The sequence below is a fragment of the Myxococcus sp. AM011 genome (assembly GCF_013372595.1).
GTDB lineage: Bacteria > Myxococcota > Myxococcia > Myxococcales > Myxococcaceae > Myxococcus > Myxococcus eversor.
In genome coordinates, this window is record NZ_JABXEM010000023.1 from 1 (window position 1) to 57,671 (window position 57,671).

Genomic DNA, 57,671 nt, shown 5'->3' on the forward strand with positions numbered 1-57,671 from the left:
ACGGGGTCCAGTGGGGGAGGCATCCGGAGTCCTCGAGCCGCCGTGCACACCGGGATGGAGTGCGAGGCGGTGAGGTGCTTCTACGGGTCCCCGAGGACGAACGTTTCGGTGCTCACCGAAATGAGCAAGACGGTGTGCACGGAGGCCAAGTGACGCAAGGGAGCGGGACGGCCGGCGTGGGGGGCCCCGTCCGCTGACGGGGGGACCCGCGCCGAGCCGAGGGGCCCGCGAGCCGTGCTCACCATGTCCGTGGCCCCGTGCCTCAGACCCGGCGTTCCATGCGAGGAGCGTCAGAGGACTGACCGAGTCCCGACAGCCACTCCATGGAGCGCTGCAGCGGAGCCCGTGCCACGGGGGACGAAGGAGTGAAGCCCCAAAGGAGCAGGTACACCAGGGGCAGCGTGCCACCAGAGAACAAGGTGGCGACGACGAGCGCCACGCGGATCCACGCCACGTCGATGCCCAGCTCCCGAGCCAGCATCGCGCACACGCCCGTCAGCGCCCGCCCCTCCACGCCCCGATGAAGCCGCTCCACCCGAGTCCCACAGCGAGGGCACTTCGCGGCCTCCGCCCTCATCTCCTCCGCGCATCCCGAGCACCGCTTCATCGCTTCCATGTCCTGCCTCCCCGGAGCGGGCAACCCCTTGGCGCCTGGCGCCCGCATCCCTACCTACGCAATCTGGCGTCGCTGATTGCCTGCCGCCCGGCCGTCGCCCCCTCCCCTCCAAACCCGCGCCACGTCTGTTGATTTACAGATTTAATCCGCCGGGTGTTGACAGCATTACAGCCGAGCAGGCACAAATTGACCGACACTTCCCTTCCTCCCTCGGAAGATCCATTTTCCGACCCGTTGGAAGTGATTTACAACGCAGCATGCCAAGGAGTTTTTGATGACCTCGGATGCCCCCTCTTCGAAGACCCCGGCCTTCAGCGCTGGCGTGGCCGTGAAGGGTCCGTGGCACCCCGATTACGCCGAGGTCCTCACCCCGGCCGCCCTCGACTTCGTCGCCCGCCTCGCGCGCTCCTTCGGCGAACGCCGTGAGGCGCTCCTGGAGCGCCGCAAGACAGTCCAAGCGTCCTGGCGCAAGGGCGAGCGTCCCCACTTCCTCCCCGAAACGAAGGCCATCCGGGACGGCCACTGGACGGTGGCTCCCCTGCCCCCGGACCTCCAGGACCGCCGCGTCGAAATCACCGGCCCCGTGGACCGGAAGATGATCATCAACGCCCTCAACTCGGGCGCCAACGTCTTCATGGCGGACTTCGAGGACGCCAACAGCCCCACCTGGGACAACGTCGTCCGCGGCCAGCTCAACCTCCGCGACGCCGTCCGCCGCCGCATCTCCTTCACCGCCGATGGCGGCAAGCACTACGCCCTCAACGACAAGCCCGCCGTCCTCTTCGTGCGTCCTCGCGGCTGGCACCTGCCCGAGCGCCATGTCGAAATCGACGGCAAGCCCATCTCCGGCTCCCTCTTCGACTTCGGCCTCTTCTTCTTCCACAACGTCCGCGAGCAGCTCTCCCGCGGCACCGGCCCCTACTTCTACCTGCCGAAGATGCAGAGCCACCTGGAGGCCCGCCTCTGGAACGACGTGTTCCTGCTCGCCCAGGACACGCTCGGAATCCCGCGCGGCACCATCAAGGCCACCGTCCTCATCGAGACGCTCCCCGCCGCCTTCGAGATGGACGAAATCCTCCACGAGTTGCGCGAGCACTCCGCCGGCCTCAACTGCGGCCGCTGGGACTACATCTTCAGCTTCATCAAGACGCTCCAGTCCGACACCAGCGTCGTCCTCCCGGACCGCGGCCAGGTCACCATGGACAAGGCGTTCCTCAACGCCTACTCGCAGCTGCTCATCCAGACCTGCCATCGCCGCGACGTCCACGCCATGGGCGGCATGGCCGCGTTCATCCCCATCAAGGGTGACGCCGCCGCCAACGAGGCCGTCCTGGAGAAGGTCCGCGCCGACAAGCTGCGCGAGGTGAAGAACGGCCACGACGGGACGTGGGTCGCCCACCCCGGCCTCGTCTCCCTCGCTCGCGACATCTTCGACGCGAACATGAAGGGCCCCAATCAGCTCTCCAACAAGCGCGAGGACGTCCGCATCACCGAGGCCGACCTGCTCAAGGTCCCCTCCGGCACGCGCACCGAAGAGGGCCTGCGCCACAACCTCCGCGTCGGGATTCAATACACCGCCGCGTGGCTGGGCGGCCTGGGCTGCGTGCCCCTCTACAACCTGATGGAGGACGCGGCCACCGCCGAAATCTCCCGTGCCCAGGTCTGGCAGTGGATCCACCACGGCGCCTCGCTCGACGACGGCCGCAAGGTGACGCCCGAGCTGTTCCAGACGCTGCTGGGTGAAGAGATGGCCGAGCTGGAGCGCGAAGGCGTCCAGCAGCGCTACGGCGCCGAGCACGTCACGCGCGCCCGTGAGCTCTTCGAGCGCCTGTCCACCGCTTCCACCTTCGAGGACTTCCTCACCCTGCCCGCCTACGCGGCGCTGGATTCCACTCGCTGAACCTTCGTTCTTCTTCAACCCTTCACTGCCGCACCGAGGAGCCTGCGATGTACGACGCCACCACGACGACCCCGGATGCCTCTCCCCACGCCAAGCTCCACGCTCGACGCTTCGAGGGCATCACCCGCAACTACACCGACAAGGACGTGCTGAAGCTGCGCGGCACCCTGCCCATCAGCTACACGCTGGCGGAAGTCGGCGCGAAGCGGCTGTGGGAGCTGCTCCACACCGAGGAATACATCAACGCGCTCGGCTCGCTCACCGGCAACCAGGCCGTGCAGATGGTCCGCGCGGGCCTGAAGGCCATCTACCTCTCCGGCTGGCAGGTCGCCGCGGACGCCAACTCCGCCGGGCAGATGTACCCGGACCAGAGCCTCTACCCGGTGGACAGCGTCCCCGCCGTGGTGAAGAAGATCAACAACGCCCTGCGCCGCGCGGACCAGATTGACCACGCCGAGGGCCGCAACGACCGCTACTGGTTCGCGCCCATCATCGCCGACGCCGAGGCCGGCTTCGGTGGCCCGCTCAACGCCTTCGAGCTGATGAAGAGCATGATTGAGTCCGGCGCCGCGGGCGTCCACTTCGAGGACCAGCTCGCCAGCGAGAAGAAGTGCGGCCACATGGGCGGCAAGGTGCTGGTGCCCACCAACCACTTCATCCGCACCCTCACCGCCGCGCGCCTCGCCGCCGACGTCATGGGCGTGCCCACCCTGCTCGTCGCCCGCACGGACGCCGACAGCGCCAAGCTGCTGATGAGCGACTCGGACGAGTACGACCACGCCTTCATCGACCGGAAGAATGGCCGCACCTCCGAGGGCTTCTACCGCCTCAACGGCGGCATCGACTGCGCCATCGCCCGCGGCCTCGCGTACGCGCCCTACGCGGACCTGGTGTGGTGCGAGACCAGCACCCCGGACCTGGCCCAGGCGAAGAAGTTCGCCGAGTCCGTCCGCGAGAAGTTCCCCAACAAGATGCTGGCCTACAACTGCTCGCCGTCCTTCAACTGGAAGAAGAACCTGGACGACGCCACCATCGCCAGGTTCCAGCGCGAGCTGGGCGCCATGGGCTACAAGTTCCAGTTCGTCACGCTGGCCGGCTTCCACGCGCTGAACCACTCGATGTACGAGCTGGCCCGCAAGTACAAGGACCGCGGCATGGCGGCCTACAGCGAGTTCCAGCAGGGCGAGTTCGGCTCGGAGAAGGACGGCTACACCGCCACGCGTCACCAGCGCGAGGTCGGCACCGGCTACTTCGACCAGGTCGCCGAGGTCATCTCCGGCGGCTCCGCCAGCACCCTGGCCCTGCACGAGTCCACCGAGGCCCACCAGTTCTAGTCGGCGCCTTTTTCCGCTGATCCATCCGAGGGCCGTGGACTGGGGGCACCTGCCCGTAAGTCCGCGGCCTTCGGTCGTTTTTCCGCCGGGCAGGCAGGCTCCGCGCGCCGGGACGCAACTTCCGGGGCCTTCGGGCGATAATGTGGGCAGACCTCCGAGAATCGCGCTTCGTGCGCCCTCGGACCGCCAAGGAGCGCACCATGAGCCGCATCAACAACCTCACCGGTCCTCGGGTCCAGGTCCCCACGCCGCAGGCCAGCGCCGCGTCCTCGCGCGCGGGCTTCGGCTCCCTGGTGCAGCAGCACAACAACAACATGATGTCGGCGGCGAACCGCCCGGGTGACCCGTCGATGTCCACGGGCGGCCTGGTGGTGCAGTCGGCCCTCAACTCCGTGGGGGGCTCCTCACACGGCGGGCTGCTGAACTCCTACCTGTCGGCCGTGGGCCGTCCCCCCGTCGCCAAGGACGCCGGCTCCGCGAACGGCGCGCAGGCCGCGTCCACGCCGGCGGCGGGCTCCAAGGAGGCGGAGGAGCAGAAGGTGATGATGGAGCTGGCGGAGCTGTCCGCCGCGACGCTGAGCAACTCCATCTTCCACATGGGCAACCGCACGAAGGTGTCGCTGGAGAGCTAGCGCTTCTTCGTCTTCTTCTCGGCGCGCTTGAGGTACTCGGCGCGCTGGCCCTGCTGGAGGTCCCCGGAGCCGTCATACGGGGGCCCCGCGTCCGTGCGCTGACCTCCGTCCTGCTCCGTGATGTCGTTGAGGAATCCGGCGCGTCCCTCCGCGGGGACCTTGTCGCCGTCCGCCTCCGGGTCCTTCTGCTTCTCGGGGTCCAGCGGAATGCCGAGTGACTTCTGGAGATATTCCTTCGGGTCCATGGGTGTCGCTCCTTCGAGGGTGGCTTCCGCCCGTGACTCGAAGGTGGGGATGACCGGACACTTCGCGCAGCGAGGGGCCCGGCGAGCAGGCCCCCGTCACCTCAGTTGAGGTACTTCGGGCGAGGCGGCGTCGCGGGCTGCTGACGCATCATCGCCAGGCCCTGGCGCGTGAGGATGAAGCGCACCACGCCGGAGCCGCGCTCCGTTTCGATATCCGCCTCGAAGGCTGGGCCGGCGATTCCGCCGAGCGCCACGTCCTTGCGCAGGTTGCGCACCTTGCCGCTCAGCATGTCTCCGGCGACGTCCCTGGCGCCCTCTCCCCGCTCGTGCAGTTCGTACGCCGTCTGGTGCAGCGTCATGGCGAGCGAGGGCGTCAGCGGCTGGGAGCTGAAGAGGACGGAGATGAGCAACCAGTAGGGAGGGGTCTCGTCGGAGGACATCGCGTTTCCATCCTAAGCGCCTGGGCGCTCGCGGGCCCGACGAAGTGAAGGAGCCAGCAAGTCCGTTCAGGGGGCAGACGTCTCCGGCGGCTTCGTCGCGACCTCCACGGTGCTCACGCCACTGCGGGTCAGCACCTCGCCGAGGACCTCCACGAATCGCTCACTCGCCATGATGCGGCACGGCGTCACGGCAAAGCGGAAAAGATCCAGGGATGGGAGGTGCGTCGCGTCCAACCACCACCGCTCGGGCAGCTCGTACTCCTGCAGGCCACACGTGGTGCAGGGCCCCTTGCCGTAGAATCGCGGCTGGCACTCAGGTGCCAGCCGACCTGTCGGCATGATTTCGAGTTCGTACAGCGGGCCACGCTTGCTCCCGCTGATGCGCGCCTCCACCGGCGTGATGCCCGTAAGCCGCGCGTCTTCAAGCGTCTGGAGAACGTCACCGTGAACGAGCAGTCGCCACGATTCCTGGAGCACGAGTGGCGGCAGGTTGCCTCGGGCCCTTCCCACCAGAGGCCCAAGCCCCAGCGCTGGCTCCACCAGCGCACCCGCCGGTAGCAACGGCACCACTCCATCGCGGAGCCGCGCATACTCTTCCCACATCGTCTGCCGAGCCTTGCGGTACTCCCGCTCGCTTGGCAGTGCAGTCAAGTCGACCGTGGGATAGTCGAGGCCCAGCGTGGCCCACTCGCCATGGCAAGTGGGACACACGGCCCCTGGCAGCTTCCAGGTCCGGCGGGCCTCATATCCCCCTGGGTACATCGGGTCGCGACTCGCCAAGGCCTCATCCAGTTCGAAGAAGCGCATCACTTTCCTCCCGCTCCTCGAACCGGCACGGCGAACAGCTCATCGAGCTTCGTCCAATACGACATGGGCATCCCGACCAGGTTGTAACGCTGAATCATTACGCCCGCGTATTCCATCAGCTCCCATTTCATCGCCCTCCGGCCCTTCTGTTCCTTCATCCGGATGAAGGCGCGCCAATCCTTGTTCCATGGCCCACCGTCCTTGCCGTCATGTATTTCCCGATGACGCCGCACGTCGATAGCCAGGGCGAACTCATGGATGTTGATGCCACGCTCGGTGAAGTACTCCTCCAGCGCTCGGGGGAAGATGTGGTGCTTCTCCTTCGGCACGGTGGCCCACTCGGCATAGGCCTTCCGGAGGCGCGCCTGGCTCGGCAGCTCCTCCGCGCGATTCCACGGGATGACGAGCACGGGACCCCGGCCCGGGAGCGGTTGAGCCGCGCCCCACAGGCGCTGCTGTGAGGACGCGACTGGCACCGCCGGCATCGGCCCACGGAATGCCACCGGCGCCGACGCGAGGTCCTCGCATCGGTACAGCCCGCATTCGCCGCTCGCGCACGACAGAGCGACACACCCACCGTCCTCAGCCGACGCGGCACACTCCTCGGCCGACACGTCGTACGCCGGCAACGGCGCGAAGTCGCTGTGCGCCACGTTCGATGGTGTCGCGCACGCCCACAGCAGAGCCCCAAGGCAAAGCGCCCAGGTCGTCACTCGCATGCATTGCTCCCCGAACACTTGGTTTGGATGACTCAGCCCGCCCGGGGCCTGCGTCGCGAGGCGATGCCCTCCGCCAGCGCCACCTGCTGCTTCCAGTGGCCATACAGCCGCCCCTGGGAGGCGAGCTTGTCCAACTTGCGCTGCGTCTCCTCATCCACCCGCCCGGGTGCGGCGTCGCGATAGGGCGTGCCGGGCAGCGGCATGAAGGTGTGCCCGTGGACGCGCGCGCCCAGCTCCGCCAGCCGCTCCATGAGGGCGACGGTGGCCTCCACGTCCTCGGGCGCCTCGCCCGGCAGGCCGAGGATGAAGTCCACGTTGGGGATGAAGCCGCCCTCCACGGCGAGCCGCGTGGCGCGCACCACCGTCTCCACGTCATGGCCCCGGCGCGTGGCCTGGAGGATGCGCTCGGAGCCGGACTGGCCGCCGATGATGAGGTTGTCGTTGTGGACGTAGCGCTTGAGGACCGCGAGCGCCTCGGGCGTGACGTGCTCGGGTCGGACCTCCGAGGGGAAGGTGCCGTAGTACACGCGCCCGTCGGGAGCCATGGCCTCGCGCACGGCGGCGAGCAACTCCTCCACTGCGGCCAGGTTCATCGTCTCGTCGCCAGTGCCGTAGGACATGGACGTGGGCGTGATGAAGCGGATGTCCCGCCGTCCCGAGCGGCGCAGCTCCCGGGCCCAGTGCGCGATGTTGGGCACGGAGCGGTGACGGAAGCGCGCCTTGCTCATGAAGGGCGTCTGGCAGAACCGGCACGCATAGATGCAGCCGCGAGTAATCTCGATGGCGCCGTACATGGCGTTGCGGGCTGCGAAGGGAGGGAAGTCGTCGAGCTTCACACCCTCGCCCCGGCCATGCTGCACCAGCTTGCCGTCCTTCAGGTGGGCCACGCCGTGCGTGTCACGCGGGTCCTCCCCACGCTGCACGCGGCCGAGCAGCTCGCGCAGCGAGTACTCCCCTTCCCCAATCGCGATGAGGTCGAAGCCGGCCTGAAGCGTCTGAACGGGCTCGGCCGTCGCGTGCACCCCACCCGCGATGCAGAGGACGGAGCGCCCTTCCAGCCGCTCGCGCACCCACGCGAGCTCCTCCGCCGAGACGGCGAAGCTGGCCGAGTAGAAGGACCACGCGGCCACCACGGTGTCACCGGCGTCGGCGCGCTCCTTCACGGTGGAGAGCAGCGTCTCCCTGTCGCGGGGGAAGAAGAGCTTCACCTCCGCGAGCGCCGGGTCCGACTCGACGGCGCCCGCGAGCACGGTGAAGGCGTACTTGCCCGGGTACTGATAGCTGAGGACGAGTGAGACGGGACGGTGCGGCACCATGAGCGAATGCATGATGCCACATGGTCCGGGCCGCGAGGACGCAGGAGAGCAGGCGCCTCAGCGGGCGGTGGGCGCGGCGGGTGCGGGCCGGACGAGGCCGAGCACCTTGCCGGTGAACTCGGAGAACTCCAGGACGTCCTCGGGGACGCGCCCGTCGGAGTCCGACATGCGCACGGCCACGAGGTCATACTTCGGCAGCACCAGCACGCGCTGCCCACCCTGGCCAATCGCCGCGAAGCCGCTCGGCGGCCCCTCCACGTGCTGCTTGAAGTTGTGGGGAGCGGACTTCTCCATGAAGGCAGTGAGCAGCGAGGCATCTCCCAGCTTCTCCACGAAGGTGGCGAAGAACGCGCCCTGCGGAATGGGTCGGTCCGCGATTTCACGCAGTCGGGCCAGAGGCGCCTCGGGGAAGCCATTGCGGCGGGCCTGCTCCAGCGCATCGGTGCCGAGCGTGACGGACATGCCCTCCTCGTAGATGAGCCACCAGAGCAGCCCCGCCGTGGGCGTGTGCGGCTGAGAGGGAGCACCGCCGAGCGCCTGGATATACGACGCGCTCAGGATGCGCTTCCCCTGCCACGTGCCTCCTTGCAGCAACATCTGCCCCACCTTGGCGAAGTCCACCGGATGGAGTTGCAAGCCCGCCATGCCCACGGGGTTGCCGGACGGGTCCTTGTCCCAGCGGAAGTCACGGATGCCGAGCGGCGTGAAGAGCTTCCGCGCGAGATACACATCCATCTTCTCGCCCGACGCGCGCTCGACGATTCCCGCGATGAGATTGGTCGCCTTGTTGTTGTACGCGTGCTTGCTGCCGGGCTCGTCCACCACCTCCGAGTCCAGTGCGTAGCGCACGAAGTCCTTGGACTCGTAGATGTCGAAGGCGGTGCGTTTCGAGGCCAGCCCCGACGTGTGATTGAGCAGGTGCTTCAGCGTCACCTTGCCCTTGAGGCCGTCCTTCCACTCGGGGAAGAAGGCGGAGACCGGGGTGTCCACGGACGGAATCTTCCCCTCGTCGATGAGCAGGCCGATGGCCAGCGCCACCATGCCCTTGGTGGCGGACATCGCCTCGATGCGATGCGTCTCTCCACCGAAGTACCACTCCCCCACCAGCTTGCCGTGGCGCAGCAGCACCAGGCCCGCGGAGCCCGACTTCTCGGCGGCCTTCAGCAGATCCTCCAGCGCGGGCTCGGACAGTCCCGCCTCCTTGGGAGAACTCCGCTCCAGTCCAGCGCCCACGCCCCAGGTGCGCCGGGCCTCCAGCGCATTCTTCCGAGCGCGCACCACCAACGCGTCGTAGCCCGGCAACGTGCGCAGCGGGGCCAGCGCCTCGGCGTGCAGCAGGCCCCCTGGGTTGGACAGTCCCTTGTCGAGGGCCCGCTCCAACCAGGTCATGGCCATGACCGTGTCGCCCGAAGCCGCCGCCATGTCCGCGGCGCCGCGAGCCACCTCCTCGAACTGGTGTCCCGCATCCCAGACCTGTCGCAGCTCGGCATGTCCCTTCGCCGCGTCCCCGTCGTTCTGGGCCATCCAGGCCCGCGTCATGGCGGCGGTGGCCTCGGGAGAAATCACCACCGAGGCAGGAGTCTGTGGAGGCGAGGTCGGCTGGGTATGGGCGCAGGCCAGCAGCGCGCAGAGCGGCAGGAACAGGGCACGTCGTGACACGGGAGACTCCAGAGGAACCCAACTTGGGGTGAGGGGTACCGAGACAATCAGCGTCGGATTGGCGAGAGAACGACTCGCCTCCCCCCTCATTTCATTACGCCGTGTAAAGAGACACGCGGACGTGCCTCCTCTGGCGCGATGCCCCCCTGGCCCTGTGTCCCGCGGACGTCAGCCGACAGAGGAGGCGAGGAGTTCCCACGCGGCGCGAACGTGCCGCTCCTCCGTCGTCGAAGCCCCGATGGCCATCCGCAGCACGTAGCGAGCAGGTGCCCCCTCCACCGCCGGCAACACGGTGTGCGAGAGGAACATCTGGCCCGAGGCATTCACCCGCTCCAGCAGCTCCCGATTGCGCGCGTCGGTGGCCTGGGGTGTCTCTCCAGAAAGAGGCTTCAAGCGGAAGCACACCAGCGACAAGGAGCGAGGCACGGCCACCTCGAAGCGCGCGTCCTCGGACACCCAGGACTCGAAGCACTCGCCCAGCCGCACGTGCTCACGGATGTGGGCCCGCAGTCCTCGCGCGCCATAGTGACGCAGCACGAACCAGAGCTTCAGCGCGCGGAAGCGGCGACCCAGTGGCACCTGCCAATCTCGGTAGTCGACGACGGCGCCGCTCGCGCTCGCGGCGTTGCGCAGGTACTCCGGCGTCACGCTGAGCGCATCGAGCAGCGCCTTCCTGTCCCGCGTGTAGAAGGCATTGCAGTCGAAGTTGGTGAGCAGCCACTTGTGCGGATTGAAGGCGAGCGAGTCGACGACCTCCACGCCGTCGAGCAACCCACGATGCTCCGGACACACCATCGCCGAGCCCGCCCATGCGGCATCGACATGCAACCAGCCGCCCGCCGCGCTCACACCCGTGCGGGACAACACCTCGCCCACCGCGCGCACGGGGTCCACCGCGCCGGACGACGTGCTCCCCACTGTGGCGCACACGAAGAAGGGCTTGCGCCCGGCGGACAGGTCCTCATGGATGGCGCGCTCCAGCACATCGACACGCAGCGCATGGCGCGAGTCCGTCTCGATGAGCCGCACATGCGTCGTGTCCTCGGCGCCATGCGCCACTCCACACAACATGGCCGCCTTGAGCACGGAGGAGTGCGCCTGCGTGGACGCATAGGCCACCCACTCGGAGTCAGCCGGTGCGCCGTGACGACGGGCTCGCTCACGCGCGGCCACCATGGCGACGAGCGTGGCCTCGCTCGCGGTTCCCTGGATGACGCTGCCTCCGGTGGCGGAGGTGGAGCGGAAGTCGTCGGGCAGGCCCGTCAGCTCCGCGAGCCAGTCGAGCACCCGCGTCTCCAGCTCCGTCGCCGCGGGACTGGTGGACCAGAGCATGCCCTGCACACCCAGACCCGCGGACAGCAGCTCTCCGAGCACGGCGGGCCCGGAGGCATTCGCGGGGAAGTACGCGAAGAAGGACGGTGACTGCCAATGCGTGAGCCCCGGCAGGATGATGTCCTCCAGGTCCTTGAAGATGTCCTCCCAGCCGGACTCACCGGCGAGCCCCTCCTCGGGGGGATGCGCGGGCAGCTTCGACGCGACGCCACCGGGCGCCACCTGCGAGCGCACGGGGAAGGACTCCAGCCGCGCCTGATAGTCGGCAATCCAGTCCACCATCCGGTGACCGAGCTTCCGGAACTCCTCCGGGCTCAAGTGGGGCACGCCTCCATCACCACCCGTCGAGTCGTCGCGCATGCGCGGTTCCTGGCATGGGCCTCGTGAAGCTTCAAGCGACGCAGGTCACCCTCCTTTTAGGAAAATGACTTATTCTCGTTTTCCTCGCATTGTTATGGAAAGAGTCATGGTTTGCTCGGGAGCATGACTCCAGACACCACGAGACATGCACCGATGTGTCGATTGAATCGAGGGCTCGGCCTGTACGGAGTGCTCGCGCTGACCTTCGCCGCGCTGTGCTGGCCCTCACAGGCCCAGGCGCAGGCCTGGTCGCTGACGACCGCGCAGCGACAGGCGTTCCTCCAGTACTACGCGCCCGTCGTCCTCAAGCGAGGCAATGGAAACGATGGCAGGCACGGCTACGACTGGGTGACGAATTTCGACTTCGACCGGGATGGGAACTTCTCGAACAACAAGCTGAACTGGAAGCAAATCCCCCAGTACATCGACGCGTCTCGCACGGGACCCAGCGCCTGGTCCGGCTGGCGGGTCCGCCCGACGCTGTACACGTCACTCATCGAGTTCATGGACGGTGGGAAGAACCTCGTCCTCATCTACCACGTGTATCACGCGCTCGATAAGAACGCGGCCGGGGACTACCAGCTCCACGACTGGGAGCGGGTGGAGATGCTCGTCCAGAACGTGGTGGGCAATCCGGGCAGCGGAGAGACCGTGGCCTACGCGGTGGTGACGCAGCACAAGCGCAACGTCGTGCGCCGCGCGGGGCACGTGGACCTCAACTTCATGCAGACGGCCACGGGCAAGCACCTGCTCATCTGGCAGGCGGAGTGGTCCGACAAGCTGGCGGCGGCGCACGGGCAGGAACTGCGGTTCTGCACGGACCCCTACTCGTTCTTCGCGGGCCGCATGGCGAGCGCGGGCAAGGCGGAGGCCGGGGTCAACAACGACGGCAAGAAGAACGTGCACTATGCCTTCGTGCCGGAGGGCTCGGCGGACGCGGTGGCGGCATTCGGCGCGCAGGCGCTCACGTATGCGACGGCGGACGCGCTGGCCAGCCGCTACGACAACGGGAAGACCGTCACCTGGCCCAACGTGAAGCGCATCACCTACGAGCTTCAGGACCTGGCGGACATCCTGCCCACGCACTGGCAATACGGTGGCTACGCGACGCACTGGAAGGACACGTCCCCCATCGACTTCTGGCTGGAGAGCCCCATCGTCAACGAAGCGGGCCAGGCGGAGGTGAGCGCGGGGATGCAGCGCTTCTTCCCGCAGACGCGCGACATCGAGAACGAGGATGACCGTGAGGGCTACATCGCGAAGAAGTGGCTGCTCGGCACCTTCGAGCTGAACGACAGCGCCTCCGACTTCGGCGGCGGTGGCTCCAGCGAGTTCCACGACAACGCCTATGCCAGCAGCGTGGCGGACTCGCGCGGCCGGACGCGGGCGAGCGCGAGTGGCTACGGCACGTCGCCAGGGACCTTCTGGTGGCAGCACGACTACTTCGTCCACACGGGCTTCACGGACTCGAAGGACGGCGTGGAGCACGGCTTCTGGCTGCCGGGCGCTTGGTACTCGCCGACGAACGGTGGCTTCGACGGGCGCTGGGTCCAGCTCTTCGATGACCGCCCGGGCCTGGAGTCCGGGCAGCGCTGAGCCGAGACGCTCGCAGCAACCGATCCTCGCGAGTCGTCGGGCACATTCGGCGACTCGCGACCCGAAGGATTGAGCGCCAACGCGAGCAACCAACGAGATACTCGCAAGGCGGTCGGCATTGACGAAGCCTGAGTCAAGGCTGCGCAGTCTTGCGCAGCCGCACCTTGCCCTCGACTCCTGGCGATGGGTCCTTTGGAGTCAGGACCTTGCCAGAATCCACATCAGACATTTCGATTCCCAGAGCAACCAACTTACGCACGGCCTCCTGGAAGCGGGAAGCACGCAAGCGCTCAGGAACTTCCATTCCAAGCGCGCGTAGAACGGCGCTGACGTTGCGCGGCCTGCTCCAATCCTGCGAGAGACCGATGAGATACCCCATGGCTGGCGCGACCACCGTACGCCCCGCATCATCGTCATCTGACGCGAATCCCTTTGATGCGGCATTCTTGAGTGCTGCCCCTGCCGCCGACACAGGAGTGCGCACGAAGTGCTCGTCCAGGTTGAGTTCGGAACTCATGGACTCTTTTCCGAACTCCGTAGGGACTTCCCCCTGGACAAATATCGTCTGGGCAAAGCTCACCATCTGCGCCTGCGTGTAGCTTGCAATGTCCGGCGAGAAGTAACGCCGCTCCTTCCATCGAAATGGGCGGCGGAGCAGCCTATAGAGCGCCTCGCGATCAAGATCGAGAATCAGCTGGTGAAGCGAATCTTTGTAGGCCGCAGCCAAAGCCTGCCTGAGTTCCGCATCCGCGCGACGGTCACCCACTTTCCGTAACGCAGCCAGGGTTCGTAGCCCTTTGCCATCGATCAGCTGCAGCACTTTCAGCACGGGTATTGCCATCGTCCCCTCCAGTCCAAAGGCTCGACGAGCATTGCTCGTTCTGACGGCACGCGAAAGGGTCGCGACGACCCCATGCCTACCCACCAGCATCAGGGGGGGAACGCCCCTCGTTGCGCGAAAGGACGCCCCGCCGCACCAGCTCGCGGAAGTAGCGCGCCGCTGGGTCCAATTGGGTGCGCTCGTGCCAGCACATCGAGATTCTGACGGAGTGTGAGGGATAGGGTGCGTCGACAGTCTGCACCGTGAAGCGCGCCCCCTGCTCCACCACGAGTGACTCTGGAACCGTCGCGACCAGCTCGGTCGAGGAGACGACCGCCGCCGCGGCCGTGAACGAGGGCACCGTCATGACGACCTCTCGTGGGATGCCCGCGCGCGCATAGGCGGCACCGACGGCGTCACGGAAGCTCTTTCCCGGCACCATCTCCACGCGGACATGCCGCAGTCCGCCCAGCGCCCGCGGAGACAGTCGCTTGCCCTGCACAGGGTGTCCCCGGCGCGCCACGAGCACGGTGCGCTCCATCAACAACGGCTCGGTGTGCAAGCCCGTCCCCTGTCCCGCGACGCCCAGGTGGAGATCCACCTCTCCCGACCCCAGGTCTCCCAGTGAGACGAGGGAATCGATACCGACCACGCGCAGGTGCGCATTCGGCAGTTCCTTCCTCACCAGCGCCGCGATGCGAGGCACCCACGTGAGCTGTCCCGCATCCGCGGCAGCCAGGGTGAAGGTCTGCTTGCACCGCAGCGGCTCGAAAGGGACTTCATGGAGCGCGAGCTCCATCTCCCGAAGCCCACGTCCAATCGCGGGGGCCAGCGCGAGCGCTCTCGGCGTGGGGACGATGCCACGCCCCTTGCGAGTCACGAGCGGGTCTCCGAGCAGGACGCGGAGCCGGGCCAGGCTGTTGCTGATGGCCGACGGGGTGACATGGAGCCGCTCGGACGCGCGGACCACGCTGCGCTCGGAGAGCACGGTGTGGAGGACCAGGAGGAGATTGAGGTCGATGGCCCCTATCTGAATGCTCATGAAACGTGAGGTTACTGCTCACGAATCATCACGGCCAGGGAGGTGTCCCCGGCCGCATATTGGGCGCATGCACAGACTGCTCGGCTGGCTCCTTACCGGCGCGCTCATCGCGTGCCACGCCTCTCCACCCGTCGCTCCCCAACGCACGCCCATGCCTTCCACCCACCAGGTTCCTGTCCTCGACTCCTTCATCTCCTACCGTGAGGAAGGAGCCGGCTCACCCATCGTGTTCCTGCACGGAAACCCCACGTCCTCGTACGTGTGGCGCAAAGTGACTCCACAGCTCGCCGGCCGGGGCCGCTGCCTCGCGCCCGACCTCATCGGGATGGGGAGCTCCGGCAAGCCCGACATCGCCTATCGCTTCGGGGACCACGCGCGGTATCTCGACGCCTGGTTCGACGCGCTCGATCTGCGCGACATCGTGCTCGTCGGCTACGACTGGGGTGGCGTGCTCGCCCTCGACTGGGCCTCGCGACATCCGGACCGCGTGCGTGGCGTCGTGGTCTTCGAGACGTTCCTCCGACCGATGCACTGGAGCGACTGGTCGCCCGAGGGTGAGCAGATGTTCCGCGCGCTGCGCACGCCCGGCGTCGGAGAGAAGCTGGTGCTCGAGCAGAACCAGTTCCTCGTGCGCTCGCTCGGCCATGGCATCAAGACGGGCCTCACCGAGAGCGCCCGCGAGGCCTATTACGCGCCCTACCCCGACGCCGCGTCACGGCGCCCCATGCTTCAGTGGCCGCGCGAGATTCCCATCGACGGAGAGCCGGCCGACGTCGTCACCGTCGTCGAGCGCTATGACGCGTGGCTCGCGCAGCCGTCCGCGAAGCCGGCGCTCCTGCTGACCTTCGGCGACGCCGGCCTCAGCGCACCCACAGTCATCGAGTGGGCACGCAAGTCCCTCCCAGGCCTCGAAATCGTTCCGCTCCGCCCGGCGGGACACCACGCGCCGGAGGACGCACCGGACGACATCGCCCGCGCCCTCCAGGGCTGGCTCGACCGCCACGGCTGGTAAGCCTCCGCCGCGGCCTCGACTCACCGGGCGCCGAACAAGGCCCGCTCGACCTGTGTCACGAGCGAGCCCCCGCCCAACGATATCGGCGAATCCCAGCTCCGGCCCGTGCGGTCCATGAGCCAAGACTCGAGATGTGCCAGGATAAGGTTGGCGGTCTCCGTCCGGGTCAGCAGTCCTTCCAACGCGCACGCCCAGCCATCCTTCTCACCAAACAGGACACGGTCGATGACCTGGTACAGCTCATCGTCCGTCACATCAGCACCCCCAGCCTGCTCCGCCATGCGGTGCGCGCAACCCACGAGCGCCACCATGTCCGGGGTGGCTGGAGCATCACCATGCGTTCCCATGGCGCCAACTATCTCCAGGCCCCGCTCCCAGGTCCATCGCGCTTGTCCGTGCACCCGCCGCCTCAGCGAAGGTCGAGCAACCCCGCGTCCGTGACCTTCTCAAGGCCCGTCAACCAGGCGAACTCATCCGTGTCGTTGTCGTACACGCCGATGACCCCACCCCTCGCGCGCAGGACGAGCCTTCTCCCATCCTCGCTGATGTCGTGCACCCCCTCCATGCCGTCAGCCTTCAACTCACGGACCTCATCCCGGTCGAGCGAGTACTCGTACAGTTTGGAGACGCCCGTGGAGAAGTAATTGCTCTGGATGAAGTACGCCGTCTTGCGCCGCGCGCTCGCCTCCAGGAGTTCGCCGCCGCTGCAATAGGTGTCGTGGGTCCCCCAGACCTTTTCCTGACCGGTGCGCAGGTCGAGGCGACGATAGGTGGCGGGATTCGACTCGTCGCAGCCTCCCTCATCGAACACCCCTTCGCGGTAGAACACCATCGAGTCCCCCAGCACCATGGGCGACAGGAGTCCCTTCCGCTTCTGCTTCAGAGGTGGCCCGAGCTTCCAGGGCTTCGTGCCCGTGGGGTCCAGCGTGGCGACGCGCACGCCCCCGCGCTCGTGCCTCATCACCGTGCGCGACTCTCCCAGGACCAGGTCATTGCTCGCGGTGTCCGTCACCTGCGTGGGCAACACGTGAAGGCCCTCGGGCCTGGGCCCGAAGCTCCAGCTCCACCAGTCCGCCGTGGTCACCGTCCCATTGGCGACGAGCACGCGAGAACCGTCGGCTGTGAACTGCTCGGGACGCTGCGAGTGCTGGACATGGTTGCTGGTCCATTGCGCCGGAACTCCCGGGGTGATGGCCACGACGCCCTCCAGGTCCCCCATCACGAGCATGTGTCCTCCCTTGGCGCGCCCCGCCTTGTCGGTGGGCACGTCGACCTTCCGGCCCGACAGCGTCACGCTCACCAGACGGGTCGACGAGATGTCACCCATGATGGAGACAGTCATCGCCCAGCGCCCCGTGGGCGGATGCACGGCGAGGAACCAGAGCGAGCACGGCTCTGTCTCCCGAAACAACTTGCCCTTGTCGGGTCCCCCCAGCATCCGGTGCTCCCGCACCTGTTCGCAGTCCGCGAGCGTTCGAGAGCCCTCCGTGTCGATGTAGAGGACCTTTCCAGGGGCGAGGGCAATCAACGGCGCCGGGGACACCGTCGTCTTGGGAGACACAGGGGTTTCGGCCCACGCCGTCGCGGACGTGGCCAGCAGTGCGGTCAGCACCGTGCTGCGCAAGATGTCGGGCATGCGCCTGATGACGCACGCACCCATGCGGTATTCACCGTGCGTGTGATTGTTCCACGTCAGCGTCCTGCTCCAGCGCCTCGCGAACCTCCTGGAGCGTCGTCAGCGCGGTCTTCAGCGATGCCATGGACACCCGGCCTCCCACCTTGTTCGCCCACGCCAACTGGCGCGCCTCCACCTCGCGCAGCCGCTCGCGCCCCTTCGCCGTCAGGGCGATGAGCTTGGCCCGGCGGTGGTGCGGGTTCTCCTGGTACTCGACCAGACCCTCGGCCTCCAGCGCGTCCGCTGTCTGCTGCACGCTCTGCCGCGTCAATCCAATGGTGCGCGCCACGTTCGCCACCGGCGTCGGCTCATGGTCCACCACTCCCAGCACCTGCCAGCGCGCGCTCGTGAGCCCGGACGGCTCGGAGAGCCGCTCGCCCGCGGCCAGCAGCAACCCGTTGTTCCGGAAGATTTCGAGCACCAGGTCCGTGAAGGCCGACCCCGCCGCCGTGTGTTTCGCCATGCGCAAGAAATTGTCATCGTGACAGATGCCTGTCAATAATCACGCCTGGCCCGCCACGGGGTCTCCACGAGCCGCCACGCGAAGTGAGGGAGGAATTGAATATCCGACCACCCGGGACGGTCGAGGAGGAGTTCTCTGCCGTGGGAGCCCACCATGTCTCGTCATGTCTCCGGCCTTCTCCTCTTGAGCCTCTTCACCACCGCCTGCGGAGGCGCGCGTCACCAGGCGCTGCTCGAACGCCGCGACGCCATCCGGGCCTCGAACGAGGCGTTCGAGTTGAAGGAAGTGGAGACCTACCGCAGTCAGGACGGGTTCCAGGAGACGCGGTGGGGCATGTCGCCCGATGAGGTGCGCGCCCTCTATCCCGAGGCCTGGGTGACGCCCCAGGGAAGCCTCCAGGTCAACACCCACGTCACCGAGGCGCCCGCCGCCGTGGAGTTCCTCTTCGCCCGCGAAAAGCTGGCGGGCGTGAACATCCAGTTCGAACCCATGACGCACGTGCGCGGGCACGTCGAGTGGCTCTCGGAGCTGCTGGAGTTGAAGTACGGCGCCCCCATCTCCCATGAGGACACGGCCATCACCGCGGCCCGATTCGTCCAGACGCTCGAAGTCCTCCACCTCACCACCGCGGTGGTCGAGCTTGCCAGCACCCTGAAGCACGGGAGCGGCATGGACTGGGAGGCCGAAGCCGAGCGCCAGCGAGTCCTGGCGAGCGCTCGCGACGATGTCTTCGAGGCCCAGCATGACTTCGTGATTGAGAAGGCGTGGAAGAACTCGGAGACCGCGCTCCAGTTGATGGCACGACAGCACCCCCACAGCCGCGCGCTCGGCCTCCAGTACGAAAGCCGCCGGCTGAAGCCCTACCTCCAGGAGGCCTCGCAAAGCCAGGAGGCGCGGGACCAGGAGGCTCGGCGTCAGGAGGCCCAGCTCCAGCTCAAGCGTGAGCTGGCCCAGGAGCTGTGAGGAGAAAGGCTCGCGCCCTCGAGCACTTCGAGGGCACGAGTCCCTTCCAGACCGCGCGGTGACGAGGGGCGCTCAGGAGCGCCGACGACGCACGAGCGCCAGTCCCATCAATCCCAGGAGCGCGAGCCCCATGAGGGGTCCGCCAGCGCTGTTGCAGCCCGCGACCTCCGCGTCCGAGCTGTCGGGTGACACGCCCGAGGGAGGCAACACGCCACCGGGCCCCTCCTCCGGCAACGTGCCCGCATCGCGCCCAGGCGGAGTGCCCGCGTCCGTGGGCTCCTCCGGCTCCGGGTCCGACCCCGCGTCCACGGCAGGCGTCCCCGCATCCGTCGTCGGGGTGCCCGCATCCGTCGGCGTGCCCGCGTCCGGCGTGGGAGTGGGCGTCGTGTCCAGCACGTCCGCCAGCGTCGTCGCCTGGATGAAACCATCGTGGTACAGCACGCCCACCGGCTTCACCGTGTCGCTGCGATACAGGCCCAGCTTCAGGTAGTTGTTCTGGCCCGCGTACATCGTCGCGGCGCTCCGCTTCGCCAGCACCTTCTCCTTGTTGTGCCACAGCTCCACGAAGCCCGTGCTCGCCTTGGCGGACCACTTCACGTGCAGGATGAACTCGTGCCACACGCCACGCTGGAGCTTGCCGCGCCACGGAATGGTGGAGTCGGAGTTGAGCGCCATGCGCAGCTCCTCCCCGCGCACGTAGAACTCCAGCGGCGGTGAGCCGCAGCACCCGTCGTGGTGCCACTGCGTGAAGAGCTGCCACGTGTCCACGCTGGGGAAGTCCGTCGCGAACATCACCTTCCAGCGGTAGTAGTACTCGGAGCCTTCCTTCTCCCGCCCCTGGTACACGAGCTCATTGCGATTGCCGCTGGAGTTGATGGGGTCGTCGCCCTGCTTCACGGTGACTTTGAGCGCGTACTTGCCCTCCGCCACCGGGTTCGTCACCACCAGCAGGCGGTCGGAGCTGACCACCTGTTCGCCTGAGTACTGTGAGCGGTTGCCCGTCTCGAAGTCGCCGCGCCAGACGACTCCAGCGAACGCCAGGCTGGGAACCATCCACATCGCAAGCAATCCAGGAACAAAGACTCTCAATGGCACGCGTCCTTGCGAAGATTTGAAGCCAAACGGTCCACACACCGTAGCCGAAACCTTTCCAGGCTTCATTCCCCCCTCGGGTTGTTCCCACTCGCCTGACAACAGGGCGAGCTTCCAGGCAGGGGGTTGGACGTTTGATAAATGTTTCACCCCCACGAGCCCCTCCAGAGGGCCACGCGTGCCTGCCAGGGCGGATAGTTCACCTAATGACTCAATGCGTCAGACAAGGAAACAAGCGAGCGTGAGCTGACCGCGGTGAGGTGGTGTGGTGTATGGTCCCCACCCCTTCCGGCGCCCATTCAGGGGCGTCCCGGGTGCACCCATGCTTGTCCTGCGTGACGTCCAGAAGACCGACCTGGCCGGCCTCAAGCGGCTCGCCGCCGTGCTCAACACGGTGAACCTGCCGAACAACGAGGAGACGCTCGAGAACATCATCGACAAGTCGGTGAAGAGCTTCGCCGGGAAGGTGAAGAACCCCTTCGAGCGGGAGTACCTCTTCGTCCTGGAGGACGTGCGCAACGGGCTCATCATCGGCACGTCGATGATCATCGCCCAGCACGGGACGTACGAGGCGCCGCACATCTATTACGAGGTGAGCGAGCGGGAGCACTACTCCGCCTCCCTGGAGCGGCACCTGCGGCACAAGGTGCTGTCCATCGCCTACAACTACGAGGGCCCCACCGAAATCGGCGGCCTCGTGGTGGACCCACCCTACCGGGCCACGCCGGACAAGCCCGGCAAGCAGCTGTCCTACGTGCGCTTCCTCTTCCTCGCCATGCACCGCCGGCTCTTCCGGCCGCGCGTGCTGGCGGAGCTCCTGCCGCCCCTGCTCCCCGACGGGCGAAGCCTCCTGTGGGAGGCGTGCGGCAAGAAGTTCACCGGCCTGACGTACCTGGAGGCGGACCGCCTCAGCCGGCAGAACAAGGAGTTCATCAAGGAGCTGTTCCCCGCGTCGGACATCTACGCGTCGCTCTTCCCGGACCGGGTGCAGAAGGTGCTCGGCGAGGTGGGGCCGCAGACGCGCGGCGTGCAGCGCATGCTGGAGCGCATCGGCTTCCGGTACGTGGAGCGCATCGACCCCTTCGACGGCGGACCGCACTTCGAGGCCAACACCGCGGACGTGTCGCTGGTGCGCAAGTACCGCACCGTGAAGCTGGCGGACGAGGACTTCGAGCTGGAGGGAGACGACATCCTCGTCGCCTTCGAGCGCGAGTCCGGTCGCAACCGATTCCGCTCGGTGCGCTGCCAGGCGCGGCTCGACAACCAGGTGGCCTACCTGCCCGCCCGCGCCAAGGAAATCCTGGGCGCCGACGCGGGCGCGAAGCTGTCCATCATCCCCTTCGAGTAGTCCGGCCCCGCGAGCCTCATCGTCGGCGCACCACCCGGTGCGTCCCGCGCAGGAGCGACAGCCACCGCGCCCCGGCCTCCAGCGCCGGGCCGCGCGCATCCTCCAGCGCCACCGGCAGGTGCGTGTCCGCCCGGACGTCATCCAGCGACGTAGGGTCCAGTTCCAACGTGCCTCCGCCCACCAGCGCCACGCGCACCCACGCGTGAGGCCGCGCCGGCCCGCCGTCCACCACGAGCAGCCCGTGCACCAGGGCCACCTTCACGCCCTTCTCCCGAGCCCAGGCCGCGAAGCGCAGCGCGTGCGCCAGGCAGCCTCCCGCCTCGCCCGCACCGTCCTCGCTCCAGTCGGCCGCGCCGGGCCCCTTCTCGGGAAACGCCGCGTGCACCCGCGCCGCCAGGGCCCGCGCCGCCCCCACCGTCCAGGGCGTCATGCCCTCCAGTCGTGAGGGCACCTCCAGTGGCGGCACCAGGGCCAGCGCCCCCGTCTCGCCCTCCACGGGCAGCCCCTGGGCGAAGAGGTCCGGCGGGGCGCGCAGCCGCTCGCCCGGCGCCGCCACGGTGAAGCGCGACTCGCCCACCTCCAGCACGTCCATGCGCCCGCCCGAGTCGTAGCGCGCCCGGAAGGGGGCCCCGAGCAGCGTGCCCTCCACCCACGGCGCCGCGCCGCCCGTGACGCAGTGAGGGCCCTCACGGCCGGACAGCTCCTCGCGCCCCGTCACGCAGCCCGGCGCGGGAGGCCCTCGCCACAACCACAGCGCCTGGGGCACCACCGCCCGGCCGGCCAGCCGACCCGCCGCGTCCACCTCCACCGTCGCCTCGCGCCGACGCTCCCCGTACTCGCCTCCTCGCGTGTGCAGGTGACGGCTCTGATACGTGAAACGCCCGGCGGCTCGCGTCAACGTCACCGTGCCCACCGGCACCCCGCGCCAGGAGAAGACGAAGCGCGTCTCTTCGCCCCGAGGAGGACGGGAGCCGCCCTCATTTTCTGGGCTGGCTGGATTGACGGGGAGCGCGAGGACAAGGAGGGCGAGCAGGACGGACACGGGGCTTCGCAGTCTGCGGCGTTTTGCGGACCGGCGCGAGAAGGCGGGGTAGCCTCGGTCGTTCCATGGGCGCCAAACGGTACCTCTTCGCGTTCGGCCTCGCGGCCGGCCTGCTGTCCGCGCTCGTGTTGGGGGGCGTCCTCCAGTTGAGCGGCCAGCGGATGGTGGCGTCCTCCTGGCTGGCGCTCCTGGTGGCCACTCCCGTGCTGTACCTGACGGGCGGATATCTGGCGTGGTTCCGCTGGGCGGCGCTGCGGCGGCTGGCGCGTCGGCGCGTCATGGCCCGGCTGGCGGAGGGCGACCTCACCACCACGGGCGGGCACAAGTACGAGGGACACGAGGACGTGCGCCGCCTGGTGCTGTCGCTGCGCCGCGCCCTGTCCCAGGTTCAGCGGGTGACGGCGAACCTGCACCGCACCAGCACGGACGTGAGCGAGCAGGCCCGCATGCTTTTGGAGGCGGCTCGGCGTCAGGGCGGCGCGGTGGAGCGCACGCTGCACTCCGTCAGCGGCATGGGCGGCAGCCTCCAGGTGGTGGGCAAGCGCGTGCACCAGTTGGAGGTGTTCGCCGTCGACACGACGGGCGCGCTCCTGGAGATGACCGAGCGGCTGGAGCAGGTGGTGGAGTCGCTGTCGCAGGTGAACGACTTCGCCAATCACACCACGGCGCTGATGCAGGCGATGAGCGAGCGGCTGGCCAACATCGCCTCGTCCGGTGACGAGCTGGCGCGCTTCGCGGGCGAGGCCGAGAACTTCGTGGCGCTGGTGGAGGGCGGCATCGACTCCGTGCGCCGCCGCGCCAGCGAGACGAACCAATTGGCGCTCGCGGTGACGGCGACGGCCGAGCGCGGCGAAGTGCTGGTGGCCGACAGCGTGAAGGGCATGTACCGGGTGGAGGAGACCGTCCGGAAGGCCGCGGAGCTGATGGGCACGCTGGGCTCGCGCTCGGCGGAGATTGGCCGCATCGTCGACGTCATCCAGGAGATTGCCGACCAGACGAACCTGCTCGCCCTCAACGCCGCCATCATCGCCGCGCAGGCGGGTGTGCACGGCCGGCCCTTCGGCGTGGTGGCCAACGAGATTCGCAACCTGGCCGAGCGCACCACGCGCTCCACGCGCGAAATCGCGGCCATGGTGACCGGTGTGCGCGACGCGGTGGTGACGGCGGTGACGCTGGTGCACGAGGGCCGAGAGCAGGCCACCGCGGGCGTGGCCCTGGGAGACCGCGCGTCCGAGGCGCTGGTGGAGATTCGCTCGATTACCCAGCGCACCTTCAGCGCCGTGGAGGCCACGGTGATGGAGACGCAGCGCCTGGAGGCCCAGGGCGCCACGGTGGTGGAAGCCAGCCGCCGCGTGGCCCGCCGAGTGGAAGACGTCACGCGCATGGCGATTGAGCAGTCCGGCCACGCGCGCGAGCTGGTGCGGCAGACGCAGGAGATGGCCCGCGTGGGCCATGGCGCCTCGCAGAAGGCGGAGGACCAGGCGCGCACGGGCCGCGACCTGTCGGAGTCCGTGGTGCGCCTGAGCGCGGCGATTGAAGAGCTGCGCACCGCCAACGTGGTGCTCACCAAGGCGGACTCGTCCATTCGCGAGGAGGTGGCGCAGGTGCGCGAGGATGCGCGCCGGGTCATCCGCATCGGCGATGGACTGACGCGCACGGTGGACCAGTTGGGCCACGAGGCGCTGGGTCTGGAGACGGAGGTGTTCCGCTTCCGGCTGCCAGAGCCGCGCACGGGCGGCATGCTGCGCGTGGTGCTGCACCAGGCGGCCTCGCTGCGAAATCGCCAGGCGGTGGACCCGCTGTTCAGCGTGGAGAACCAGCTCTCGGAGCTGACCGCGTGCGCGTTCTCCGGACTGGTGCGCCTGGAGGACGGCGGGCTGGAGCCGGACCTGGCCGAGCGCTGGGACGCGGACCCCTCCGCGCGCCGCTACCGCTTCTATCTGCGCCGGGGCGTCACCTTCCACGACGGCGCGTTGCTGACGGCGGGCGACGTGAAGCGCCACCTGGAGCGGCTCCTGGACCCGGCGGTGCGCTCTCCGGACCGCAGCCTGCTGGAGGACGTGGAGGGCGCGCCCGAGTACACGTCGGGCCTTGCGCGCGAGGTGTCTGGAATCGAGGCGCTGGACGACGCCACGCTGGAAATCCGGCTGCGCGAGCCCAAGGCGTTCTTCCTGCACCTGATGGCGCTGACGCCCACGGCGGTGGCGCGCGTGGACTCGAATGGCAGGCTGGTGGGCACCGGCCCCTTCCGCGTCATGTCGCTGGAGCCGGAGCGCGTGGTGATGGAGCGCAATCCATCCTACTGGCGCACCGGCACGCCGCTGTTGGACCGGCTGGAGTTCCAGTTGGTGAACTCGCGGCAGGAGGCGATGACGCGGCTGCGCGAGGGCGCCGCGGACCTGGTGTCCTTCCTCTCCGCCGAGCACGTGGAGGTGCCGGGCCTGGAGTCCTTCCAGGTGCTGGCCAGCACCACGCCCTCCACCGCCTTCGTGGCCCTCAACCTGCGCGAGCCGCCCTATGACGACGTGCGGGTGCGACGCGCGCTGCGCGCGGGCATGGACATCGTCGGCGCGGTGGAGCAGTTCCACCCGGGCGCCCGAGTGGCGCGCACGTTGACTCCGCCGGAGCTGATGGGCGGCACGGAGGTGGGGCCCGCGCCCGCGCCCGACGTGGCGCTGGCCGAGCAGCTGTTGCGCGACGCGGGCCTGCGCCGGCTGCGGCTCACGCTGCACCACCCGGCGGGCCGGGACACGTCGGCCGAGGACGCGGTGCTCTTCCGCCCCTTGTTGCAGGCGGGCCTGTTGGAGTTGAAGCACGTGGAGATGGCGCCGGAGGAGTACTCGGCGCGGCTGCGCGAGGGACGGGTGCCGGCCTTCCGCACGCTGTGGCTGGCGGACTTCCCGGACCCCGACACGTTCCTCTACTTCCTGCTGCACTCCAGCGCGCAGACGGTGTACCCGCTGGGCTACCGCAACCCGGAGCTGGACCGCATCACCGCCGAGGCGCGCGTGTCCATCGACCCGGGGCTGCGTCAGCAGCTCTACGTGCGCGCCGAGCACCTCTTCCGCGACGACTGTCCGCTCATCCCGCTGTACCACGAGCGAGTCCACGCGGCGGCCAGCTCCACGGTGCAGGGACTGCGCCTGCACCAGACGCCACCGCAGGTCCGCTACGAGGACCTGTGGGTGGACCCGAACAGCTCCGAGTGACTCACGGCGACTCGCGCCGCGTCGCTCCCGGCGTGCCATGTCGCTGGGGCCAGCCGCGCGGCTCCACCTGGATGCCGGGTCCCATTCCGTAGGACTCCAGCTTCCACACGCCGTCACGCTCCAGCACGACGAGCAGCTTGTCCTCGAAGAAGGACACACCCGCCACCACCGTCGGGCGGCCCGGCAGCGGACACATCATCAGCTTCTGTCCCTGCGCGAAGAGCTGGAGCCACACCTGTCGCCCATCCGGCCGCTCCGTGTCCGAGAGCACGCCCACCGCACCGCCCTGAATCAACGCCGCGTCATGCAGCGCACCGGGCTCCGTCGCGAAGGGCAGCGCATCCACCTCCCACGACACCTGCCCCGTCTCCGAGTCCACCGCGCGCAGCACCGTGCGCTGCTCCTCGGGCGTGCACGGCAGGCCATCCGCGCGGTCACACGATTGAGCGAACAGATAGCCCGGGGTTCCCCCCGCCGAGAGCAGCGCGGGCTCGGCCAGCGGCGTCAACGCGCGCGTGCCCGCATCCCAGTCCACGGCTTGTTGTGCGCCGCCATCCGCCACGTAGAACTCGCGCGCGCCCACCATCAGTCGGCCTCCCGCCACCGCGAGCGACGCGAGGCCTTGCGCCACGCCGCCATCCTTCCCGAGCGGGGTGATGGACACCTCCGTACCTCCGTCCGGCGACAGGTCCGCGCGCTCCAATCGCTGGCTCCCCGTGAAGCGGAACGCGGTGTCCTCCATGTCGACGACGACGCGAGCCTCCCCACTCCACGGCTCGACGGGCCCCGCGCGCACGAGTGAGCCCGCGTCCTCGCCACGTCCGGAGAGCCAGACCCAACGCTCGCCACTGGGCGCCGGAAGAGGCCCCACGCCGCCGTCCGGGTCCACCTCCGGGATGTGGCCCCAGGCCACGTGGGCGACGACCTCTCCACTCGAGTTCAGCGCGACCTGTCCCGCCGCGACATGCCCCACCCATGCGCCCGCGTCCGCGTCAGCCCCCATGGACTCCCACGAAGCCTCCCACTGTCGAGCGCCGAGCCCGCGAGGGGCATAGGACTCCAGCCCTTCCGGAGCGAGCACCACCACGCCCGCATCCGACGCGGCCAACAGGGTGCGGGAGCCGCCATCGGGATAGGGCGACTCGTAGCGCAAGAGGCCGCCCTGCGTGAAGGAGACGAGCCGGCAGCCCGCGTCACCGCCGCACACCGAGGTGAACAGCGCGCCCTCCTGGACGAGCAGCGCGGGCTGACCCACGGGCTCGCCGCCCAGGTCCTGGCTGAAGTCGACCGGAAGGTCTCCCGCGTCGGGCTTCTCGCACCTGCCATCCTGACAGGTGCCTTCACCCTGACACGCGGTGGCGGGCGCGCAGACCATGCCATCCGGCGTGGGCAACTCCTGACACGAGCCCCTGAAGCACAGGTTGGACTGCTTGCAGTCCACCGGCCCGCACGGAATGAAGTCCTGCGCGTCCACCTCCTCGCAGCCGTCGTCGCGGTCGCACACGCCCACCTTGCACGGGTTCTTCGGCACCGGACACGCGACGGGCGACGTCACACACCCCAGCGTGGGCGAGCACCCATCCACCGTGCACGGATTGTCATCGTCACACGAGCGCTGGGCGCCCACGCACGCGCCCGACTCGCAGCGGCCGTTCGTCTGGCAGCGACTGGTGGGGATGCAGGTGGCGCCGTCTCCGAGCGCCCGCTCCACGCAGGTGCCGGTGGCCAGGTCGAAGCTCGATTCGAAACAGGGTCCGGAGGGGACGCAGTTGAGCGGCCTCACGCCGAGCCCCGTGAGGCGCACGGTCTCCGTGCGTCCCGCGCCCGTCAGAGACAGCGTGCCCTCCGCCGCGCCGTTGCCCGCGAGGAAGTCCACGTCGACCGCGATGGTGCCACTGCCCGGCACCGTCACCTCGGCGACGTCCACCGTGAAGGGCGAATCCGCAGAGGCCTTCACCGTGACGCTGGCGCGCCCAGTGGCTATCAACGTCACCTGACGACGCGTCAGCGAGCCCTCCAGCGCGCGACCGAAGTCCACGGCCTCCTCCTGGGGACGGAAGCCCTGGCGCGCGCCGCCCACGCCCGGGTCATCTCCACAGCGGCAGCCCGCCACGGACAGCACGAGCGCGACGAGCAACGAAGTCCCTGGGTGGATGCGCGAGGCCATGGAGGCGACTCAACCGCGCCGGACCGGGGCCACGCAATGTCGGCGTGGAAGGCCGTCCGCCCATGGACTCACGGCCCGGGGGCGGGCGCCCGTCGCCGAGCGAACATGCGCACCAGCACCGCCACCACTCCCACCACCACCAGGCCCACCACCGCGTACTGGTAGCGGCTCATCAACGCCGTCAGCTTCTCGAGGTTGCCGCCCACCGCCACGCCCAGCGCGAGCACCAGGCCGGTGTGCGCCATGGCCGACACCGCGCCCAGGCCCAGGACGTTGATGCGAGGCATGCGCGCGGCGCCCGCGGCGACGAAGATGAGGCCTCGGATGCCCGGCAGGAAGCGATTGGCCAGGAGCAGCCACGGCCCGTTGCGCCGCATCCGGGACTGCACCTCCTCCAGGCGCGCGTGGGTGATGCCGAAGTAGCTGCGGCCCGGGTGCGCATCGAAGCGCCCCGCCAGCCAGTGGCCCACCATGTAGTTGATGGCCGCGCCCACCACGCTGCCCGCCGTCACGACGAGGAACACGAGCAGCCACGGTTGCGAGCCGCGCACCGCGTACACGCCCCCCAGCAAGGTGATGGTGTCCCCGGGGAAGGGTGGAACGACGTACTCCAGCGCCGCCGCCAGCCCCAGCACCAGCAGCCCCAGCGGGCCGAGCGCTCCAATGAGCTGGTCGATGTATTCCACCATCCGCGCGAACAACCTCCTCCGGGTGCCAGACACCCGTCATAAGGCAGCCCCGGCGGAGGGGAAAGCGTCGCTGCTGGATGGTGAACAGAGTCACGTGAGCGCGGGCGCCAGGACGTCGGCTATGCTTCGCCCCCATCACCATGATTCTTCCGCGCCATTGGGACAGGCTCACCGCTGCCCTGCACGCCGTCGACTTCAACGGGAATCCCGAGGAGGCGTGGAGGTTCCTCGTCTACCAGGGGTTCGCCGAGGACTCGGAGGACGGCCTGCGGTTCTTCGAGGACGTCGTCGACAGGAACCGGGACATGGACCACCCGACGGGCAGCGGTCCGGTGGGTTTCATCTCCGGGGAGCTGATGCGCGAGCAATTCGTGCAGCCCATCCATTCCAAGGACCCGGAGGGGCGCTTGTCGAAGCGTGCCTTCCTCCTATGGAAGCGCAGGGACACGCCCGCGTGACGTCCAAATCGGGTAGGCTTTCACTTCAGGAGGCGTGCCATGCCTGTCAATACCGGGGTCAACAAGCTGAGCGTAGTGACCAAGGACAGTGGCGGTGTCACGGTGGCCTTCCCTGATGTATGCAAGACCCCCAGTCCCGCCGGGCCCGTTCCCATTCCCTACCCCAATGTTGCCCAGTCCTCGGACACGGACAAGGGCACCAAAAAGGTGTCAGTGGGTGGAAACCCCGTTTGTGTGAAGGACTCCCACTTCAAGACAAGCACCGGCGACGAAGCGGGGACAGCCGGTGGCGGCGTGGCCTCCAGCAAGACCAAGGGCAAGGCGGAGTTCGTCAACTTCTCTTTCGATGTCCAATTCGAGGGGAAGAACGTGGCGCGTGCCTTCGACTTGATGCTCCACAATGACAAGAACACGCCTCCTGTCCCCCTGATGCAGGGCCCCGTCGTCGCCCTGGGCGGTCGTGAAGTGCCTCCAGAGTGTGTGGTCTGCGAGGAAGAAATCTAGGAGCACGGGCCTGCCATGGACAACGGCAAGAAGAAGCCCGCGCCACGCCCACCTCTCCCGGTGGAGAATCCCATCCGCGAGAGCAGACTCGGCTGGGTGGTGGGAGAAGCAGGGCGAGGGAGGCTGCTGGTGGACTTTCCAGGCAACTCCCTGGGACCGCTCGCCGCTCGCACCACCGTTTCCCTGGATGAGGCGGCGCAAGAACAAGCCGTGGCGCTCCGACAGGAAGCCGTCCTCCTGTTCGAAGGTGGAGACCCGGCGCGACCGTTGCTCATCGGGCTGTTGCAGTCCTCCAGTGAGACCCCTCTGACGGATGCCCTTCTGGCCGAGCCCCTCGATGAGCTTCCCACCGAGGCCAGGGTCGACGGTCGACGGGTGGTCATCGAGGGCCGGGACGAAATCGTCCTGCGTTGCGGCAAGGCGACCCTGGTCCTCAAACGCAACGGCGAGGTGTTGCTGAAGGGCGTCAACATCCGCACCGATGCCGAAGAGGTCCAGCGCATCCGTGGTGGCAAGGTGCAGATCAACTGAGGGGCCTTCATGTCCACGTCGAAGCACGAATCGAACGACCTGAACCTGGAGAAAAAGCACTTCCGGGCCAAGAAGACCACCGAGGGCGGGCGTTGCCTCGCGCCCTACAAGCCCTACTCCCAGCAATCGTGCAGCTACCGGTTCCAGGCATACAAGCAGGCGCTGGATGAGCGCACGGTGTACAATGGGGACAAGTACAAGTCCGTCGGCGCTGGGAAGAAGAAGATCGTCCTGATCTTCCACCGAAAGCCGGCCAAGGGCGAAAAGCGCTGGCATAGAAAGTCGGTGGACGTGCCCAAGCCGGAAGCCTGGGACGTTTCGGAGACCTCCACCAACTTCCAGAGAAGCTGCAACAAGCCGTATTGGTTCGAGGCCCACCACATCATCCCCCACAGTCAACTCAAGACGGCTGTCGCCAGCGTGGGCTCGGGCAAACCCAACGGATACAAGATGCAACTCGTCGTCCGAAGAGGGCTCCTGGATGAGGGCTACAACCTCAATCACAAGATGAACATGTTCATCCTCCCCATGGCCACCGAGGTCGCCCAGGCGCTGCGGCTCCCCAAGCACCTGGGGTCCCCCAGCCACCAGGACCACCCCCGCTACAACCAGCACGTGGAAAGCAAGCTCAGCAAGTTCTTCGACCCCGTTCTGGAGTCCAAGAGCGAGCACCAGCAGAAGATCAAGTACAAGCCCGTCAAGGAGAAGCTTGAGAAGCTCTCCAAGAGGCTGCGCGCCAAAATCAAGCAACTGGGCAAGAAGCTCTGGGCGACCCGCGACGACGTCTCCGTGAACGACATCAACCCCATCAAAAAAAAGAAGGGCGTGGAGTCTGTCAATGTCTAGGACCGCCCCCGGCGCCAAGGCCACCACCAACCCTCAGCGATTCTTCCTTCTGGATCTGCTGGGCGCAGACAACAAGGACCTCTGCTTCCTTGATACCTTTATCAAAGGCATTGAGGATGAGCGCTGGCGGCCCGCTGGAGGGAAGCGCCTCTCACCTGTGTATCCCAAGAAGCCGCTCATCGCCATGAGCAAGAAATACAAGGGCATCGAGTTGACGGACTTCCTGGCCAACTCCTTCAACTGCATCGTGGGCTCGACCGCCTTCAAGGAGGCCGTCGAAGCACATTGCCCCAAGGACACCGTCGAGTTCCTTTCCTTCACGCTGCTCGACCACCGCGGCCGGCCCTACAGCGACGACTACTTCCTCATCAATCCCCTGGGCACTTTCGATTGTCTGGATTTCAAGGCCAGTGACATCGACTGGAGCGATGACACACCCGACGAAATCCTCGATGTCGAAGAGCATGTCCTGGACCGCAAGAAGATGAAGGAGGCCCCCCAATTCTTCCGCATTGACAGGGACATCACCTCCTACGTCCTGGGAGTGGAGCTGATTCGTGAGATGAAGAAACGGGCCCTTACGAACGTCATCGTGGAGGAGCTTGAGTTCAGCGACAGCCGTTGAGCACTCCCACTGAACGCCGCCCACCCTCTTCCCCATGTCCCCCAGCCATCCGCGCCGTCCCCCCATCGTCTGGAGTGTTGTCCAGGAACACATGGACGAAGCGGCGTTCTTCTGGCGGCAGAGACAGCGCACGTTGCGAGCCCCGGACCATGACCTCTCCGAGCTCGCCGATGGCGAAGAGCGCCGCCTGCTCGCACATGTCGCGGGGTTGCGGGCGGGAGGCACGGTGGTCGCCGAGCGGCTCCTGGTGCCCCAGCTCGAAGCAGAGGATGTCTGGGTTCGTACCGTGGCGACCTACGCGCTGCTGACCCTGGATGTCGCCCGGTGGGGGCATCGCGTGCTTCAGCATCTCGAACAGGCACCCGCCGAAGAACAACTTCTCCAGGCCCAGGCCCTCACCCTCTGTGCCAGCACGGAAATCGACGGGCTGCTGCGCGAGGCGCTGCCCGGTGCCGAACCGGCGTTCCAGGTGGTCCTGTTTGAAACCCTGCGCCTTCGGCGCAACGACGTCTCCTTCTTTCTGGCGCGGCTGCCACCACCGGAGTCTCCCGAGCTTCTCGCGGCGGCCATCCGGGCCGCGAGGCATTCGCCAGACGCCGTCGTTGCTACCTGGGTCGGCCACGGTCTCCGCGCGTCGAACGCTCGCTGTCGAAATGCCGCCCTCGAGGTCGGACTCGTCCGTGGGTGCATCCCGCCCACCGCGCGCGCCCTCGACGGCACGCCTGGGCGCACTCCGCTCACCGCCCTCGCGATGTGCGGGGACAAGAAGAGCGTGGAGCGGTTGCTCGCGCGGGTCCGGGAGCCAGCGACTCGTTCAGAAGCACTGTGGGCCCTGGCGCACAGTGGACGAAACGAGGCGATAGAGGCGGCTCTTGGTCACGTGCGCGCCAGCGCGGATGCGCTGGCGGCCGAGGCCTTCCGCTTCATGACAGGCATCCCCCTGGAGACCTACCTGACGCCCCTCGATGAGGAAGACGCAGCGGAGTCCGAGGCACCCCTCGAGCCGAAGGACCAGGGCCTCCCGGACACCTCCTTCCTTCCAGGACCCGTGCTCCCCGAGGGGCAGGTCCGCGCCGATGCCGTCGACCGGTGGTGGCACCAGGAGCGCTCACGATTCGCATCGGGCGGCCGCTACATCTGGGGGAGACCATGGACTCCAGCAACCGCGCTTCAGGCGCTGCTGGAAGTGCCCATGACGCGCAGACCCGGCCTGGCGTGGGAGCTGGCCGTGCGCAGCGGCGGCACGTGCTGGATTGAGACCCAGGCGTGGGCCAGGACACAACGACAGCAGGTCAGAGCCTTCCTTCCTCGCCCCATGGGCTTTGGGTCCAGTTCGTTCGAGGCATGGGCCGGGGGCAACGCGCCTTGACGCCCACCGTGATTACAGGCGCGGGTGCCATCACCTCCGTGGGACGCGGTGTCGCGGCCACCTGCGCGGCCATCCACGCGGGCATCGCACGCCCTCGTCGAGTCAACGCGCTCAACATCGTCGAACCAGAGACCCAGGAACTCATCGGCATCCAGTCCCATCCCGTCCATGGCTATACGGAGGGCTTCAGCCTGCTGGGACGATGGATGCGACTGGCGCGAGGCAGCGTCCAGGACTTGATGTCTTCGGGCCTGGCCTCGGAGGGAGCGAGCCCGCGCTTCTGGGAGTCGACGGGATTGGTGCTCGTTGTCGGGGAGCTGGATGACCAGACCCTCCTCACGGAGGACGGACAGGCCCTGGCTCGCATCCAGGATGAATTCCTCGAACCGTTCGTTTCGACGCTGGGAGTCGCCATCCCCTCGAGCAACGTGCGGTTGCTCGCCCGAGGACACGCGGGAACCGCCCTGGCGCTGCAGTCGGGCATGCGGCAATTCGCGGCGCGCGAGCTGGAGCGACTGCTGCTCATCGCGGTGGACTCCTATATCGACGGGCTACGGCTCGAGGGGCTTCTGGAGAACGGCCGCCTGAAAACGGAGGAGCAGTCCGTGGGATTCGCCCCAGGAGAGGCGGGGGTGGCCCTCCTGTTCGAGACGGAGCCCAGCGCGCGGCGAAGGACCGCCCGCCCCCTGGGCCAGGTCCTCACCGTGGCCACGGACCAGGAGCCGGAGCAGCTTCCACGCATCCAGCGAGGACGCGCCCTCACCCGATGCACCCAGCGGCTCCTGGACGAGACGGCGCCATCAGCGACCTTCCGTGGAGACCTCTACAACGACATCAATGGTGAGACCTGGAGGGCGCAAGAGTGGGGACACGTTCGAGTGAACCTGGGCCAACGCATGGACCTGTCCCAGTGGCATCTGCCCTGCAACTCGGTCGGTGATGTCGGCGCGGCCAGCGGAGCGCTGGGTATCTGTCTCGCGCTCCGTTCTCGGGATTCACTCCAGGGCGCCGAGCCCCTCTCCCTCTCCCTCGTGCTCTCCAGCTCCGACTCCGGTGACGTGGGCGGCATCGTCCTGCGAACCCCGGAAGGGGGACAGCCATGAGTTCGCGGTACCTTCTCATCTACGTCGGAAATGCGCTCAACGAGAACCTCGACCTGCTTCCGGAAATGACGTCGGACCCGGTGGGGCGCCATCGCATCCTCGGCTTCTGTCAGAACTTCCGCATCGCGGGAATCGGGGAGCTGTTGATGACGGGGCTCGCGGACGAGTTCGTGCTGCGGTTGCACCAGAGCGGGCGCGCATATGCCGCGTGGCTCCGTCACGCCAGCGAGAAGGAGAAACGGACCGGGCAATCACCACCGTTCTTCGACGCCATCGCCGCTGGAGACTTTCAGGGGGCCTTGGACATCGCGCGCCTCTCGAAACGCATCTGGGCACGCGGAGTGGAATACGAGGAGGACTTCCTCTTCGTCGAGTTCCTCATGCAGCGGTTCTTCCTCGATGCCTCCCCCGAGACGGGTGAGTCCCTGATGAAGCGCTACAGGACGGTCCTGAAGGGCTCCGAGGACCTGAGGCTGGAGGTCTGCATCGCCCTCCAAGAGTCGAGTTCGGAGCGCTTCAACGACGCCCTCGCGAGCTATCTCGCGGAATGGAAGGACCAGCAGGACCAACTCGAGGAAGAAGGGGGCGTGGCCCCCGAGGTCCTGGCAACAGCGGGGCGACTCTGTGTCGAAGGGGTTGCGCTGGCCCGACTCGCGGAGCGCATGGGTCTGGAGACCGAAGAGGACTACTTGCTCGTCCCGTCCGTAGCCCGCGAGGCCGTGTCCATCACCTTCAAACCTGACTCATGGATGGACCTCTGATGGGAGGCGCCTGACTTCACGGCACGCGACCCTACGGGGCCTCGGGTTCGTCACGTACCGCGAGCAGCGCGAGCGACGTGCCCCCGGGACGCAGGCAGGCGACACCCAGGCGTGTGGCTCCGCCCATGGACTGATGCGGTGGCACCTGGAACCGGTACCACCTGCAGAGCTTCAGTCGGGCCGACAGCGCCGCGGCCTCCAGCGGTGCGTCAAAGCCACTGAGCCCCGCCAGCGTGCGCCACAGCGCGAGCCGGCCGTACGCCGCGCCCTCCGCGCCCTGCCATCCGCGCGCGCCCAGGGCCGCCAGCGAGAACAGCTCCGGCACCAGTTCATCGGGCTTCGTCCGCTCACAGTCCACGGGCGAATCGCCGCGCAGCAGCTCCAGGTCCAGGTCGACGAGCAGCGAGGTGATGCTGTCGGGTGGGGCCAGGGGAAGCGCGGGGCGCAGCTTCAACACGCGCTGCTCGACCTGGCTGGGAAAGCCATCATCACCCCGTCCCGAGATGACGGCGGCGAGCGCGTGAGGCACGGGCTCGTCCCGCACCACCACCTTGACGTTGGGCGTGGTCATCTCGTCCTCGTCGTCCTCGCCCGACTCACGGGACATGGCCGCGGAGAGGGAGCCGAGCGCAAAGGCAAGGTCGTCGACGCCCAGCTCCCGCCCCAGTGCGGCTTCCCAGGGCATGCGCGTCAAGGGAAGGACCGCCAGCGGATGCTCCTGGTCGGCGAGCGCCGCCCACAGCTCGCGCACCAAGGGCTCCTTGTCCAATGCCACGCCGCGAAGGACGAGTTCCTGCACCGTGCACGCGAACAACTCCGTGAGGTCCTCGGGACCCTGACGTCGCGCGACCAGTTCGACGAACGTCGCGGCGGAGCGATGGGAAGCCAGCAGGTGAGCGAAGTCCCTCGCCCGCCGCGAGGAGGAGTGCCGCCCCTGGAAGCTCGCGTCGCGAGGCTGGCGTGCGAGCTCCATCAAGGCCAGGGCACTCTCGAGACGCGTGTTCCGGGCAAGCACTTCTTCCACCCGGTCGGAGACGGAATGCAGACGCCATCGCTCCTCGGAGGGCGTGGACTCCTGGCGCGCCTCCAGTCCAGCGGCGAGTGCCACCAGCGTCTCGAAGTCACCCTGCTCGCCCAGACGCTCGACGCGCAAGAGCACCCCCTTCACGCCGGAGGAGGTGCTGACTTCGTCGAGGAGCGCGCTCACCGTCGAATGCATGGCCGGGCAGCCTAGAGGAACAGGCGTCGAGGGTGGCGCGGAAAAGGAATGACAGCCAACGCTCGGAACGGCCCGGGGTGCGAGGCAACGCGCTGCACACCCCATCGCGGTGGGTCGGACATTCAATCGAGCACGTCGTGCGAGGTGGCACCCTTGACGCACGGCAGCGTCATTGGGAACTCCCTGCCCAGAGGTTGACCGACATGACAGGGCCGTCTCCCCATCTCCCCGCGAGGCGCCCCGGCCAGGGGATGCGCTGGCCGGCGATGGGGCTGCTGTCGGCCTCGGCCGTCATCGACCTGACCAACGTCGCGGCGATGGCCGAGTACGGCCTGGGCTCGGTGGTGCTGTACCTCATCCCCACGCTGGTGTTCCTGCTGCCCGCGGCCTTTGTCGCCGCCGAGCTGGGCAGCACCTGGCCCGGAGGTGTCTTCACGTGGGTGCACGAGGCGCTGGGTGAGAAGTGGGCGTTCTGCGCCGCGTGGCAGCAGTGGGTGCAGAACGTCATCTTCTATCCACTGCTGCTGTCGTTCGCGGCGGGCAACCTCGCGTTCGTCGTGTCGCCGGAGCTGGCGCGCAGCGGCCCGTTCAATGGCGCCTTCGTGCTGGCGGGCTTCGGGCTGTGCGCGGCGGTGGCCATGCACGGCGTCCGTCACGCCTCGCGCTTCTCCGTGTGGAGCGTGGTGCTCGGCATCGTGTTCCCCACGGTGCTGCTGACGGTGCTGATGGGGGGATACCTCCTCGGAGGCCATGCGTCGGCCACGCCGCTGGATGCGCGTCACGTCCTGCCGCGGTGGCCCGGCATCGGTGGGCTGGTGCTGGTGGTGGGCAACATCCTGGCCTACGGCGGCGTGGAGGTGAGCGCCGTGCACGTGCGGGAGATGCGCGACGCGCGCCACGGTTATCCGAAAGCCATGGCGGTGATGGCGCTGCTCGCGACGCTCATCTTCGTGTTCGCCACCCTGGGGGTCGCCGTGGCCGTCCAGCGCGAGAAGCTGGATTTGAGCGCGGGGCTCACCCAGGCGTTCGAGACCTACCTGTCCGCGTATGGTTTGCGGTGGCTGACGCCAGTCATCGCGCTGCTGTTCGTGCTCGCCACGCTGGGCTCGGTGCTGACGTGGATGCTCGGTCCCAATCACAGCCTGTTGTTGGTGGGGCGCAAGGGATTGCTGCCACCGTTCTTCCAGCGCACCAACCTCCATGGCACCCCGACGGCGCTCCTGGGCACGCAGGCGGTGCTGGTGGCGTTGCTCGCGCTGGTGTTCTTCGTCGCGAAGGACGTCAATCAGGTCTACTGGGCGCTCGATGCGATGACGACGCAGCTCTACATCCCCATGTATGGGCTCATGTTCGTGTCGGCGTTGAAGCTGCGCCGCTCGCGCCCCGACATCCCGCGAGGGTACCGGGCACCCGCCCTGCCATTCCTCGCCTGGGTGGGAATCGTGTCCTGCGCCCTGGCCTTCATCGTGGGCTTCGTGCCTCCCGAGCAGCTCGGGGTGAAGAACCCCCTCGCCTATGTCGCGCGGCTGGGGGGACTGGTGTCCACCCTTGCCGCCGTGCCCTTCGTGCTCTACGCGCGCCGACGGCCGGAGTGGCGACAGCCGTCCGCGTAGTCCCTCGCTGAAACAAGACGCCTGCCTGGTCGCTCCTCGCGCCGCGCCGCGCATTCACGCGCATGGCGAGCGCGTGCGCACGCTCTGTCCCGATGTGCCGTCGACGCAGGCATCGACGGAATTTCACGACCCGGTTGGACGCGTCGCTGCGTATTCGAAATGGAGGGGTGCCCCCAACTCGCATCCCTGGCCGCGAGTCTCTTCTCGCTCATCACGAAAGCTCTCCATGTCTCGAACTCCCGAGGCCCACGCATGGCCGTGGCGTCTCAGCGCGTCTTTATTGACAGTGCTCACGCTGCTGGCCCTGGGACCCGCAGCCCTCGCGGCCCCCCCGAACTCCGCCGTCAGCTCCCAGCCGGAGGGACCGCAGATGATTCCTCCTGAGTGCCCTGGCTGTGAGCCAGACCCCAACTGCGAGCCGGAGTACTGCGACGGGGTGGACAACGACTGCGACGGCCAGATTGACGAGGGTCTCAGGCGCACCATCTATCTCGACGCGGACGGAGACGGGCATGGCACGGGGGCGGGCCAGCAGGGCTGCCTCGAGCCGGGCTGGGCGCTCAACAACAACGACTGCAACGACTCCAACGCCGCCGTATGGCAGGCCGGGCGGTTCTACCGGGACGCGGACGGAGATGGCTACGGCGCGCCCGGCAACTGGATTGACGCCTGTGGCCGTCCCGCCGGCTACGTCACGGACGCCACCGACTGCAATGACGGCAATGCCAGCGTCAAGCCGGGAGCCGTCAAGCAGTGTGGCGTAGGAGCCTGTGCCCGGAGCGTCCAGGCCTGCGTCAACGGCGTGGAGCAGGCCTGCGTCCCCTACGCCGCTTCCCCCGAGATTTGCGACAAGGTCGACAACAACTGCAACGGCCAGGTGGATGACCTTCCGCCCATCTCGTGCGGCACCGGAGCCTGCCAGCGAACCGTCGCGGCGTGCGGGAACACCTGTGAGTGGGTGGAGGTCGGACACGACAAGCCACCCAAGGAGGTGTGCACGTGGGGAGACAACGCCTGCACGCCGGGCACTCCCTCGGCGGAGACCTGCAACAACACGGACGACAACTGCAATGGCACCGTGGATGAAGGCGTCCTGCTCACGTACTACCGAGACAACGACGGGGACGGCTACGGCGCCGGCGCTCCGCTCGGCAGCGCGTGCAGCGTGCCCGGCGGCACCGCGACCAACAGCCTGGACTGCAACGACGCGAACGCCGCGGTGAAGCCCGGGGCGCTGAAGCAGTGCGGCGTCGGCTCTTGCGCCCGGAGCGTCCAGGCCTGCGTCAACGGCGCGGAGCAGACCTGCACCCCGTACGCGGCCTCCCCGGAGATTTGCGACAAGGAGGACAACGACTGCAACGGGCACATGGACGACCTTCCTCCCATCATCTGTGGACTGGGTGCCTGCCAGCGAAGCGCGCCGGCTTGTGGCGAGCTGTGCGAGTGGGTTGAAGTCGGGGACGGAAAGCCGCCCAAGCAGGTCTGCGAGTGGGGAGAGTACGGCACGTGCACGCCGGGAACTCCGACCCCTGAAGTGTGTGCCAATAGCGTCGACGAAGACTGCACCGGCGTCGCCGATGACTCGAGCGACAGCGCGAAGTGGCTCACCTTCTATCCGGACCAGGACCACGACGGCTACGGCGCCAACTGGAACGCCGCGACACAGTGCATGCAGCCCCCAAACACGTCCAGAACTTCGGGCGACTGTGACGACACCCGGGCCGACACGAAGCCAGGCGCCGCCGAGGTCTGCGACGGCATCGACAACAACTGCTCGGGGTCGCTGGACGAAGGAAATGTCTGCGACCAGTCCCTCTGCCAGTAACCCCTTTCGACTCACCCTGGTCCATTTCACATGAGACACGACTCACGCTCTCCGCGTCCCCCTGGACGCCTCAAGCGGTTCGCCGCGAACACCATGCTGTTCCTCTATGGCACCCAGCTCTTGAGCAGCTGTGTGCCTTCGGGCGCGCCCTCGGAACGCAATGGCGCCGTGGAATCCTCGCGTGCCCGATCCACCTCGACGGACAACATTCCCCTGGAGCTGCGCCCGGACACGATTCTCGACACCACCTCCGCCACGCCCGAGGCGCCCGGCATCACGCCCTTCACCGCAGACGTGACGGCCGATGGTTCGGCCGCCGTCTCGATTCCACTCTGGACTCCCCCGGGGCGCGCGGGCATCCAACCCTCGCTCGCCATCGTCTACGACAGCCAGGGCAGTGATGGGCTGCTCGGCCCGGGCTTCAACCTGGCGGGCCTGTCTCAAATCACCCTCTGCCCCAACTCGTTCGCGCGCGACGGGAGACTCCAGGCCGCGGACGTCCGCCATTGGATGCAGCCATCGGGACCGGAGACCTACGCGCGAGTCTATTGTCTGGATGGCGCGCGACTGGTGCCTTCCGGCACGGATACGTTCAAGACGGAGGTGGACTCCCACGCCTCCATCAGCATCCCCACCAGCGACAGCCACCTCGACCCGGCGACCTTCGAGGTGCGCGGACGCGATGGACTCATCCGCGTCTACGGCAAGACGACCACGGTCTCCGGGACCCAGCGAGACGACGCGCGCATCCGGGGCTTTCACAGGGGCTTCAAGAGAGGCACCGTCGATGTCCTCGGAGAAACCTACGAGACAGGCAACATCGAGACAATCGACACAAGTGTCGTGACCATCACCTGGGCGCTCGCCTCCATCAAGGACCGCTTCGGCAACCAGATGGATGTGTATTACGACCAGGCGCCCGCCGTCGACGCGAACTCCGTCGCCTGGCATCGCCCGTCACGCATCACCTACACGAGCTTCCGCCACGAAGGCGTCAACCCGGAGACCCAAGCACCGGAGGTCGCCGTCGAGGACGGCCAACGTGAGGTCACCTTCGAGTACGAGTCCCGGCCGGACACCTTCACCGGCTACCTCTCGGGGGTGAAGGTCGGACGCGACTTCCGGCTGTCGCGCATCCACATGAAAGGCCCTGGCCTCGCTCCCGGTGCGAGCACGGTCTCCACGGTCCTGCTGCGCTCCTACAAGCTGAAGTACTACCCGGGCACCGTCAGCCAGCGCAGCCTGCTGACCGAGCTGCGCGAGTGCGACGGCCGCGATGTCTGCAAGACGCCCGTTCGCTTCGACTGGGAGCAGGGCTCCTGGGAGTTCGACTACCTGCCAGCCATCAACGTGAGCAATGCCAAGTCGGGCGCGGGCCTCAGTGCCTTCGGCCTGGGCGCCGGCCGTCAGGGCCTCGCGTACTTCACGGGCTCCGTCCTCAAGGAAGAGAACGATTACGACAATCCCACGGATTACACCGTGCAGAAATGGGAGGACCGGATGCGGCTGTTGCAGTATCCGGACGCCACCTCCACCACACTCACTCCCTCTGATAGCAGCGGCCACGTCGTCTGGTACCCCTACTTCAATAATGATGGGAACCCTGTCGGCGGCGGAAGCTCGAACCACTTCTGTGGCAATCGCGCGGACCGCAATCTCTTTCCCCTGGTGACGGACTGGGATGGTTCAGGCCACTCCACCGTGGTCGGGCTCTCGTGTGGCTGGGGTCTGTTCGACGGGAGTCCCTTCTACACTCCTGTGTACGGCCACAAAGTCGATCCCGAGAACGATAATCTCTATGTCGTCGGGACCGAGCTGAATCCCCAGTACTGGCTGGATGTGGATGGTGACCGGCGCAATGAGCGCGTGTGGGTGGGGCGCCACCAGGACGACCTCCAGAATCCGAATATCCCGGACCCCTCCATCACGCGTCGTGTCGTTGTCGACAAACCCATTCCCACCACCCTCAGGCCGCCCTCGGTGCAGACCAGCAGGGCGAACTCCAAGTCACCGACGGTCTACAACCAGAGTTCGCGCATCGGCGTGCGCGTGGCGGACCTGGATGGCACCGGCAAGATGAGCCTGGTGGGCCTGGGCACGAAGGGGAGCACGTACCTGGATGCGGTCAGCTTCCGGGAGGTCTCCTCGGGCACCTCCACCGCGGGCGAGCTGCAAGTCGTACGGACCACGTTGCGCAAGCCCGCCAACTGGTCGCCGTTCATCCCGAACCTGTTCGCGTTCACCTTCGACTTCATCGACGTGAATGGTGACGGCCTCCAGGACGCGGTCACGCTGGGTCAGCCCGTGGCGACCGACGGCACCCTCAAGCTCCTGGTCCAGTTCAACACCGGCAAGGGCTTCGCCGAGGTGCGTGAGACGGTGCTCCCCAGCACCTTCACCACTGTGCTGCTGGGAGCCAAGACGGAGCACGGCGACTTCGACGGCGATGGCCGTGTGGACCTGGCCATCTTCCGGCAGGGTTCGCCGGTCCAACTGCTGCTGGCGGGTCCCCAGGGGCAGTTCACCCAGCTCCTGAACCTGTCGCTTGTCCCCAGCGGGGACAACAAGGAGTGGTCGCAGGTCGTCGACGTCAACAACGACGGCATCCTGGACTTCACCTATCGGGTGGGCAACGAGCTGCGCATCGCGCGGCGTCAGAAGCCGGTGGACGAACTCAAGCGGGTGCACGGCAACGTCCAGCTCGCCACCTACCAGGGTTACTCCGGCCTGAGCTACTCGTTCGAGTACGCGCCGCTCTCCCAGGAGAACCCGCACGGTGCCGTCACACCGAGCGAGCCTTTCTACGCCAAGAGCTACACGGAGACGACGACGAAGCCGTGGCTGCGCCTGGCGCCCGAGTCGATGCGCGTCGTCTCGCGCATGTCCATCAACTCCAACGAGCAGCGCATGCGGAGCTGGCGGCATCTCTACCGCACCGGGCTCTCCGACACGCGGGGCCTGGGCTGGAAGGGCTTCGGTCAGCACATCGTCATCGACGAGGCGACGGGCACTCGCACCACGACGACCTACGACAACGTCTCCTCGGTGGAGGGGGCGGAACGCAAGGCCATTGCGCCCCTGGCTCATCTTCCAACGGAGGAGCTGACCGAGGTCCCGCTCGACGCGAACACGCGGCTCGAGACGAAGCGTCAGTGGACGTACGCACGCACGACCCAACCCCACACCGCGAGCTACCAGCAGTACGCCATGCGCGTCGTCGAGACGGGCCGCGAAATCAGGAACGGCTCCGCGACGGTGGTCTCCGAGACGGAGACGCTCACCGCGCTGGATGCCTATGGCACGCCGGTGTCGCAGACCGTGCTCACCCATGGCGCGGCGACGACCGAGCAGGTGAAGTCCATCACGACGCCGAACTTCAACACCGCCGACTGGCTGCCCCAAGGCACCTGGGTCGTCACCACGTCCTGGATGTCCTGCGCCAGGGCGCCCGGGGTCGGCTGCACGGGACAACCCGATGCCGCCAACGTTCGCACGCAGCAGGTGGAGTACGACTCCCACGGTCAGGTGAAGAGCGCCGAGAACGAACCGTCGCTCCTCGGTGAGGCCGTGACCTCCACCACCTCGGAGACGTACCTCAAGACGGTGTTCGACCGCAGCGCCAAGGGCCTCGTCGAGAAGGTCTCCCAGCACGGGGCCAATGGCATCACTCGCAGCGAATCCGTGACATACGACAGCCGCGACCAGACGCAGTTGGCCACCACCACGGACGCGGAGGGCCTCACCTGGCGCTACCTCTTCCATCCGGGCCTGGGCGTCCTCGCCCAGACGGCCGACCCGAACGGTGTCCACGTGCGCCTCCAGTATGACGGCTTCGGCCGTCAGCGCATCGTGACGCCGCTGTACCAGGGTCCCTCGGTGGCCCCCGCGAACAAGTCCATCGTCGAGACGTTCTACGAGTGGGGAGGCACGCTGCCGCGGCACCGGACGCGGGTCGCCACCCAGAGCGGGACGGTGGATGAGACCGTCACCCGGTTCGACACCCTGGGCCGTCCGGTGACGACCGAGTCCTCGCGCATGGATGGTCAGACGGTGACCTCCTCGCTCACCTACGACGCCCTTGGGCGCATGGTGAGGACGGAGAGCCCGCGGACCAGCTCCGAACAGCCCACCTGGGAGATCTACGAGTACGACGCGCTCAACCGCGTCACCGCGCGCCGCTTCGGCGATGGCACCACGGGGCTCTCCGGCAGGCTCGTCGAGAGCTTCAGCTACGTCTCGCCCGCGCCCTACACCTCGCAGGCGATGTCCACGGATGCGCTCGGTCAGGTGAAGAAGACGCTGGTCGACTTCCGGGGGTTGATGACGCAGGCCACCGAGGCCGTGGGGACCTCCAAGGAAGCCACCATGACGTACTCCTACGGCCCCTTCGGCCGTCTGGAGCACACCGACGACCCGGCCAATCACCGCAGCTCCCGCTTCTATGACGCCAAGGGGAGACTGGAGCGTACGACCGACCCCAACGCGGGGACGCGACTCTTCGTCTACAACGCCTTCGGCGAGCTCAAGAGCCACTCCGATGCTCCCGTGGGCGCGGCCGGTCGTCTCACCACGACGTACGAGAGGGATTTGCTCGGCCGTGTCGTCACCGCCACCAACGCGCAGGAGTCGCTCCAGTATTGGTATGACGATGACGATATCCCTGGCGCCAAGGGAAGACTGACGCGCGCGAGCCGCACGCCCGTGGGCAGCCCTGGCGGATTCGTCGACACCCGATACCTCTACGACGCCTTTGGCCGTGAGACGGGCATCTCCCAGGAGGTGGGTGGCACCACGCGCGAGCTCACTCGCGAGTACGACGACTATGGCCGGGTCAGCCGCCTCACCTATCCCGTGCAGCTCAACGGCCAGCCCTTCTCGATTGGCTACTCCTACACGAACCAGGGTGAGCTCTCGAACGTCTACCGCCCCAACTACTTCACGAACTACTGGCGGGCCTACGAGCGGGACAGCGCGGGCCGGCTCAAGACAGCGCTTTACGGCAACGGTGTCTCACGTGCCTTCCGCTACGACACGCAGGGACGGCTGCGCTTCACCGAGGCCAAGAAGAACCTCACCGAGGTCCAGCGGCTGGCCTACGAATACACGGCCAACGACAACCTCGCCGCGCGTCACGACCTCGTGGTCGGCGTCACGCAGAAGTACACCTACGACGCGCTCGACCGCCTCGAGCACTGGAAGGTGCAGCAGAACTGCCAGACGCTCGACGTCCAGTTCCAGTACGACAAGCTCGGTAACATGCTCAGCCGCTCGCCTGTCTCCGGCTGGGAGCCTTCCGCGAGCCTCCAGTACACGGGAGGAACCTCGGGTGGACCTCACGCCGTCAAGCAGGCCCAGCTCGGCGCCGAGTCCTTCACCTACGAGTACGACCACCGCGGCAACCAGCTCGCGACTCGCGATGCCCAGGGCGCGCTGGTGCGCTCGGTGCAGTACACCCCCTCCAACCTGCCCGAGAGCATCGCCTCGTCGAGTGGCACCGTCCTCTTCGACTACGACGCCTCCGGCACGCGGGTCCGCAAGCGCTCCGATGATGGCCTGGAGGAGACCCTCTACGTCGGCGGCCTCTATCAGCGCCGCAAGCAGGGTTTGACGGTCACCCACATCGTCAGCATCCCAAGCCCCGAGGGCGTCGTCGCCGAGCTGTCGTGGAACGAGGGCTCCAACAGCGAGTCCACGCGCTACTTCCTCAACGACCCACAGGGCAGCCCCGACACCGTCACCGACGCCACAGGCGCGGTGCTCGAGCGCATCAAGTACGAGCCCTTCGGCGGCAAGCGTCAGGCGACCAATCTCGCCCAGGCCGCCACGACGAGCCACTCGGGCGCGCGCTGGGGCTACACCGGGCACGAGCAGGATGACGAACTGGGTCTCATCAACATGCGCGGGCGCATCTACGACCCGCGCTTGATGAAGTTCCTCAGCGTGGACCCGGTCATCGCCGAGCCGGGCTCCGCGCAGGCGTACAACGCGTACTCGTACGTGCTCAACAACCCCACCCGCTACACCGACCCCAGCGGCTTCACGCCCTATGGGGGAAGCCTGGTGAGCACCTGGGGAAGCGGCTGGACGGGAGCGCCGCAGTCGAACCAGAGCTTCATCATGAGCGCGCTGGAGCGGCACCTGTCCATGCCGGGCCCGTCCCTGTACCTGCCCAGCGTTGACTTCAAGGTGCCCAGCGTCCAGTCCCTCGACGACACGAGGACCCAGCCCGATGCGCGTCACAGCAACGACATCGGCCAGAGCTCGGGCTCGTCCAAGTCAGCCCTGACGTCCGTGCTGACCACCGCCTCGGGCGCGATGAACTCCATCGCAGACAAGGTCCCGTGTGGGTTCGACCTCAACTGCCGGCTCAGCATGTCCATGGCCAAGGGACAACTCGAGTCCATGGTCGCGGCCTCGGAGGCCTATGACAGGTATGCGCCCGTCAGCAAGCTCGCGGCGGCCAGCTTCGCCATCAACGAGTTCATCCCGTTCGTGTCGGCGGGACAGAGCGTCCTGGATGCAAAGTCGGCATGCGGGCGCGGCGCTGTCGGCGGTTGCGTCGTCGCATCGGGGAAGGCGACCTTCTACACCCTCGCCTCTGGTGCCAGTATTTTTTCCGCCATCGAATCGGGAGGAGGAGCCGTATCCGCCCTCAGGACCACGGCGAAAAGTGCGACTGGCTCCGTGAGAAGGATGCTCAAGGCCGTCAAGGCTCGAGGCATCAGCAAGAGCGGTGGCGTCTTCACCATGGAGGTAAACGCGGCGGGTGGAGAGGTCTGGACCTCCGCCGGTGTCATCCGTCAGAGTGATTTTGCGACGTACGTGAACAGCGGCCTCTACAAGGGAGATGTAAACATTCTCTCTGGAGCACACGGTATGCCTGATGGTCATATGATTCCGGATGCCACCTTGTTCGAGGCAGATGTCGCGCGTTTTGCCGACATCCCTGGAGTGAGTGTCCACGACATCACCAAGATGTCCCCTGCTCAAATCAAAGAAGTGCTCCAAAGCCCGACAACCATCATTGGGGGATTCTGCGATAGCGGCGCCTGCCTGGCTCCCTTCAGATAGGCAAATCATGACCGAGAAGAACATGAAGGAGTACCGAGCGATGATCTGGCTCAAGGACCCCTCTCAGCCCGGCCAGCGGGTGACCGTGCTGGCGACCAGTCTGGACGACGCACGGAGACGTCTCGAGAAGGAGCATGGGGAGGGCACCGTCTTCGATTTGCATAGCGAGGAGGATGCCAACAAGCCTCGATAGCAGCTCTGGGAGGGACGCCGCCTGGGCCGGGCTATACTCCGGCCCAGGCGGGTGCAGTCCGGTAGGACGCGTTCTTCACCTTGGCGAGAAGGGGGCCCTGCGTCGGGAAGGTCCCGCAGGGCATGGGGAGGAAGGTCATGACAGCCGCGGATGGCAAGGGAGTAGATCATCGAGCTGGCGTCAGGGTCCGGACGTTGCACGGAGCCACTGTGCCGGGAATCGCCTGAATCTCTCCTTCACGAGCCGATAGCGCGCCATGCCACTTCACTTCGTCAAGAACCCACGAGAGCTCCAGCCCGCCGGGGCGCATGTGGGACGAGTCTCCGCCGGCATCTCAAGCAAGCAGCAGTTGATGGACGCACTCGAAGCCGCGCTCCGGTTGCCAGCCCACTTCAGGCAGAACTGGGATTCGCTCTCGGATGTCCTGAAAGACCTCTCCTGGCTTCCCGCCGGGAAGATCACCCTCCTCCACGAGGAACTTCCCACCTTCTCCACCGAAGACCTCGGTGCCTACTTGCGCGTGCTGGAGGAGTCCTCCCGGAGCTGGCGGCTCGGGGAGGCCTATTCGCTGGATGTGGTGTTTCCGCGGAGCTGTCGTCACCGGGTCCTGGCGCCACTCGCCGACCTCCGGCCCAAGTCCCCTTGGCGACGGCTCAAGGCAGAACTGGCCAGGGATGGCAGCCTTCCTTATCCAGTCGAGCGTGAGTTCACTTCACGGAAGGCCGAGGGCTTCGACTTCGTGATGAGCATCGTCGAGCAGCGTGACGGGTCAACGCGTCAGCTTGCAAATGCGCTCTCGACGGCATTCACGATGCGACATTGGGACCGGACACGTCTTGCGAGAGCACTCCCCAGCCTCTGCATCCACGAAGAGCCCGGACTGAGGGAGACGGCCGTACGCATCCTCCTCATCCTGCTCGACTTGAACAGGATGGCCCCCGGTGAACGAATCCCTTACGACGATGCTCGTTTGTGCGCGGCGCTCCTTCGCGAGGCCCTCGCCTTGGGCGTCCAGGAGAATACAGAGGCGGTCGCGCGCAAGCACCTCGCGCGAATGTCCTGACCATCGCGCCTCCAGTGGCCCCTCACTCGTGGGTGGCCATCGTCTTCCGACTCGGCCTGCCACCCCTCTCCTGCCGCTCTGCCTGCCGGTCCGGAGCCAACCTTGGATGAAGGCGGCGAGCCCGAACTCGCCAGACAATCCGCCGATGCGGCCTGAATCCCCGCTCTACCGGTGCGGCCTCCCGACGCCCATCCTCGAATAATCGCCCGCCTTCAGCGGGTCCATCGAGGACACGTCATGGCCCATGAACACCCGACACACTCCGCCCACCACATCGTGCCGGGCTTCGGCGCCGACCGCGCCGCCCACTATGACGCCCAGGCCGCCATCAACCTCGCCGGCGCCCCGGCCGTGTATGAGCTCGGCGTCAGCGCGCTGACAGCCCAGCTCGACGGCCGGGAGGCCGCCTCCATCCTCTTCGTGGGCATGGGCACGGGCGCGGAGCTGCTGCCCTATTTGCGCTTCGATGTTCCCGGCTGGCGCTTCACGGGCGTGGACCCGTCCGAGGCCATGCTCGATGTTGCCCGGAAGCGACTGGAGACCGAGGGCCTGCTTTCTCGGACGCACCTGCACGTGGGCGAGCTGAAGACCCTGCCTCCCGGGCCACCCTTCGACGGCGCTCAGATGATGGGCGTGCTGCACCATGTAGAGGGCGAGGAAGCCCGCCTCGAGCTGCTGCGAGAGGCGACGCGGCGACTCAAGCCCGGAGCGCCCTTCGTCGTGGGTTGCCGTGTCGGCAATGACCCCGAGCTGATGGACGTGGAATTCCGACGGCTGCGGGCCCATGGAGTCCCGGCCGAGGCACTGGAGCATCGGCGCAAGCGAATGGCGGAGATTCGCCCCATCGGGTCCGACGCAGCCATGTTCGCGCTGCTCGCACAGGCCTCACTGGTGACGCCGCGCCCCCTCTTCGTCTCATTGCAGTTCAAGGTCTTCCTCGCCCGCTTCGAGCCTGGAGCAAACCGCTGAAGCCCCATCGATGGCGGCCGTGCGTGAAGCGCAGGCGTGCGCCGCAAGCCACGCCTGCCGCCGCCTCGGTGTCGACCTCCACGTAGGGGGGGCCAAGGTCGAAGAACGTCCCTGCCCTGGACTCACGTGGGCGTATGCTGGTCACGGGTTCGGGAGGAGTTCCTTGCACCCCACCAGCACCCTCGAAAAAGACGCCGTGAGGCGGCCCATGCTGTTCCGCTGGAGGAATCACCTACCCGAAGACACGCTCCGCCACTGGGCCATGAGCCACGGAATAGACACGACATGACCGAAAAGAACTTGAGAGAGTACCGAGCAATCATCCAGATCGGGGGCAACGCTCAGACTGAGCCTGGTCTGCGAGTCACCGTGATGGCAACCGACGTTGAAGAGGCCTACATGCTTCTTGCGGAGAAGCATGGCAAGGGCACCGTCTTCGACCTGCACAATGAAGAGGATGCGAACACGATTCGATAACCATGCCGGATGAAAGATCGGCTCCGGGGTAGATGAGGATGGGCTCGCGGTCTTCCAGGTCGCGGGGCCTCCTCGGTGAGCAGGGGGCAGGTGCGCGTCGCAAGTCGCGCCCGCGGCCCCATCGATGTCGGCCTCCGCGCATGCGGGTGGTGTCAGAAAGTCCCTGCCCTGGACTCACGTGGGCGTATGCTGGTCACAGGGGCTACAGGTCAGTCTTCGGGAGGAGTTCCTTGCAGTCCACCAGCGCCATAGAAACAGATGCGGTGAAGCGGCCCATGCTGTTCTGCTGGAGGAGTCCCCTACCCGAAGACACGCTCCGCCGCTGGGCGATGGGACACGGAAGTGTCCCCACGGACCTGCTACGATTCTGGTCGTCGACGGGAGGCGGAGAGGCGTTTGAGACGGAGACGTTTCTTTCCCCCGCTGGAGATCCAACAACCGGGGACGACATCGACGGCATCACCTCCAGTTATCGGAGGGCCGGACTTCCGCCCGACTGGGTCGTCTTCCATGTCGGCCTCGGCCTCTCCGCTTTTCACCCGATTGATGGGCGCTTTGCCTGGTTCGACAAGCATCCGGGAGAGCCGACGCAGGTCTTCGACTCGTTTGATGGCTGGTATCGAGGCACGCTGCGTCACGAGTACGCGGACCGATACGGTCTCTGAGCATCCCGCATGCAAGCACTCGAAAAGCAAAGGGCCCCATCAACTCAACGCGAGCGAGCGAGTGCGCCGCTCTCTTCTTCAAGTAGCATCTGGTGCAGCCATGGCATTCATTCGCGGAAACAGGTGCGGCATCTGCGAGGAACCCATCAATGAGACACCTGGCGCCTCACTGCCCCACTTCGTGAGGAATCGACAAGACCCACTCTTCGCGCTTTCCGGTCGCTCCTTTCACATGGAGTGCTTCGAGGCTCATCCCTTGACGACCCTGGCACTCACGCTCAGCAATGAAAGACTCCGGCGAGTCAAGCGTGCCAAGGGCATCTGCACGACCTGTGGAGAAGAGATTCATGAGAACTGGTGCAACACGGAACTGCTCACGAGCGACTCCACATCTCCGTTGTACGAGTTCAACTTCCTCCACTTCCATTCGACCCACCTGGCAGCCTGGCCACGCTTCGAGCAACTCCGCACGTTGATGGAGGAACTCGAACACGCGGGGAGATACGAAGGCCCTCCCATCTGCGCCAAGGAGTCCTCGCTTCAATCCCCTCGCAGATGAATCCCACACGAGCCGACGACCCTGGCGCCTCTTCGAGGAAAGAGCTGAGTCTTCGTCAACGGGCTCATGATCGAATGAACGGGCGTCCCTCAAGTTGTGGCATGGCCGCTTTTCAGGAATCCTCTTCCGCCATGGCACACTTCTTTTCGGGACACAGCAGGTGTCTCATCTGTGAGCGCATCATCGAGTCTACCGAGGACTTGAGAATGTTCCCGGCCTTCCTTCCGCGCGGGCACTCCCCGTGGTCCTATTCCGATGGATGCTTCCACCTGACGTGCTTCGATGGGTGGGAGTGGCGCGCGACATTCCTGCAGCTCTACAGCGAGGCTCAGCGGATTGATGCATCAATCCCGAAGGGCCTGACCTTGGAGGAGAATGAAGCGTGGCACTTGCGTCAGACCCTGGAATGGCACCAGAAAATCCTGCACGAGGACAAGCTACGGTCCAGTTCGTCACGCTGAGTCCCTCCAATCCAACCCGACGCCAGCCGACAAGGCCCCATGGCCCAAGAGACCCAAGATTCCATTCAGGGGTTTGAGTACGACTGGCTGGCCTGCGACCAGGACGGATTCGTAGGTTTCTTCAGCACCGCGGGCGGTGGTTATGCGCCAGACGAGTTCCTCCAAGATGTCGACGCACACGACCAGGCGATTTCCGCCATCCGGTCCATGGCGCCAGGCACGGAGTCGATACCCGAACCTGGACAGCCCTCCGAACCGGGGGACCCCTGGCAACAGATGGCGGCGAGGGGGCTCTATGCCTTCGACTCCTCGTTCCACGGGGGCCCCTATCAGCGCACCGCCGCACCAACAGTCCCCGTGCGACTCAGCGACCTCCCCGAGGCGGTAGCACGCGTCGTGGGGCAGCTCATCTACAGAAGCCTCCGCTTCTCGGAGCTCAAGTCCATCAGCGAGGACCAGCTACGGGCCCGGCCCGGGCAGCCGCTCCCTTGACTGCCCGCTGGTATCGCATCGACCGTCATGAGCAATTCGCGCCCAGAGGGACCACGCTGATCTCAGCGTAGGTCTTTGCCCACCCAGCGCCGGCTGGATGCACGTCCCGCCCCGTGGACGGACTGCTCGCCCGCGACGTGGACACGCGCCTCCAGGAGCTCGCGGCGCGTCCATTGCAGAACACGTGGACACCGCGAGCGCATCTGGCGACCGCTGAGTCCTCCACCGGCGGGAGCCGGGCGGGTTCGGCCTACAGCCAGACGTCTCGCGAGACGACTTCCTCGCCAGCTCTGAAAGCTCACCATGCCTCGAACCTCCTGTGCCGACACGCGGCAGTGGCACCGCCATGCCCGTCGGTTCGCACTCCTCGCCATCACCATGGCTCTCCCGACGCTGGCAGCGCAGCCGGTAGCCACATCGCTATCACTGGATGCGGGAACGAGCGTGGCCCCCATGGGCTGCAACGGCTGCGAACCGCCGCCGGATGTCTGCGAGCCCGAACGTTGTGATGGGCTCGACAACGATTGTGACGACCTCATCGACGAGGGAGTCACCCTCACCCTCTATCGAGATGCGGATGGAGACCATAAAGGCGCCGGCCCTGGACGACAAGGCTGCCTGGCCCAAGGGTGGGTCACCAACAACAGTGATTGTGACGACAACAATGCCTCCCTATGGCAATGGGTGAGGTACTACCGCGACGCGGACGGCGACGGCTTCGGAGCCCCGGGCAACTGGAAGGATGCGTGTGGAAAGCCTGCCGGCTACGTCACGGATGCCACCGACTGTAACGATGGCTCGACATCCATCAAACCCGGAGCCTTCAAGTCCTGCGGGATTGGAGCATGCACCAACAGCATCCCGGCATGCGTCAACGGTGCCGAGTCAGCTTGCATCCCCAAGCCCGCGACCACGGAAGTGTGCGACCAGGTCGACAACAACTGCAATGGACTGGTGGATGACCTGCCGCCGGTCTCCTGTGGTGTGGGCCTCTGCCAGCGAACCGTGGCGGCCTGCGCCAACCACTGCGAGTGGGAAGAGCCCCGCGATGGGAAACCACCCGTTGAGGTGTGCACCTGGGGGGCGAATATCTGCAAGCCGGGCACGCCTCGAGCCGAAGTCTGCAACGGAGCGGACGACAACTGTAATGGAACAACCGACGAAGGCGTCCTGCTGACGCTCTATCGCGACGGAGACGGTGATGGGCATGGAGCGGGGGCCCCGATTGGAACCAGTTGCAGCCTGCCTGCCGGCACGGCATCCAGCAGCCTAGATTGCAACGATACCAACGCAGCGGTGCGCCCAGGTGCCCTGAAGCACTGTGGTGTGGGAGCCTGCGCGGCCAGCATCCAGTCATGTGTCAACGGCACCGAGCAGACCTGTACACCGCGTCCTCCCGAGGCGGAGTCCTGCGACCAGGTCGACAACGACTGCAACGGGCAGGTGGACGACGTTCCGCCCAAGACGTGTGGCGTCGGTGCCTGCATTCGCAGCGTTCCCGCATGCGCAATGGGTTGCTGGGAGGAAGAGACCGAGGACGGAAAGCCTCCAAGGCAGGTCTGCGAATGGGGGGACCATGGTGTCTGCGTTCCAGGTCAACCTCGTGCGGAGGTCTGTGCCAACGGCCTCGACGAAGATTGCAATGGCTTGCCTGATGACGCCAGCGACACCTCCACCTGGGTCCAGTTCTTCGCGGACCAGGACCATGATGGCCATGGCGCCAACTGGGAGCCCCAGAGCGCCTGTCGACAGCCCGCGAATACATCCCGGACTCCGGGAGACTGTGACGACAACCGGGCTGACATAAGCCCAGGAGCAGTCGAGGTCTGCGACGGTATCGACAACAACTGCTCGGGAGCACCGGATGAGTCCGGTGTCTGCGAACAGTCCCGCTGCCAGTAGCCGCTTTTCTTTCGACCCCGCCATGGCTGGCACCGGGAGATGACGTCCTGGCGTCCAGGCGCGGCCACAGCCACATCTTCATGAACGGCGACTCGACATGAGCCCAGACTCAAGACCTCCATCTTCAATCTTTCGCTTCCTGACTGCACACCTCACCTTGCTCTTTTATGGAGCGCAGCTCATCAGTTGCATGCCAGGAGCATCCCCGTCCTCTGAAGCGGAGGACACAGCACGCATCCAGATGGATAAGGCCCTTGGGGCGCAGCAAGGCATTCCCTTTGAACTGCGCTCGGACACGATTCTCGACACGGGTCCGGCCAACGAACAGGTCCCCGGGATAACCCCCTTCACGGCGGATGTGACCACGAGCGGCTCCGCGGTCGTTTCACTTCCCCTCTGGGTTCCACCGGGGCGCGCGGGCATTCAACCTTCTCTCTCCGTTGTCTACGGCAGCCAGGGAAGCGATGGGCCGCTTGGGCCCGGGTTCAACCTCGCAGGGCTGTCGCAGATCACCCTGTGCCCCAACTCCTTCGCAAGGGATGGCAAGCTCCAAGCCATCGACTTCTTCCCAGGCGCCGGCCTGGACGATATCGACGAATACAGTCCCGCGTATTGTTTGGATGGCACTCGGCTCGTCGCCACGGGCTATCCCTCATTCAAGACGGAGCAAGATACCTATTCATCCATCCGTGAGCTTGACAGGCACGGCATGGCGCCAGCGACGTTCGAGGTGCGCGGGCGTGATGGACTCATCCGGACCTACGGGCGCACTTCGACAGGGCATGGAGGTCATCGCGACGACGCCCTCATCCAGGGGAGGTACGAGCGGCTCGACCAGGGCCCTGGAGGGAGCATTCAAGTCGGCTGGACTGCCGCGGTGACCATCGCCTGGGCACTCGCCGCCATCGAGGACCGCTTCGGCAACCGAATGGACGTGTTCTACGAGCAGGCTCCCCTTGGTGCCGCCTCGGGCGCCTGGCATCGCCCCATGCGCATCACCTACACGCAGTTCCGGGACGCGTCTGGCACCATTGAACCGGGGCAGCGAGAGGTCAGCTTCCACTACGAATCCCGGCCTGATGTCTTCACTGGCTATCTGGCGGGCGTCAAGGTCGGCCGCGACTTTCGACTCTCTCGAATCGACATGAAGGCCCCTGGTCTCGCAGCGGGCGCCAGCAACCTGTCCACCGTGCTGCTGCGCTCGTACAAGCTGAAATACCTGTTGAGCTCCATCAGCAAGCGAAGCCTCCTGACGGAATTCCAAGAGTGCGACAGTAAAGACATCTGCAAGACGCCCGTGCGCTTCGACTGGGAACAAGGTTCCTGGGATTTCCAATACTCGCCAGCTCAGAACGTCAGCGATGCCGCCGCGGGCGCGGGCCTGAATGCCTTTGGCCTGGGCGCTGGACGCCAGGGTCTCGCGTACTTCGTCCGGTCCGACAAGAAGAGCGAGGACGACGGCGTCTGGACTGATGACGTTTCCGGGGTGACCACAGACTTCAAGGTGCAACTCTGGCAGGACACAATGCGGCTGTTGCAGTTTCCGGACGCGGAGTCGCCATCGCTCGTGGCCTCGGATGTCACGGGTGGCTCAATCTGGTTTCCCTACTTCAATATCGAAGGAACCAGTTGGCTCGAGGACGTCTGGGACTTCGTCTTCGGAGACAACGATCCAGGCGACTTCTGCGGGGAGCGCCATGAGCGCAACCTGTACCCTGTCGTGACGGATTGGGACGGCGCTGGTCGCTCCACCGTCACGCCGCTTTCCTGCGACTGGGACAAATCCGATTCCGGTGGGCACCCTGTCCCCAGGTATGGCTATGCCCGTGCCGGTGACCCCAAGCAGCAAGTCAGTGGCTCGGAGCCGAACTCCCAGTACTGGCTCGACGTCGATGGAGATGGCCGCAACGAGCGCGTGTGGATGGGGCAACACGAAATCGACTTGACGGGAGACTCCGACAACATTGTTCCAGCCAAGCGCAGTGTGGCTGTCACGGAGACTGCCCGGGGAAGGAAGACCGCGAAATCTCCAGTCGGATACTTCCAACAGTCCAGCACCGGCGTGCGCGCCATCGACCTTGATGGAAGCGGAAAGATGAGCCTGTTGGGTAGAGGCCCTGTGAGCAGCACGTTCCTCGATGCACTTGTCTATCGAGAGAACGCAGCGAGCACGCCAGATTTCGCTGCACTGAAGCCAATCAAGACCACCGTACGAATTGCTCCAGAGGTGCCATCTGGATCGGGAGTGATCTTCGATTCGTTCCACCTCGTGGACGTCAATGGGGATGGTTTGCAGGACGCCGTGACCCTGCACCAGAGGGGCCCTCTGACTGAACCCTTGAAACTCCGAGTGCAGCTCAACACGGGCGCGGGTTTCACGGAGATTCATGAGACCAGTGTGAACGGCGACTTCGCAAGCCGGCTTCATTTCGCCAAGACGGAACACGGCGACTTCGATGGCGACGGACGGATCGACTTCGCGATTTTCAGGCCGGGCAGCCCGGTTCGGCTTTTGCTCGCGGGTGCACAAGGAGAGTTCAGCCGATATGAGGACCTTTCTCTTCCCAGCGGGGACAACAAGGAGTGGTCCCAGGTCATCGACGTCAACAACGATGGCATCCTGGACTTCACCTACCGCTCAGGAAACGAGTTGCGCATCGCGCGTCGCCTGAAGCCGGTGGACGAACTCAAGCGGGTGCACGGCAACATCCAGCGAGCCAACCACCAAGGCTACTCCGGCCTGAACTACTCGTTCGAGTACGCACCGCTCTCCCAGAACAATCCGCACGGTGCCGTCGCACCGAGCGAGCCTTTCTATACCAAGAGCTACACGGCGGCGCCGACGATGCCGCCATGGCTGCGACTGCCGCCCGAAACGATGCGGGTCGTGTCGCGCATGTCCATCAACTCCAATGACCAGCGAGTGCAGAGCTGGCGCCATCTCTATCGAGATGGGCTCTCTGATACGCGAGGACTGGGCTGGTTGGGTTTCGGGCAGCGCATCGTCATCGACGAGGTGACGGGGACTCGCACCACCACCACCTACGACAACAGAACGACGGTCGAGGTCGCGAACCGCCAGGCGATGGCGCCCCTGGCACACCTGCCCAGGGAGGAGACCGTCGAAGTACCGACGGATGCGAACACCCGCCTCCAGACGCAGCGCCAGTGGTTCTATACCCGCACGCCCGCGGCCTATGCTTCGACGTACCAGCAGTACCCCAGCCGCATCGTCGAGACGGTTCGCGAAATCAGGAACGGCTCCTCGACGGTCGTCTCCGAGTCGGAGACGCTCACCTCGCTGGATGTATACGGCACCCCACTCGCTCAGACCGTGCTCATCCACGGGGCGAACACGACCGAGCAGGTGAAGACGCTCACCGTGCCGGACTTCAACACCAGCACCTGGCTACCCCAAGGCACCTGGACCGTCAGCACGTCCTGGATGTCCTGCCCCAGGGCCCCTGCGGTCGGCTGCTCGGGACAACCCGACGCCGCCAACGTTCGCACGCAGCAGGTGACCTACGATTCGCACGGGCAGGTCGAGCGCGCGGAGAATGAGCCGTCGCTCATTGGCGAGGCCGTGACTCCCACCACCTCGGAGACGTACCTCAAGACGATCTTCACCCGAAACCTCAAGGGCCTCGTCGAGCGGGTGTCTCAGCAAGGCAGTGGTGTCACGCGTTCCGAGTCAGTGGAGTACGACGGCCTCGACCAGACGCAACTCTCCACCACCACGGATGCCGAAGGCGCCACCTGGCGGTATCTCTTCCATCCGGGCCTGGGGGTCCTCGCTCAGACGGCCGACCCCAATGGCGTCCACGTGCGCTTCCAATACGACGGGTTCGGTCGCCAGCGCATTGTCACGCCAATGTACCGCGGCCCCTCCGAGGCACCCGCGAACAAGTCCATCGTCGAGACGCACTACGAATGGAGCGGCACCCTGCCGCAGCACCGAACCCAGGTGGCCACGAGCGCCGCCATGAAGGATGAGTCCCTCACCCGCTTCGACGCGATGGGGCGTCCGGTGGTGAATCAGTCCGCGCGCTTCGACGGACAAATGGTGAGCTCCACCGCCTCCTATGACGCCCTCGGGCGCTTGGTGAAGCGGGAGATGCCCCGGACCGGCAGCGAGCAGTCCACGTGGGAAGGCTACGAGTACGACGCGCTCAATCGCGTCACCGCTCGCCGCTTCGGCGATGGCACCACCGGCCTCTCCGGCAAGCTGCTCGAGAGCTTCAGCTACTCCTCGCCTGCGCCCTACTCCTCGCAGGCGATGGCCACGGATGCACTCGGACAGGTGAAGAAGACGCTCGTCGACTTCCGTGGGCTCATGACACAGGCCACCGAGGCCGTGGGAACCTCCAAGGAAGCGACCATGACGTACTCCTACGGCCCGTTCGGCCGCCTGGACTTCATGGACGACCCGGCTGGCAACCGGAACTCCCTTTTCTACGACGCCAAGGGACGCCTGGAGCACACCGTCG

Annotated in this window: 44 protein-coding genes (1 of these 44 running past the window's edge); 26 read left to right on the forward strand and 18 right to left on the reverse strand. The window is 66.7% G+C overall.

Going from position 1 to position 57,671, the window contains the following annotated elements:
* Window positions 1-262 precede the first annotated feature (262 nt).
* Complete coding sequence (locus tag HUW62_RS07005; protein WP_240356893.1) at window positions 263-616, reverse strand: PspC domain-containing protein; 354 nt, start codon at window positions 614-616, stop codon at window positions 263-265.
* 274 nt (window positions 617-890) lie between these two features.
* Between HUW62_RS07005 and aceB the strand changes: the two genes are divergently transcribed.
* The 3 genes from aceB to HUW62_RS07020 all read left to right on the forward strand — a co-directional run bounded on the left by aceB (window position 891) and on the right by HUW62_RS07020 (window position 4,482).
* Window positions 891-2,516 (forward strand): malate synthase A, encoded by a 1,626-nt coding sequence (gene aceB / locus HUW62_RS07010; protein ID WP_176433949.1) that lies wholly within the window; start codon window positions 891-893, stop codon window positions 2,514-2,516.
* Between the two features lie 47 nt (window positions 2,517-2,563).
* Complete coding sequence (aceA, locus tag HUW62_RS07015; RefSeq protein ID WP_163868973.1) at window positions 2,564-3,850, forward strand: isocitrate lyase; 1,287 nt, start codon at window positions 2,564-2,566, stop codon at window positions 3,848-3,850.
* A 200-nt stretch (window positions 3,851-4,050) separates the two neighbouring features.
* Window positions 4,051-4,482 carry a hypothetical protein gene (locus HUW62_RS07020; RefSeq protein WP_176433950.1) on the forward strand — a complete coding sequence of 144 codons (432 nt, stop codon included), beginning with the start codon at window positions 4,051-4,053 and terminating at the stop codon, window positions 4,480-4,482.
* Here the strand turns inward: HUW62_RS07020 and HUW62_RS07025 are convergent.
* The 7 genes from HUW62_RS07025 to HUW62_RS07055 all read right to left on the reverse strand — a co-directional run bounded on the left by HUW62_RS07025 (window position 4,479) and on the right by HUW62_RS07055 (window position 11,360).
* Complete coding sequence (locus tag HUW62_RS07025; RefSeq protein WP_163868971.1) at window positions 4,479-4,727, reverse strand: hypothetical protein; 249 nt, start codon at window positions 4,725-4,727, stop codon at window positions 4,479-4,481. The genes HUW62_RS07020 and HUW62_RS07025 overlap by 4 nt on opposite strands.
* Before the next feature lie 101 nt (window positions 4,728-4,828).
* Window positions 4,829-5,167 carry a hypothetical protein gene (locus tag HUW62_RS07030; protein ID WP_163868970.1) on the reverse strand — a complete coding sequence of 113 codons (339 nt, stop codon included), beginning with the start codon at window positions 5,165-5,167 and terminating at the stop codon, window positions 4,829-4,831.
* A gap of 66 nt (window positions 5,168-5,233) precedes the next feature.
* Window positions 5,234-5,974, reverse strand: a complete 741-nt coding sequence (locus tag HUW62_RS07035; protein ID WP_163868969.1) for a double-CXXCG motif protein — start codon at window positions 5,972-5,974, stop codon at window positions 5,234-5,236.
* Window positions 5,974-6,693, reverse strand: a complete 720-nt coding sequence (locus tag HUW62_RS07040; protein ID WP_176433951.1) for a TIGR02269 family lipoprotein — start codon at window positions 6,691-6,693, stop codon at window positions 5,974-5,976. The genes HUW62_RS07035 and HUW62_RS07040 overlap by 1 nt, the downstream gene beginning before the upstream one ends.
* A gap of 32 nt (window positions 6,694-6,725) precedes the next feature.
* Window positions 6,726-8,009 (reverse strand): TIGR04013 family B12-binding domain/radical SAM domain-containing protein, encoded by a 1,284-nt coding sequence (locus HUW62_RS07045; protein WP_163869080.1) that lies wholly within the window; start codon window positions 8,007-8,009, stop codon window positions 6,726-6,728.
* Between the two features lie 57 nt (window positions 8,010-8,066).
* Window positions 8,067-9,668, reverse strand: a complete 1,602-nt coding sequence (locus HUW62_RS07050) for a serine hydrolase domain-containing protein (RefSeq protein WP_368670358.1) — start codon at window positions 9,666-9,668, stop codon at window positions 8,067-8,069.
* A 168-nt stretch (window positions 9,669-9,836) separates the two neighbouring features.
* Window positions 9,837-11,360 carry a pyridoxal-dependent decarboxylase gene (locus HUW62_RS07055; protein WP_176433953.1) on the reverse strand — a complete coding sequence of 508 codons (1,524 nt, stop codon included), beginning with the start codon at window positions 11,358-11,360 and terminating at the stop codon, window positions 9,837-9,839.
* Between the two features lie 153 nt (window positions 11,361-11,513).
* Here HUW62_RS07055 and HUW62_RS07060 point away from each other — a divergent pair, with 153 nt between their 5' ends.
* Complete coding sequence (locus HUW62_RS07060; RefSeq protein WP_255203289.1) at window positions 11,514-12,956, forward strand: hypothetical protein; 1,443 nt, start codon at window positions 11,514-11,516, stop codon at window positions 12,954-12,956.
* A 133-nt stretch (window positions 12,957-13,089) separates the two neighbouring features.
* Here HUW62_RS07060 and HUW62_RS07065 read toward each other — a convergent pair whose 3' ends face one another.
* On the reverse strand, window positions 13,090-13,797 hold the full coding sequence (locus HUW62_RS07065) for a hypothetical protein (protein ID WP_176433955.1): 708 nt from the start codon (window positions 13,795-13,797) through the stop codon (window positions 13,090-13,092).
* Between the two features lie 76 nt (window positions 13,798-13,873).
* Entirely contained in the window at window positions 13,874-14,818 is a 945-nt protein-coding gene (locus HUW62_RS07070; RefSeq protein ID WP_176433956.1) for a LysR family transcriptional regulator, read from the reverse strand.
* Between the two features lie 151 nt (window positions 14,819-14,969).
* Here HUW62_RS07070 and HUW62_RS07075 point away from each other — a divergent pair, with 151 nt between their 5' ends.
* Complete coding sequence (locus HUW62_RS07075) at window positions 14,970-15,830, forward strand: haloalkane dehalogenase (protein ID WP_217911171.1); 861 nt, start codon at window positions 14,970-14,972, stop codon at window positions 15,828-15,830.
* A gap of 20 nt (window positions 15,831-15,850) precedes the next feature.
* Here the strand turns inward: HUW62_RS07075 and HUW62_RS07080 are convergent, their stop codons facing one another.
* The 3 genes from HUW62_RS07080 to HUW62_RS07090 form a co-directional block, all read right to left on the reverse strand.
* Window positions 15,851-16,177 carry a hypothetical protein gene (locus HUW62_RS07080; protein WP_176433958.1) on the reverse strand — a complete coding sequence of 109 codons (327 nt, stop codon included), beginning with the start codon at window positions 16,175-16,177 and terminating at the stop codon, window positions 15,851-15,853.
* A gap of 62 nt (window positions 16,178-16,239) precedes the next feature.
* A complete protein-coding gene (locus HUW62_RS07085) occupies window positions 16,240-17,466 on the reverse strand; it encodes a hypothetical protein (RefSeq protein WP_176433959.1) in 1,227 nt (408 codons plus the stop codon).
* Between the two features lie 31 nt (window positions 17,467-17,497).
* Complete coding sequence (locus HUW62_RS07090) at window positions 17,498-17,968, reverse strand: MarR family winged helix-turn-helix transcriptional regulator (RefSeq protein WP_176433960.1); 471 nt, start codon at window positions 17,966-17,968, stop codon at window positions 17,498-17,500.
* 153 nt (window positions 17,969-18,121) lie between these two features.
* On the opposite strand from HUW62_RS07090, the gene HUW62_RS07095 reads away from it, so the two are divergent.
* The gene (locus HUW62_RS07095) at window positions 18,122-18,931 is read left to right on the forward strand and encodes a hypothetical protein (RefSeq protein ID WP_176433961.1); all 810 of its coding nucleotides are present in this window, start codon (window positions 18,122-18,124) and stop codon (window positions 18,929-18,931) included.
* 72 nt (window positions 18,932-19,003) lie between these two features.
* Here HUW62_RS07095 and HUW62_RS07100 read toward each other — a convergent pair whose 3' ends face one another.
* Entirely contained in the window at window positions 19,004-19,990 is a 987-nt protein-coding gene (locus tag HUW62_RS07100; RefSeq protein ID WP_176433962.1) for a polysaccharide lyase, read from the reverse strand.
* Between the two features lie 355 nt (window positions 19,991-20,345).
* On the opposite strand from HUW62_RS07100, the gene HUW62_RS07105 reads away from it, so the two are divergent.
* The gene (locus HUW62_RS07105) at window positions 20,346-21,371 is read left to right on the forward strand and encodes an arginine N-succinyltransferase (protein WP_163868957.1); all 1,026 of its coding nucleotides are present in this window, start codon (window positions 20,346-20,348) and stop codon (window positions 21,369-21,371) included.
* Between the two features lie 16 nt (window positions 21,372-21,387).
* On the opposite strand, the gene HUW62_RS07110 is transcribed toward HUW62_RS07105, so the two are convergent.
* Window positions 21,388-22,413 carry a lasso peptide biosynthesis protein gene (locus HUW62_RS07110; protein ID WP_176433963.1) on the reverse strand — a complete coding sequence of 342 codons (1,026 nt, stop codon included), beginning with the start codon at window positions 22,411-22,413 and terminating at the stop codon, window positions 21,388-21,390.
* 65 nt (window positions 22,414-22,478) lie between these two features.
* Between HUW62_RS07110 and HUW62_RS07115 the strand changes: the two genes are divergently transcribed.
* Window positions 22,479-25,622, forward strand: coding sequence for an ABC transporter substrate-binding protein (locus HUW62_RS07115; RefSeq protein WP_163868955.1), 3,144 nt, complete (start codon window positions 22,479-22,481; stop codon window positions 25,620-25,622).
* Window position 25,623: 1 nt separating this feature from the next.
* Here HUW62_RS07115 and HUW62_RS07120 read toward each other — a convergent pair whose 3' ends face one another.
* Window positions 25,624-27,789, reverse strand: coding sequence for a hypothetical protein (locus tag HUW62_RS07120; protein WP_176433964.1), 2,166 nt, complete (start codon window positions 27,787-27,789; stop codon window positions 25,624-25,626).
* A 68-nt stretch (window positions 27,790-27,857) separates the two neighbouring features.
* On the reverse strand, window positions 27,858-28,478 hold the full coding sequence (locus HUW62_RS07125; RefSeq protein ID WP_176433965.1) for a DedA family protein: 621 nt from the start codon (window positions 28,476-28,478) through the stop codon (window positions 27,858-27,860).
* Between the two features lie 140 nt (window positions 28,479-28,618).
* Between HUW62_RS07125 and HUW62_RS07130 the strand changes: the two genes are divergently transcribed.
* From HUW62_RS07130 to HUW62_RS07165, 8 genes are all read left to right on the forward strand, one after another.
* Complete coding sequence (locus HUW62_RS07130) at window positions 28,619-28,936, forward strand: hypothetical protein (RefSeq protein ID WP_176433966.1); 318 nt, start codon at window positions 28,619-28,621, stop codon at window positions 28,934-28,936.
* Window positions 28,937-28,975: 39 nt separating this feature from the next.
* A complete protein-coding gene (locus HUW62_RS07135) occupies window positions 28,976-29,440 on the forward strand; it encodes a DUF4150 domain-containing protein (RefSeq protein ID WP_176433967.1) in 465 nt (154 codons plus the stop codon).
* Between the two features lie 15 nt (window positions 29,441-29,455).
* Window positions 29,456-29,971, forward strand: coding sequence for a DUF6484 domain-containing protein (locus HUW62_RS07140; RefSeq protein ID WP_176433968.1), 516 nt, complete (start codon window positions 29,456-29,458; stop codon window positions 29,969-29,971).
* A 9-nt stretch (window positions 29,972-29,980) separates the two neighbouring features.
* The gene (locus HUW62_RS07145; RefSeq protein WP_176433969.1) at window positions 29,981-30,817 is read left to right on the forward strand and encodes an AHH domain-containing protein; all 837 of its coding nucleotides are present in this window, start codon (window positions 29,981-29,983) and stop codon (window positions 30,815-30,817) included.
* A complete protein-coding gene (locus tag HUW62_RS07150) occupies window positions 30,810-31,442 on the forward strand; it encodes a DUF1629 domain-containing protein (protein ID WP_176433970.1) in 633 nt (210 codons plus the stop codon). The genes HUW62_RS07145 and HUW62_RS07150 overlap by 8 nt, the downstream gene beginning before the upstream one ends.
* A gap of 91 nt (window positions 31,443-31,533) precedes the next feature.
* Window positions 31,534-32,811, forward strand: a complete 1,278-nt coding sequence (locus HUW62_RS07155) for a hypothetical protein (protein ID WP_176433971.1) — start codon at window positions 31,534-31,536, stop codon at window positions 32,809-32,811.
* Complete coding sequence (locus HUW62_RS07160) at window positions 32,808-33,914, forward strand: hypothetical protein (RefSeq protein ID WP_176433972.1); 1,107 nt, start codon at window positions 32,808-32,810, stop codon at window positions 33,912-33,914. Before HUW62_RS07155 ends, HUW62_RS07160 begins: the two co-directional genes overlap by 4 nt.
* The gene (locus tag HUW62_RS07165; RefSeq protein WP_176433973.1) at window positions 33,911-34,675 is read left to right on the forward strand and encodes an Imm49 family immunity protein; all 765 of its coding nucleotides are present in this window, start codon (window positions 33,911-33,913) and stop codon (window positions 34,673-34,675) included. Before HUW62_RS07160 ends, HUW62_RS07165 begins: the two co-directional genes overlap by 4 nt.
* 31 nt (window positions 34,676-34,706) lie before the next feature.
* Here HUW62_RS07165 and HUW62_RS07170 read toward each other — a convergent pair whose 3' ends face one another.
* Window positions 34,707-35,894 carry a DUF6183 family protein gene (locus HUW62_RS07170; RefSeq protein WP_176433974.1) on the reverse strand — a complete coding sequence of 396 codons (1,188 nt, stop codon included), beginning with the start codon at window positions 35,892-35,894 and terminating at the stop codon, window positions 34,707-34,709.
* Window positions 35,895-36,145: 251 nt separating this feature from the next.
* Between HUW62_RS07170 and HUW62_RS07175 the strand changes: the two genes are divergently transcribed.
* The 10 genes from HUW62_RS07175 to HUW62_RS07220 all read left to right on the forward strand — a co-directional run.
* Entirely contained in the window at window positions 36,146-37,507 is a 1,362-nt protein-coding gene (locus tag HUW62_RS07175) for an amino acid permease (RefSeq protein ID WP_217911172.1), read from the forward strand.
* Window positions 37,508-37,877: 370 nt separating this feature from the next.
* Window positions 37,878-39,332, forward strand: a complete 1,455-nt coding sequence (locus tag HUW62_RS48050; RefSeq protein WP_217911173.1) for a putative metal-binding motif-containing protein — start codon at window positions 37,878-37,880, stop codon at window positions 39,330-39,332.
* Between the two features lie 30 nt (window positions 39,333-39,362).
* Window positions 39,363-46,403 carry an RHS repeat domain-containing protein gene (locus HUW62_RS07185; RefSeq protein WP_176433976.1) on the forward strand — a complete coding sequence of 2,347 codons (7,041 nt, stop codon included), beginning with the start codon at window positions 39,363-39,365 and terminating at the stop codon, window positions 46,401-46,403.
* Between the two features lie 7 nt (window positions 46,404-46,410).
* Entirely contained in the window at window positions 46,411-46,596 is a 186-nt protein-coding gene (locus HUW62_RS07190) for a hypothetical protein (RefSeq protein WP_176433977.1), read from the forward strand.
* 256 nt (window positions 46,597-46,852) lie between these two features.
* A complete protein-coding gene (locus HUW62_RS07195; protein WP_176433978.1) occupies window positions 46,853-47,659 on the forward strand; it encodes a barstar family protein in 807 nt (268 codons plus the stop codon).
* A 237-nt stretch (window positions 47,660-47,896) separates the two neighbouring features.
* Complete coding sequence (locus tag HUW62_RS07200; RefSeq protein ID WP_163868941.1) at window positions 47,897-48,628, forward strand: class I SAM-dependent methyltransferase; 732 nt, start codon at window positions 47,897-47,899, stop codon at window positions 48,626-48,628.
* A gap of 752 nt (window positions 48,629-49,380) precedes the next feature.
* A complete protein-coding gene (locus HUW62_RS07205) occupies window positions 49,381-49,770 on the forward strand; it encodes an SMI1/KNR4 family protein (protein ID WP_163868939.1) in 390 nt (129 codons plus the stop codon).
* A 1,059-nt stretch (window positions 49,771-50,829) separates the two neighbouring features.
* Window positions 50,830-51,282 (forward strand): hypothetical protein, encoded by a 453-nt coding sequence (locus HUW62_RS07210; RefSeq protein WP_176433979.1) that lies wholly within the window; start codon window positions 50,830-50,832, stop codon window positions 51,280-51,282.
* A 453-nt stretch (window positions 51,283-51,735) separates the two neighbouring features.
* Window positions 51,736-53,184: a putative metal-binding motif-containing protein gene (locus HUW62_RS48055; protein WP_255203292.1), complete on the forward strand. Its 1,449-nt coding sequence runs from the start codon at window positions 51,736-51,738 to the stop codon at window positions 53,182-53,184.
* A gap of 241 nt (window positions 53,185-53,425) precedes the next feature.
* A protein-coding gene (locus HUW62_RS07220) for an RHS repeat-associated core domain-containing protein (protein ID WP_176433980.1) crosses the window boundary here: on the forward strand, window positions 53,426-57,671 show its 5' portion. The gene runs 2,576 nt beyond the window's last position; only the first 4,246 of its 6,822 coding nucleotides appear in the window; its start codon is at window positions 53,426-53,428; its stop codon lies off the right edge, out of view.

Bases quoted from the DNA above. Each gene is read 5' to 3' on its own strand.
- HUW62_RS07140 (WP_176433968.1), top strand. From the start codon at position 29,456: ATGGACAACGGCAAGAAGAAGCCCGCGCCACGCCCACCTCTCCCGGTG.
- HUW62_RS07060 (WP_255203289.1), top strand. From the start codon at position 11,514: ATGTGTCGATTGAATCGAGGGCTCGGCCTGTACGGAGTGCTCGCGCTG.
- HUW62_RS07070 (WP_176433956.1), bottom strand. From the start codon at position 14,818: ATGAGCATTCAGATAGGGGCCATCGACCTCAATCTCCTCCTGGTCCTC.
- HUW62_RS48050 (WP_217911173.1), top strand. From the start codon at position 37,878: ATGATTCCTCCTGAGTGCCCTGGCTGTGAGCCAGACCCCAACTGCGAG.
- HUW62_RS07075 (WP_217911171.1), top strand. From the start codon at position 14,970: ATGCCTTCCACCCACCAGGTTCCTGTCCTCGACTCCTTCATCTCCTAC.
- HUW62_RS07005 (WP_240356893.1), bottom strand. From the start codon at position 616: ATGGAAGCGATGAAGCGGTGCTCGGGATGCGCGGAGGAGATGAGGGCG.
- HUW62_RS07145 (WP_176433969.1), top strand. From the start codon at position 29,981: ATGTCCACGTCGAAGCACGAATCGAACGACCTGAACCTGGAGAAAAAG.
- HUW62_RS07195 (WP_176433978.1), top strand. From the start codon at position 46,853: ATGCCACTTCACTTCGTCAAGAACCCACGAGAGCTCCAGCCCGCCGGG.
- HUW62_RS07115 (WP_163868955.1), top strand. From the start codon at position 22,479: ATGGGCGCCAAACGGTACCTCTTCGCGTTCGGCCTCGCGGCCGGCCTG.
- aceB (WP_176433949.1), top strand. From the start codon at position 891: ATGACCTCGGATGCCCCCTCTTCGAAGACCCCGGCCTTCAGCGCTGGC.
- HUW62_RS07125 (WP_176433965.1), bottom strand. From the start codon at position 28,478: ATGGTGGAATACATCGACCAGCTCATTGGAGCGCTCGGCCCGCTGGGG.
- HUW62_RS07200 (WP_163868941.1), top strand. From the start codon at position 47,897: ATGGCCCATGAACACCCGACACACTCCGCCCACCACATCGTGCCGGGC.
- HUW62_RS07155 (WP_176433971.1), top strand. From the start codon at position 31,534: ATGGACGAAGCGGCGTTCTTCTGGCGGCAGAGACAGCGCACGTTGCGA.
- HUW62_RS07210 (WP_176433979.1), top strand. From the start codon at position 50,830: ATGGCCCAAGAGACCCAAGATTCCATTCAGGGGTTTGAGTACGACTGG.
- HUW62_RS07185 (WP_176433976.1), top strand. From the start codon at position 39,363: ATGAGACACGACTCACGCTCTCCGCGTCCCCCTGGACGCCTCAAGCGG.
- HUW62_RS07040 (WP_176433951.1), bottom strand. From the start codon at position 6,693: ATGCGAGTGACGACCTGGGCGCTTTGCCTTGGGGCTCTGCTGTGGGCG.
- HUW62_RS07035 (WP_163868969.1), bottom strand. From the start codon at position 5,974: ATGCGCTTCTTCGAACTGGATGAGGCCTTGGCGAGTCGCGACCCGATG.
- HUW62_RS07175 (WP_217911172.1), top strand. From the start codon at position 36,146: ATGCGCTGGCCGGCGATGGGGCTGCTGTCGGCCTCGGCCGTCATCGAC.
- HUW62_RS07080 (WP_176433958.1), bottom strand. From the start codon at position 16,177: ATGGGAACGCATGGTGATGCTCCAGCCACCCCGGACATGGTGGCGCTC.
- HUW62_RS07170 (WP_176433974.1), bottom strand. From the start codon at position 35,894: ATGCATTCGACGGTGAGCGCGCTCCTCGACGAAGTCAGCACCTCCTCC.
- HUW62_RS07130 (WP_176433966.1), top strand. From the start codon at position 28,619: ATGATTCTTCCGCGCCATTGGGACAGGCTCACCGCTGCCCTGCACGCC.
- HUW62_RS07030 (WP_163868970.1), bottom strand. From the start codon at position 5,167: ATGTCCTCCGACGAGACCCCTCCCTACTGGTTGCTCATCTCCGTCCTC.
- HUW62_RS07120 (WP_176433964.1), bottom strand. From the start codon at position 27,789: ATGGCCTCGCGCATCCACCCAGGGACTTCGTTGCTCGTCGCGCTCGTG.
- HUW62_RS07165 (WP_176433973.1), top strand. From the start codon at position 33,911: ATGAGTTCGCGGTACCTTCTCATCTACGTCGGAAATGCGCTCAACGAG.
- HUW62_RS07025 (WP_163868971.1), bottom strand. From the start codon at position 4,727: ATGGACCCGAAGGAATATCTCCAGAAGTCACTCGGCATTCCGCTGGAC.
- HUW62_RS07055 (WP_176433953.1), bottom strand. From the start codon at position 11,360: ATGCGCGACGACTCGACGGGTGGTGATGGAGGCGTGCCCCACTTGAGC.
- HUW62_RS07020 (WP_176433950.1), top strand. From the start codon at position 4,051: ATGAGCCGCATCAACAACCTCACCGGTCCTCGGGTCCAGGTCCCCACG.
- HUW62_RS07065 (WP_176433955.1), bottom strand. From the start codon at position 13,797: ATGGCAATACCCGTGCTGAAAGTGCTGCAGCTGATCGATGGCAAAGGG.
- HUW62_RS07205 (WP_163868939.1), top strand. From the start codon at position 49,381: ATGCTGTTCTGCTGGAGGAGTCCCCTACCCGAAGACACGCTCCGCCGC.
- HUW62_RS07095 (WP_176433961.1), top strand. From the start codon at position 18,122: ATGTCTCGTCATGTCTCCGGCCTTCTCCTCTTGAGCCTCTTCACCACC.
- HUW62_RS07105 (WP_163868957.1), top strand. From the start codon at position 20,346: ATGCTTGTCCTGCGTGACGTCCAGAAGACCGACCTGGCCGGCCTCAAG.
- HUW62_RS07100 (WP_176433962.1), bottom strand. From the start codon at position 19,990: ATGTGGATGGTTCCCAGCCTGGCGTTCGCTGGAGTCGTCTGGCGCGGC.
- aceA (WP_163868973.1), top strand. From the start codon at position 2,564: ATGTACGACGCCACCACGACGACCCCGGATGCCTCTCCCCACGCCAAG.
- HUW62_RS07150 (WP_176433970.1), top strand. From the start codon at position 30,810: ATGTCTAGGACCGCCCCCGGCGCCAAGGCCACCACCAACCCTCAGCGA.
- HUW62_RS07090 (WP_176433960.1), bottom strand. From the start codon at position 17,968: ATGGCGAAACACACGGCGGCGGGGTCGGCCTTCACGGACCTGGTGCTC.
- HUW62_RS07135 (WP_176433967.1), top strand. From the start codon at position 28,976: ATGCCTGTCAATACCGGGGTCAACAAGCTGAGCGTAGTGACCAAGGAC.
- HUW62_RS07045 (WP_163869080.1), bottom strand. From the start codon at position 8,009: ATGGTGCCGCACCGTCCCGTCTCACTCGTCCTCAGCTATCAGTACCCG.
- HUW62_RS48055 (WP_255203292.1), top strand. From the start codon at position 51,736: ATGGGCTGCAACGGCTGCGAACCGCCGCCGGATGTCTGCGAGCCCGAA.
- HUW62_RS07085 (WP_176433959.1), bottom strand. From the start codon at position 17,466: ATGCCCGACATCTTGCGCAGCACGGTGCTGACCGCACTGCTGGCCACG.
- HUW62_RS07190 (WP_176433977.1), top strand. From the start codon at position 46,411: ATGACCGAGAAGAACATGAAGGAGTACCGAGCGATGATCTGGCTCAAG.